The 57,671-nt window shown below is 54.9% G+C and carries 48 protein-coding genes, 3 tRNA genes, 1 pseudogene and 1 riboswitch (1 of these 53 running past the window's edge); of the genes and pseudogenes, 44 read left to right on the plus strand and 8 right to left on the minus strand.

Features of this window, described 5'->3' with window-relative positions; all coding sequences use genetic code 11:
- The first annotated feature begins 188 nt into the window (after positions 1 to 188).
- The 23 genes from WBG83_RS14225 to WBG83_RS14335 all read left to right on the plus strand — a co-directional run bounded on the left by WBG83_RS14225 (position 189) and on the right by WBG83_RS14335 (position 24,746).
- Complete coding sequence (locus WBG83_RS14225; RefSeq protein WP_336745783.1) at positions 189 to 2,750, plus strand: J domain-containing protein; 2,562 nt, start codon at positions 189 to 191, stop codon at positions 2,748 to 2,750.
- A 1-nt stretch (position 2,751) separates the two neighbouring features.
- Positions 2,752 to 3,417: a DUF1266 domain-containing protein gene (locus WBG83_RS14230; RefSeq protein ID WP_336745784.1), complete on the plus strand. Its 666-nt coding sequence runs from the start codon at positions 2,752 to 2,754 to the stop codon at positions 3,415 to 3,417.
- 851 nt (positions 3,418 to 4,268) lie between these two features.
- The gene (locus WBG83_RS14235) at positions 4,269 to 4,496 is read left to right on the plus strand and encodes a hypothetical protein (protein WP_336745785.1); all 228 of its coding nucleotides are present in this window, start codon (positions 4,269 to 4,271) and stop codon (positions 4,494 to 4,496) included.
- 313 nt (positions 4,497 to 4,809) lie between these two features.
- Positions 4,810 to 4,883: transfer RNA gene (locus WBG83_RS14240), tRNA-Glu, on the plus strand.
- Between the two features lie 10 nt (positions 4,884 to 4,893).
- Positions 4,894 to 4,967 (plus strand) — tRNA-His (locus WBG83_RS14245).
- A 57-nt stretch (positions 4,968 to 5,024) separates the two neighbouring features.
- Positions 5,025 to 5,097 (plus strand) — tRNA-Asp (locus WBG83_RS14250).
- A gap of 67 nt (positions 5,098 to 5,164) precedes the next feature.
- On the plus strand, positions 5,165 to 5,731 hold the full coding sequence (locus WBG83_RS14255; protein WP_336745881.1) for a ribonuclease H-like YkuK family protein: 567 nt from the start codon (positions 5,165 to 5,167) through the stop codon (positions 5,729 to 5,731).
- A 154-nt stretch (positions 5,732 to 5,885) separates the two neighbouring features.
- The gene (locus WBG83_RS14260) at positions 5,886 to 6,782 is read left to right on the plus strand and encodes a glycoside hydrolase family 43 protein (RefSeq protein ID WP_336745786.1); all 897 of its coding nucleotides are present in this window, start codon (positions 5,886 to 5,888) and stop codon (positions 6,780 to 6,782) included.
- A 385-nt stretch (positions 6,783 to 7,167) separates the two neighbouring features.
- Positions 7,168 to 7,710, plus strand: coding sequence for a cysteine hydrolase family protein (locus WBG83_RS14265; RefSeq protein ID WP_336745787.1), 543 nt, complete (start codon positions 7,168 to 7,170; stop codon positions 7,708 to 7,710).
- 266 nt (positions 7,711 to 7,976) lie between these two features.
- Positions 7,977 to 9,419, plus strand: a complete 1,443-nt coding sequence (locus tag WBG83_RS14270; RefSeq protein ID WP_336745788.1) for a nicotinate phosphoribosyltransferase — start codon at positions 7,977 to 7,979, stop codon at positions 9,417 to 9,419.
- A gap of 38 nt (positions 9,420 to 9,457) precedes the next feature.
- Positions 9,458 to 9,796, plus strand: a complete 339-nt coding sequence (locus tag WBG83_RS14275; protein WP_336745789.1) for a DUF1904 family protein — start codon at positions 9,458 to 9,460, stop codon at positions 9,794 to 9,796.
- 59 nt (positions 9,797 to 9,855) lie between these two features.
- On the plus strand, positions 9,856 to 10,203 hold the full coding sequence (locus WBG83_RS14280; protein WP_336745790.1) for a zinc ribbon domain-containing protein: 348 nt from the start codon (positions 9,856 to 9,858) through the stop codon (positions 10,201 to 10,203).
- Positions 10,204 to 10,474: 271 nt separating this feature from the next.
- On the plus strand, positions 10,475 to 11,500 hold the full coding sequence (iolG, locus tag WBG83_RS14285; RefSeq protein ID WP_336745791.1) for an inositol 2-dehydrogenase: 1,026 nt from the start codon (positions 10,475 to 10,477) through the stop codon (positions 11,498 to 11,500).
- A gap of 107 nt (positions 11,501 to 11,607) precedes the next feature.
- On the plus strand, positions 11,608 to 13,452 hold the full coding sequence (gene iolD / locus WBG83_RS14290; RefSeq protein ID WP_336745883.1) for a 3D-(3,5/4)-trihydroxycyclohexane-1,2-dione acylhydrolase (decyclizing): 1,845 nt from the start codon (positions 11,608 to 11,610) through the stop codon (positions 13,450 to 13,452).
- A gap of 15 nt (positions 13,453 to 13,467) precedes the next feature.
- Complete coding sequence (gene iolE, locus WBG83_RS14295) at positions 13,468 to 14,373, plus strand: myo-inosose-2 dehydratase (RefSeq protein WP_336745792.1); 906 nt, start codon at positions 13,468 to 13,470, stop codon at positions 14,371 to 14,373.
- A 21-nt stretch (positions 14,374 to 14,394) separates the two neighbouring features.
- Entirely contained in the window at positions 14,395 to 15,225 is an 831-nt protein-coding gene (iolB, locus tag WBG83_RS14300) for a 5-deoxy-glucuronate isomerase (protein ID WP_336745793.1), read from the plus strand.
- A complete protein-coding gene (iolC, locus tag WBG83_RS14305) occupies positions 15,222 to 16,226 on the plus strand; it encodes a 5-dehydro-2-deoxygluconokinase (RefSeq protein ID WP_336745794.1) in 1,005 nt (334 codons plus the stop codon). Before iolB ends, iolC begins: the two co-directional genes overlap by 4 nt.
- Before the next feature lie 12 nt (positions 16,227 to 16,238).
- A complete protein-coding gene (locus WBG83_RS14310) occupies positions 16,239 to 17,084 on the plus strand; it encodes a class II fructose-bisphosphate aldolase (protein WP_336745795.1) in 846 nt (281 codons plus the stop codon).
- The gene (locus tag WBG83_RS14315) at positions 17,081 to 18,541 is read left to right on the plus strand and encodes a CoA-acylating methylmalonate-semialdehyde dehydrogenase (RefSeq protein ID WP_336745796.1); all 1,461 of its coding nucleotides are present in this window, start codon (positions 17,081 to 17,083) and stop codon (positions 18,539 to 18,541) included. The genes WBG83_RS14310 and WBG83_RS14315 overlap by 4 nt, the downstream gene beginning before the upstream one ends.
- 365 nt (positions 18,542 to 18,906) lie before the next feature.
- A complete protein-coding gene (locus WBG83_RS14320) occupies positions 18,907 to 19,926 on the plus strand; it encodes a LacI family DNA-binding transcriptional regulator (protein WP_336745797.1) in 1,020 nt (339 codons plus the stop codon).
- A gap of 366 nt (positions 19,927 to 20,292) precedes the next feature.
- Entirely contained in the window at positions 20,293 to 21,039 is a 747-nt protein-coding gene (locus WBG83_RS14325) for an MgtC/SapB family protein (protein ID WP_336745798.1), read from the plus strand.
- Between the two features lie 347 nt (positions 21,040 to 21,386).
- Positions 21,387 to 23,885, plus strand: coding sequence for a S1C family serine protease (locus tag WBG83_RS14330; RefSeq protein ID WP_336745799.1), 2,499 nt, complete (start codon positions 21,387 to 21,389; stop codon positions 23,883 to 23,885).
- A 255-nt stretch (positions 23,886 to 24,140) separates the two neighbouring features.
- Positions 24,141 to 24,746 (plus strand): TetR/AcrR family transcriptional regulator, encoded by a 606-nt coding sequence (locus tag WBG83_RS14335; RefSeq protein WP_336745800.1) that lies wholly within the window; start codon positions 24,141 to 24,143, stop codon positions 24,744 to 24,746.
- Between the two features lie 480 nt (positions 24,747 to 25,226).
- On the opposite strand, the gene WBG83_RS14340 is transcribed toward WBG83_RS14335, so the two are convergent.
- Positions 25,227 to 25,451, minus strand: coding sequence for a DUF1450 domain-containing protein (locus tag WBG83_RS14340; protein WP_336745801.1), 225 nt, complete (start codon positions 25,449 to 25,451; stop codon positions 25,227 to 25,229).
- A gap of 672 nt (positions 25,452 to 26,123) precedes the next feature.
- On the opposite strand from WBG83_RS14340, the gene WBG83_RS14345 reads away from it, so the two are divergent.
- The 8 genes and pseudogenes from WBG83_RS14345 (at position 26,124) to WBG83_RS14380 (ending at position 34,619) form a co-directional block, all read left to right on the plus strand.
- Complete coding sequence (locus tag WBG83_RS14345; RefSeq protein WP_336745802.1) at positions 26,124 to 26,285, plus strand: hypothetical protein; 162 nt, start codon at positions 26,124 to 26,126, stop codon at positions 26,283 to 26,285.
- A 12-nt stretch (positions 26,286 to 26,297) separates the two neighbouring features.
- Positions 26,298 to 27,110 (plus strand): TatD family hydrolase, encoded by an 813-nt coding sequence (locus tag WBG83_RS14350; RefSeq protein WP_336745803.1) that lies wholly within the window; start codon positions 26,298 to 26,300, stop codon positions 27,108 to 27,110.
- A 759-nt stretch (positions 27,111 to 27,869) separates the two neighbouring features.
- Positions 27,870 to 28,640, plus strand: a complete 771-nt coding sequence (locus tag WBG83_RS14355; RefSeq protein WP_336745804.1) for an NUDIX domain-containing protein — start codon at positions 27,870 to 27,872, stop codon at positions 28,638 to 28,640.
- Positions 28,641 to 28,895: 255 nt separating this feature from the next.
- Positions 28,896 to 29,573 (plus strand): nicotinamide riboside transporter PnuC, encoded by a 678-nt coding sequence (gene pnuC / locus WBG83_RS14360; RefSeq protein ID WP_336745806.1) that lies wholly within the window; start codon positions 28,896 to 28,898, stop codon positions 29,571 to 29,573.
- A gap of 135 nt (positions 29,574 to 29,708) precedes the next feature.
- Positions 29,709 to 30,770 (plus strand): AAA family ATPase, encoded by a 1,062-nt coding sequence (locus WBG83_RS14365; RefSeq protein ID WP_336745807.1) that lies wholly within the window; start codon positions 29,709 to 29,711, stop codon positions 30,768 to 30,770.
- Between the two features lie 70 nt (positions 30,771 to 30,840).
- Positions 30,841 to 31,014 (plus strand): annotated as a pseudogene (locus WBG83_RS14370) (ADP-ribosylglycohydrolase family protein); the annotation flags it as partial.
- A 266-nt stretch (positions 31,015 to 31,280) separates the two neighbouring features.
- Positions 31,281 to 32,021: a TIGR00266 family protein gene (locus WBG83_RS14375; RefSeq protein ID WP_336745808.1), complete on the plus strand. Its 741-nt coding sequence runs from the start codon at positions 31,281 to 31,283 to the stop codon at positions 32,019 to 32,021.
- Between the two features lie 522 nt (positions 32,022 to 32,543).
- The gene (locus WBG83_RS14380) at positions 32,544 to 34,619 is read left to right on the plus strand and encodes an S-layer homology domain-containing protein (protein ID WP_336745810.1); all 2,076 of its coding nucleotides are present in this window, start codon (positions 32,544 to 32,546) and stop codon (positions 34,617 to 34,619) included.
- 392 nt (positions 34,620 to 35,011) lie between these two features.
- Here the strand turns inward: WBG83_RS14380 and WBG83_RS14385 are convergent, their stop codons facing one another.
- Positions 35,012 to 36,565, minus strand: coding sequence for an AraC family transcriptional regulator (locus WBG83_RS14385; RefSeq protein WP_336745811.1), 1,554 nt, complete (start codon positions 36,563 to 36,565; stop codon positions 35,012 to 35,014).
- A 183-nt stretch (positions 36,566 to 36,748) separates the two neighbouring features.
- On the opposite strand from WBG83_RS14385, the gene WBG83_RS14390 reads away from it, so the two are divergent.
- The 4 genes from WBG83_RS14390 to WBG83_RS14405 all read left to right on the plus strand — a co-directional run bounded on the left by WBG83_RS14390 (position 36,749) and on the right by WBG83_RS14405 (position 40,944).
- Positions 36,749 to 37,780, plus strand: a complete 1,032-nt coding sequence (locus tag WBG83_RS14390) for an ABC transporter substrate-binding protein (RefSeq protein WP_336745812.1) — start codon at positions 36,749 to 36,751, stop codon at positions 37,778 to 37,780.
- A gap of 51 nt (positions 37,781 to 37,831) precedes the next feature.
- Positions 37,832 to 38,866, plus strand: a complete 1,035-nt coding sequence (locus WBG83_RS14395; RefSeq protein ID WP_336745813.1) for a FecCD family ABC transporter permease — start codon at positions 37,832 to 37,834, stop codon at positions 38,864 to 38,866.
- Complete coding sequence (locus tag WBG83_RS14400; RefSeq protein ID WP_336745815.1) at positions 38,863 to 39,915, plus strand: FecCD family ABC transporter permease; 1,053 nt, start codon at positions 38,863 to 38,865, stop codon at positions 39,913 to 39,915. The genes WBG83_RS14395 and WBG83_RS14400 overlap by 4 nt, the downstream gene beginning before the upstream one ends.
- A gap of 174 nt (positions 39,916 to 40,089) precedes the next feature.
- Entirely contained in the window at positions 40,090 to 40,944 is an 855-nt protein-coding gene (locus WBG83_RS14405; protein WP_336745816.1) for an ABC transporter ATP-binding protein, read from the plus strand.
- Positions 40,945 to 41,264: 320 nt separating this feature from the next.
- Here WBG83_RS14405 and WBG83_RS14410 read toward each other — a convergent pair whose 3' ends face one another.
- Entirely contained in the window at positions 41,265 to 42,830 is a 1,566-nt protein-coding gene (locus tag WBG83_RS14410; RefSeq protein ID WP_336745818.1) for a CAP-associated domain-containing protein, read from the minus strand.
- Between the two features lie 294 nt (positions 42,831 to 43,124).
- On the opposite strand from WBG83_RS14410, the gene WBG83_RS14415 reads away from it, so the two are divergent.
- Together WBG83_RS14415 and WBG83_RS14420 are read left to right on the plus strand one after the other, a co-directional pair.
- Positions 43,125 to 44,783, plus strand: a complete 1,659-nt coding sequence (locus WBG83_RS14415) for a stalk domain-containing protein (RefSeq protein WP_336745819.1) — start codon at positions 43,125 to 43,127, stop codon at positions 44,781 to 44,783.
- Between the two features lie 176 nt (positions 44,784 to 44,959).
- Complete coding sequence (locus tag WBG83_RS14420) at positions 44,960 to 45,181, plus strand: DUF1128 domain-containing protein (RefSeq protein ID WP_336745820.1); 222 nt, start codon at positions 44,960 to 44,962, stop codon at positions 45,179 to 45,181.
- 391 nt (positions 45,182 to 45,572) lie between these two features.
- On the opposite strand, the gene WBG83_RS14425 is transcribed toward WBG83_RS14420, so the two are convergent.
- The 3 genes from WBG83_RS14425 to WBG83_RS14435 all read right to left on the minus strand — a co-directional run bounded on the left by WBG83_RS14425 (position 45,573) and on the right by WBG83_RS14435 (position 49,422).
- The gene (locus tag WBG83_RS14425) at positions 45,573 to 46,772 is read right to left on the minus strand and encodes a mannitol-1-phosphate 5-dehydrogenase (protein WP_336745821.1); all 1,200 of its coding nucleotides are present in this window, start codon (positions 46,770 to 46,772) and stop codon (positions 45,573 to 45,575) included.
- Between the two features lie 242 nt (positions 46,773 to 47,014).
- A complete protein-coding gene (locus WBG83_RS14430; protein WP_336745822.1) occupies positions 47,015 to 47,677 on the minus strand; it encodes an HAD family hydrolase in 663 nt (220 codons plus the stop codon).
- Positions 47,678 to 47,827: 150 nt separating this feature from the next.
- Positions 47,828 to 47,969: riboswitch (cyclic di-AMP (ydaO/yuaA leader) on the minus strand.
- 235 nt (positions 47,970 to 48,204) lie between these two features.
- Complete coding sequence (locus WBG83_RS14435; protein WP_336745823.1) at positions 48,205 to 49,422, minus strand: glycosyltransferase; 1,218 nt, start codon at positions 49,420 to 49,422, stop codon at positions 48,205 to 48,207.
- Between the two features lie 146 nt (positions 49,423 to 49,568).
- On the opposite strand from WBG83_RS14435, the gene yyaC reads away from it, so the two are divergent.
- Complete coding sequence (yyaC, locus tag WBG83_RS14440) at positions 49,569 to 50,123, plus strand: spore protease YyaC (protein WP_336745825.1); 555 nt, start codon at positions 49,569 to 49,571, stop codon at positions 50,121 to 50,123.
- Here yyaC and WBG83_RS14445 read toward each other — a convergent pair.
- Complete coding sequence (locus WBG83_RS14445; protein WP_336745826.1) at positions 50,120 to 50,380, minus strand: hypothetical protein; 261 nt, start codon at positions 50,378 to 50,380, stop codon at positions 50,120 to 50,122. The two genes, yyaC and WBG83_RS14445, sit on opposite strands and share 4 nt — an antisense overlap.
- Positions 50,381 to 50,594: 214 nt before the next feature.
- Between WBG83_RS14445 and WBG83_RS14450 the strand changes: the two genes are divergently transcribed.
- The 6 genes from WBG83_RS14450 to WBG83_RS14475 all read left to right on the plus strand — a co-directional run bounded on the left by WBG83_RS14450 (position 50,595) and on the right by WBG83_RS14475 (position 56,795).
- Positions 50,595 to 50,870, plus strand: a complete 276-nt coding sequence (locus WBG83_RS14450) for a hypothetical protein (RefSeq protein ID WP_336745827.1) — start codon at positions 50,595 to 50,597, stop codon at positions 50,868 to 50,870.
- Positions 50,871 to 51,241: 371 nt separating this feature from the next.
- A complete protein-coding gene (locus WBG83_RS14455) occupies positions 51,242 to 51,946 on the plus strand; it encodes a DUF4912 domain-containing protein (RefSeq protein ID WP_336745828.1) in 705 nt (234 codons plus the stop codon).
- A gap of 13 nt (positions 51,947 to 51,959) precedes the next feature.
- Positions 51,960 to 53,165 carry a hypothetical protein gene (locus WBG83_RS14460; RefSeq protein WP_336745829.1) on the plus strand — a complete coding sequence of 402 codons (1,206 nt, stop codon included), beginning with the start codon at positions 51,960 to 51,962 and terminating at the stop codon, positions 53,163 to 53,165.
- Between the two features lie 61 nt (positions 53,166 to 53,226).
- On the plus strand, positions 53,227 to 54,519 hold the full coding sequence (locus WBG83_RS14465) for a glycosyltransferase family 4 protein (protein ID WP_336745830.1): 1,293 nt from the start codon (positions 53,227 to 53,229) through the stop codon (positions 54,517 to 54,519).
- A 354-nt stretch (positions 54,520 to 54,873) separates the two neighbouring features.
- A complete protein-coding gene (locus WBG83_RS14470) occupies positions 54,874 to 56,352 on the plus strand; it encodes a glycosyltransferase (protein ID WP_336745831.1) in 1,479 nt (492 codons plus the stop codon).
- A gap of 56 nt (positions 56,353 to 56,408) precedes the next feature.
- Positions 56,409 to 56,795 carry a VOC family protein gene (locus WBG83_RS14475; RefSeq protein ID WP_336745832.1) on the plus strand — a complete coding sequence of 129 codons (387 nt, stop codon included), beginning with the start codon at positions 56,409 to 56,411 and terminating at the stop codon, positions 56,793 to 56,795.
- A 273-nt stretch (positions 56,796 to 57,068) separates the two neighbouring features.
- Here the strand turns inward: WBG83_RS14475 and WBG83_RS14480 are convergent, their stop codons facing one another.
- On the minus strand, positions 57,069 to 57,671 hold the 3' portion of the coding sequence (locus WBG83_RS14480) for a copper amine oxidase N-terminal domain-containing protein (protein ID WP_336745833.1). The gene runs 228 nt beyond the window's last position; 603 of the gene's 831 nt are visible here — the last part of the coding sequence; its start codon lies off the right edge, out of view; its stop codon occupies positions 57,069 to 57,071.

The raw sequence follows: 57,671 nt of genomic DNA on the forward strand, positions 1-57,671 counted from the left end.
ACAGGAACTACCTGCCAATCCATTGTAAAGGATTTTTTTGCGTCTGAATGAGATAAATACAGAAAATTATGAAGATTTAGGGAAAATTAATGCAACGCTAGTGAAATCCGATATACCCTAGAGAACCCTAAAACTAAGTCGGTTTCCATATTCGAAAAATCGTCAGAACGAAAAAGGATGAATGAGCCATGAATCACAGCTGGATTACGTTAGGCATTGAGCCTACCTTGAACGTTGCGGACATTAAACGGGCGTATGCAAAAATGCTCCGAATCCACCATCCCGAGCATGATCCGGAAGGCTTTCAGCAGTTGCGGGAAGCCTATGACCAAGCGCTTCGTGAAGCGAAATACATGAAAGAAGCCCATTCTGCCGGCGTTTCCCTACAGGCGGAGGACAAGCCGGATGAGGAGGAACGTGTCAGCGTACGCCCTTCTGAAAGTCATCTGCAGCATGCAGCTGCACTGGAGCTGGACGAAACAGGGCCAGTGTCTGCGGAGGAGCTTGCCGGGAATATGATGGCGGAGCTGCAGCAGATTTATGAGCAATTTCCTCGGCGGATTCAAACGGAGGCTTGGCGGGCTGTACTGGAGCGGGAGGACATTTGGCGGCTGGATGTGAAGCTGAGGCTGGATCAGCTGCTAATAGAGTACCTTTTTAAGCATTATCATCTCCCGAAGCAGGTGTGGGAGCTGCTGGATACCACTTTTTCCTGGAGCGAGCAGGAAAGGAAGCTTTACGAAATATATCCGGAAGGCGATGTGGATGAGCTTCTTCGGCAAATGAAACAGCCCTTTTCGCCTCGTTATGAATATTTAACGGGCATGACCATGACGGACGATCGCGAGACGTATATCGAATTTCGTGCGAATGTTCAATATGCATTGGCGCGGGGGGAACTGGAGCGTGCCGGGCAGTATTTGAAAGCGGCATCAGATCTGTTTACGGCTGATCCGGATTTGCTGCGGCTAATGGGGCTGTATTTCATACGGTGCGATGATGCGAATCAGGCGCTTCAAGCGTTTGACCGGATGCTTGAGCTGTGTCCCGACGATATTGACGGACGGCTGCACCGGGGAAATCTGTTCCTCAAGCTGGAACGGGCCAGAGATGCATTTTACGATTTCCAGCAGGTGCTGGCGCAGCAGCCGTATCACTTGACGGCACTCAGCGGACTTGCCCGATGCTTCCTGGCTCTGGATAGAAGCCTGGAGGCCAAATCCCTGCTGGAGCTCATTTTGGAGCACCATCCTTATGATATTGATTCCCGAATCCGGCTGCTGGCTCTGAACAAGCAGATTGCTCTGCTGTGGCGGACTGCACTGGCCGCGAAGCCTGAAGATCACACGCTTCGCTTCGCCCTGGCGGAGTTGTACTATGAGTTGGAACGGTTCGAAGATTGCCGGAAGGAGCTTCAAACGCTGGAGAAGCAGACTACAATGAACGTAGAGATGCACATGCTGTTTGGACGCGTGTATGTTCAGCAGGAGAAGCTGAAGCGTGCAGTGGAGTGCTACAACCAGGCATGGAAGCTGGCCAAGGAAGAAGGCCAGAACGGCTATGACATTCTCATACAGCGGGGGATGGCATATCTCCAGCAGGAGAGCCCTGCGGAGGCCATAGCCGATTTCCAGGAAGCGCTGGGGATGAACCGCAACGATCCCAACGTTCTCATACATCTCGCAGATGCATACCGGCAGCAGAAGGATGAGCGGAAGGGACTGGAGCTGGCGGACCAGGCGATTGCTATTGATCCCGGCCGCTGGAGATATTATTCGATTCGGGGGCACTGTTATTACGGGCTCGGGAAGTACCGCCAAGCGGCTGCAGATTACACCGCGGTGGTTGAGCATGAGTACAGCTGGGCGTCGATATGGTTCCAAAAAGGCGATTGCCACATTCGGCTCAAGGAATACGATATGGCGTTGGAAGCTCTCAAGACGGGCTTGTCCTATGGGGAGAATCATCTGGCATACTACCAGCTAGCGGCGCTGCATTTTGCCAAAAAGAACTATACCGGTGCCTTGCAGCTGATGGAAGAGCTGAAGGAATATGACGATGAAGACCCGATGGCGTATTTGCTGACAGGCGACATTCACCGTGCGATGGGGAATCTGGATTTGGCCCTGGAGGAGTATGAGGAAGGCGCTGAGGAATTCCCTGACGACCCCGGTCTAGCCCAAATGATGGCGTATACGTATCTGTGCAGCGAGGATTTGCACGAGAGAGCGGAGGCATCCTCCCATCTGGCGGTTATTTTGAAGGATTCGTGGGGGCTGATTGAAGCGTTATGGCTTAGCATTGAATGTCAGGCCTGGAAGGGTGCGCTGGACATCGCCAGAAACCCGCAATGTGCAGACGGCGAGCCGGCCGACGGTTCAGCCATTTGGTTGTACAGCGGGGTAATATTGTACCATAGCGGGCTGTACAGCCAGGCAGTCGAACGGCTGACTAAGGCGCAGGCCGCCGGGTTGGGTGGCGGGGCCAGCCATTATTTAAGCTTGGCCTATTATCAGATCGGCGAGAAGGGCAAGGCACTGCAATGGGCGGAGCAAGCCTGCAAACAGGAGCCTTCCCATCCCGTCTACAAGCAGCACTTTCAGCAGCTGAGGGGTGGCGGCGAAAAATCTTTCTTTGGTCTGTTCCGCAAGAAGGCACCGGCCGTAGAACTGCGGCCTGCACGCCTAGCGAAGCAGCATACCATGGGCAGTGTCCCCGCATTCCATTACCGGTTAGAGGAGGAGCAGTAAAATGACAAAGGCAAAGCCGAAGCACCTCCGTCCGACAGATTTGTGGTTCCGGGCATTGGGGGCCATTCTGGACGAAATGAACGGCCTGGACTCAGAATCGTACTACGAGCTGAAGCGAACAAAAGACAATATCGATATGCACGCTTACTCGCTCAAACGGGATTGGAATATTGCGAGCGGTGAGGATCTTAAGGAAGCTCTGGGCCAGCTTCGGGATAACGGGCACCGGTCTTCTTTTGACAAAACCCGGTGGATTCTGTCCTCTATGACGGAGGCAGAGCAGGCGGCGTATATCCAGACAATTTCTCCTGCCAGCAGCCAATATACTCAAGCCTGCATTGTCCGAGCGTACATGAACCGACTGCCTCGTGCAGGAATCGCTGCCTGGGATTGGGGACGTTATGCGAACATGTGTAAAAAAGGGGTTTTCTTAAGCTACATTACGGAGAGCGAAGCGCGAGAGCTTTTAATGCTGATTGGACCTGAAGTGCAAAAGGCGTATTCAGGCTGGCTTGAGTTCGCGATTAGCTATTTGGCGGGCCGTCAGTTCTGGTGGAACCAGTTGACCCGGGAGAGCGCAGAGGAGCATGCCGGATATGTGCACAAGCTCGTTACGGACAATAAAAGCCTTTGGAACCAGCTGGACTGGAAGCTTTCTTTGGAATGAGCTTCATGTCCCGCTTTGACGGAGACTCGTTGAGCCCGGCTTCAAAAAACAAAGGGGTTGACATTTTTTTCAAAGGCGTAGTAAGATACAGCAATACCATTTTTTGAAAGGAGGCCAATCACATGATGAACGTTAGCTGGGTTGCAAGCCATCGGGAACAGCAGCAGGAGAAAGCATACAATTGCATAGGCATGCGGATTCGGCCTCATACGGGATTGCCGGGTACAGTTCATAGGGTGAACGTGTAGCTGTGTAAACAATAATGGATGTTAACCATAAACCGTTGGTCCGATCAGGATCAGCGGTTTTTTTTATGTTTAGGCGCACGAGCGGGCAAGGCCATGAGCGGCAAGGCGGTATCGGCTGACGGACCGACTGGCGGTGAATACAAACCGGCATGAGATAGAATTGAATGCTAGCGTAAAATATATTTTTTTACAAATTTGAAAATAAATGGTTGACGAAGATTCCGGTCCGTGCTAAGATAGGAACAAGTCGAAGGGCGGACAGCATGGAGCGCTGTAACCATAAGCCTATTGGCGGAACAACTTAACGAATGAAATGATTCGGGAAATTTATCATAAACGGACATGAAGGGGGGATAGGACCATGAAGAAGCATCTTGAATATGAACCGCAATTCAATCAGGATCAGCATGAATCCTATATGGACCTTAGTGTCTGGCGTAGCTGTCACGTACCCATCCGATATCGAAGCTGAAAGCAGGCTTTATTTGGAATAGGTCGGTATGTGAGGCTGCGGATGCAGTCTTTTTCTTTGGGCTGAAACAGCCGGGGAGAAGGACGGCAGGCGCGGCTTTTTATTTTGACAAAAGAAAGGAGGACACCGGGATGACAATATTCAAGGAACAGCAAGCATGGTTAAGCAGCAATCCGTATGACGGAATTCATAGCGGCTTCGAGTCTGCGCAGGAGCAGAAGTATGCCTATGATTATAAATCTTACGATGAGCACCGGCATGAGCATGGATACGAATATGCACAAGACAATACGATGGAATATACTGGCGGTCTTGATCCATCCACGGGTCCTCCTGTTTTAGAGGAAGGGTTCATCTGACGCACGCATTTTGGCGTGCTCCGATATGGAAAGAACAAGGCTGCCCATTCACGGCGGCTTTTCTTATGAAATCGCAGTATCCGCTGAGCACTGTGCTCGCGGAACGGATTCGACTGCTTCACGGCTTGCGTCCTTGTAACTAGGGGGCAAGCTGCGGACAGGGCCTTTGAACGGGCCGGGAAAAGCGCGTCAGGTGAAGAGGCGGCCTTTTTGCGGTCTGCTGCGGCTTGGCCGCCGCCTGTCCTGACTTAAATAGCAAGCGGTTCAATAAACCTATCTCAGTACACTGCACAAGCAGCAATTTATTCCATTCGGCGCATTCGGCAAGCGGTGAAGCCACACGACTTTCAATCGTGGACTCGGCGGGTTCGAATCCCCCATGCGTCGTTATACCCTGGAGAGTATGGCGAAAAGGCAACGCAGCCGGCTGTGAATCGGCGAGTACGGGTTCGAGTCCCGTTGTTCTCCCCAATTGTATTCTTTGACACCGTGAGCGGTGGTTCGATTCCACCTTCCTCTGTTTATCCCGGAGCTGCAGAGAAGCGGAGTTCTCGCCGGTTTGTCAGACCGGAGAACGCGGGTTCGAGTCCCGCCGGCTCCCCAAAATACATATACATAATAGAAGGAAGGATGTAACGTACGTTGTACAGGTGAGGATGATGACAATGATGAAACGATTTTCCATGCTGGATGAGCTGACTTTTCAAAATGTGTCCGAGCGGAGCTTGTCGCTCCAGGAGGTTCAGGACCGGATTATGCAGTTCATGTCTCAAGATCCGAAGGCGCTGTATCACTTTGTAATCGGCACCGACAGTCAGGTGCACCGCGGGTATACGAAATTTGTGACGGGGATTATTATCCACCGTCTGGGCAAGGGCGCCTGGGCCTGCTACAGCCAAGTGGCGATTCCCCGGGAGCTGACCTCGATTAAGGAGAAGCTGGTTTTGGAAACTACGCTGTCCCAGCGGGTGGCGGGCTTTTTCGCGGAGGGGCCTTTGACGCAAATGGAGGAGCTGCTGCTTCCCCATGTCTATCAGGGGGCGATGCTGTATTCGTATATCGATATTGATGCGGGAACGGAGCCGGTGGTGAACCAAACCTCCCTCTATGTGCAGGAAATGGTGGATCGGGTCGAAGCGATGGGAATGTATTCACCGCGCGTCAAGCCGTACTCGTACGGAGCATCCGCCTACGCAAACCGCTTTACGAAGCAGGGGATGCGGCAGGTTATGTAAGCGGATGAAGATTACAATCAGATTCTCCCTCCTTCAAGCGGGATTCTCCCTCCCGGTTGCCAGGGCCGCCGGTTTATACTGGAGCCAGCAGGCTGGTTCAGTTTCATACAGAACGCGGGAGGGGTGTGAACACCGCATGATGAAGGAGAATACGATGATAGCTACCAGTGAGATTCAAATCCGGGATCCGTTCGTCGTTCCGGTTCCCAGTGAAGGAAATTATTACTTGTTCGGCAGCACAGACAAAAACGTGTGGGGCAAAGGAACCGGCTTCGACGTGTATGTCAGCCGGGATTTGGAGCAGTGGCAGGGTCCCTTGCCTGCGTTCCGGCCGGAGGAGGACTTCTACTCCGACACCAATTTCTGGGCGCCCGAGGTGTATGAGCACCAGGGCCGTTACTTTATGTTCGCTACGTTCAGGCGAAAGGACAACGGGCGGATTGGCACGGCGGTGTTAGCCGCAGACACCATCACAGGGCCATACCATCCCCACAGCGAAGGCCCGGTCACGCCCGAGGCATGGAATGCGCTGGACGGCACACTGTATCTGGACGATGACGGGCTGCCCTGGATGGTGTTTTGCCGGGAATGGAAGGATGTCACCGATGGGCAGATATGCGCAGTGCGGCTGACGGCTGATTTGAAGGCCGCCCTCGGGGAGCCGCTGGTGCTGTTCTCCGCGACGGAGGCTTGCTGGACAAGGCCTTACGAATCGGAGAAGGTCGCGGCACAGGAGAACAAGTACGTCACCGACGGCCCGTTCCTGCACCGGACAGCAGGCGGGGAGCTGCTGATGATCTGGGCCAGCTATATCGGGACAAGCTATGCCATCGGCCTTGTCAAATCGGTGACGGGACAGGTAACCGGACCGTGGGTTCATGAGGAGGAGCCGCTGTATAAAAGCGACGGCGGACACGGCATGATTTTCCGCGACTTGGCCGATCGGCAGCTGCGCTTAGTTCTTCACACACCGAATCAGAGTCCTCTGGAACGGGCGATTTTCCTGACAGTCGCTGAGGAGAACGGGACGCTCAGGCTGGTCCGCGCTTAGGCCGGACGAAGCGAAGCCAGTTGTGGGTTCTAGACGGCCCTTAATAGGAAACAAACGTGAAGACGCGTGCGCTGGAAACGAGGCGAGGCACGAGCGGCTTCAGCCCTGCTGCGGGGCTGAAGCCGTTTTTTTGCGTTCCGGTGACAGGCTGTGCCTAACTCGAAGTTATTTTTTTGTCAGGTGAAATGCAGGGTTGACATTTTTATTGATTATGTCATAATGACATTATTGATATTTTGAATTGCGGTCTTGATGAGGTACACTTAGGTAATACTGACGGTTTGGAGAGGGCGATGTGTCTGCTTGCCCTACTGGAGCTGTAACGGGGATTTCTTTTTCGGAATCAATACTGTCGAAACAACATTATTGAAAAGGCGGGATGGGAATGAAAGCTCTTATTGTCATTGATTATACTGTTGATTTTGTAACCGGGGCGCTGCCTTGCGGCCAGCCTGCTATCGATATCGAGCAGCGTATCGGGGAGCTGACCCGGCGGTTCGTTGAAGAAGGAGCATATGTGGTTATGGCCGTGGATTTGCATGATGCCGAGGATGAATATCATCCGGAGCACAGGCTGTTTCCACCCCACAACATCCGGGGGACGGCCGGACGGGATTTGTACGGAACGCTTCATGGCATCTATGAGGCAAACAAGGCAGCGATATACTGGATGGACAAGACAAGATACAGCGCCTTCGCCGGTACAGATCTGGAGCTTCAGCTTCGGGCGCGCGGCATTACCGAGCTGCATCTGATAGGGGTATGCACCGACATTTGCGTTCTGCATACGGCTGTGGATGCGTACAATAAAGGCTTCCGGCTTGTAATACACGAGGATGCGGTAGCGAGCTTTAACCCGCAAGGGCATGAATGGGCGCTGGGGCATTTCCGGAACACGCTGGGGGCTTCGGTTGTAAAGGCCTACTAAAAAGGACGAAGCAGCCTACCCGGGCACACTCGGCACCCTTATGATTTTGTCTGCTGTAACCGATCGTTTGTTAGAAGGCCGGTGAAGAATATAATCAGGGGATTCGATGAGGCGGAGCGGCGGCAGCGGGCAGCGCTGACGGCGGATTGTTGGACGGGAGATTGTAAAAAAAGGCATTCTTATCCGCGCCGCAGGTCTTCTCTGGCCGGTCAGCTTGATGCAGAGCGGCAGCGTCGCGATATCATTCACTCGTGGAGGTTCGGAACATGACATACGACAACTTGACGCTTCATACGGATAAATACCAGATTAATATGATGTACGCCCATTGGGTGCAGGGCTCGTGGAATGACAAAACGGTATTCGAGGCCTACTTCCGTAAGCTTCCGTTCGGCAACGGGTATGCGGTATGCGCGGGACTGGAGCGTATCGTGCATTACATTCAAAATTTGAGCTTCGGCGATGACGAGATTGAATTTCTCCGCAAGCAGGGGGAGCAGTACAAGGAAGAATTTCTGGAGGAGCTGCGCAAATTCCGCTTTACCGGAAATTTGGATGCCGTGCCGGAGGGCACGTTAGTGTTCCCGAATGAGCCCTTAATCCGGGTGGAAGCGCGGGTATTCGAAGCGCAGCTGATTGAAACCGCCATGCTGAACTTCCTGAACTATCAAACCTTAATCGCGACCAAGGCATCGCGCGTCAAGCAGGTGGCTCCGAACGATACGCTGCTGGAGTTCGGCACCCGGCGGGCCCAGGAAGCGGATGCGGCGATTTGGGGCACACGGGCGGCCTACATTGCCGGCTTCCACGCCACATCGAATATGCGGGCCGGCATGCTGTTTGATATTCCTTGCAGCGGCACGCATGCCCATGCCTGGGTTCAGTTCCATGACGGGGAGGAGGAGGCGTTCCGCAAATATGCCGAAGCGCTGCCGGATGGGGTGACCCTGCTGGTCGACACATACCATACGCTCAAAAGCGGAGTGCCGAACGCGATTCGTATTGCCCGGATGCTGGAGGAGCAGGGGAAGCGGATGAACGCGATACGGCTGGACAGCGGCGACTTGGCGTATTTGTCGCAGAAGGCCCGGAAGCAGCTGGATGAGGCCGGCCTGGATTATGTTAAGATTGTCGCCTCGAACGATTTGGACGAAAACATTATTATGAACCTGAAGCTGCAGGGGGCCAAAATCGATGTGTGGGGCGTCGGCACCCAGCTCATTACTGCGGCGGATCAGCCTGCGCTGGGCGGGGTTTACAAGCTGGCGGCCCGCCAAAAAAACGGCGAATACATTCCGGTCATCAAAATATCGGGCAACCCGGAGAAGGTATCGAATCCGGGCATCAAGGATGTTTACCGCATCATCGACCGGAAAACGGGCAAGGCGGAGGCGGATTACATTACGCTGCATCATGAAGAGGCTGTACGCAAGGGAGAGCGCATCAAGCTGTTTGACCCGATTCACCCTTACCTTTACAAATATATGGACGACTATGAGGCGGTTCCGCTGCTTCAGCCGATTTTCCGGGATGGCGCGCTTGTCTATGAGCTGCCTGCGCTCGAAGACATCCGAAGCTATCATGCGGAGCAGCTGACACATTTTTGGCCTGAATACCTGCGCAAGCTGAATCCCGAGGGATACCGCGTCAGCGTCAGCACCGAGGCCTGGAGACTCAAGATGGCGCTGATTGAGCAGCATCAGGGATAGCACGAAGAGATGAAACTTACAAGGGAGCGAACAAGCACATGCCGCAGTTAACCGTTAGAGGAATTACAGTAGAGCAGATGGCGAGTATTAGCGGAGGTCTGGTGGAGGAGATGGCTGCCGTATGCAAGTGCGGCACAGACAACTTCACTATCGATTGTTTGGCGGTGACCTCCGTGTTCGGCGGCAAAACGACCGAGACATACCCGTTTATCGAGGTAGCCTGGTTTGAGCGCGGGATGCAGGTGCGGAGCCGGCTGGCCGCGGTGATTACCAAGTATGTGCAGGGGGCCGGCGTGCCTGAGCTGGAGGTTGCGTTCAAGGTGTATGCCCCTGCGGGATATTACATCAACGGAGAGCGCTGCGGGGAGGAAGAATAAAGCGTCTGCGGGCCTCATAAGGTAGGGTATCGGACGATTCACGGGGAAGGAGGGAGCGCATGAGCTTTTTGAAGAAAATAAAAGACGGCGCCTCGGCAGCCAAATCCAAAGCCCAGCAAACGGTCGATGTTACCCGCCTGTCAGCCCAAATCTCAACGCACCGCAGAGACATTGAACGGGCCTATGCCGCCATCGGGGAAGAAATGTATCAGGCGTATCTGGGCGGCGGCGATTCCAATCAGGAAAGCGCGATCAAGGCGCAATGCGAGCTTATTGATGACCTGTATGCCAAGATTAAAGCGCTGGATCTGAAAATCGCCGACATCAAAGGGGAAAAATTGTGCCATTGCGGCACGATTGTACAGAAGGAAAGCAAGTTTTGTCCTTCCTGCGGCATCAGTTTATAAAGGCTGTAAAAGCAAGGCCTTTGGTTACCGCTCAAGGCTCAAAGCATTCATTCAACACGGCTTAAAACCATCGTCCTGACGGCCCGTATGCTTGGGGCTGGCGGGGCGGTTTTATTTTTGCAGGATAGGTTATGGAGATGATGGAGGATTGAACGGCCGAATCACAATTTATGAGCCGGCCCCCTTTTCAAAAGCGGAAGGAGTTGCTATAATCAAATTAGATTAAGCGGTTACCCAAATTTGATGATAGTTGGGGAAGGGAGTATGACAATTGAAAACAGTCAACATCGGCATTATCGGTGCGGGCAGGATCGGTCAGCTGCATGCCGAGAACCTGGCACGAAGCAAGCGAGCAAATGTGAAAGCGATTTCAGATATTCGGGTAGACCTTATTGAACAATGGGCACGGGCACTCGGAATTGAAACCGTGACGACAGACAGCCGCAAGCTGCTGGAAGACCCGGAGATTGAAGCGATTTTCATCTGCTCGTCTACGGATTCGCACATCACTTATATTGAAGCGGCGGCCAAAGCGGGGAAGCACATTTTCTGCGAAAAGCCGGTCAGCTTTGACCTGAAGCAGACGAAGCGGGCACTAGAGATTGTTGAGGAGCATGGGGTTAAGCTGCAGACTGGCTTTAACCGCCGCTTTGATCATAACTTTATGAAGATTCGCCATCTTTTGAATGAGGGACGTTTGGGCGATCCGCACATTATTAAAATCACGTCCCGTGACCCGAATCCGCCGGGCTACGACTATGTCCGCGTTTCCGGGGGCCTGTTGTTCGATATGGCGATTCACGATTTTGATATGGCGCGGTTTTTGTCCGGCAGCGAGGTTGCGGAAGTGTATGTGCAGGGAGCGGTCCTGGTGGACCCCGCCATCGGAGAGCTCGGGGATATCGATACGGCAGTGACGACGCTGAAGTTCGAGAATGGGGCTATTGGTGTGATCGACAACAGCCGCAAGGCGGTATACGGCTATGATCAGCGGGTGGAGGTGTTCGGATCGGGCGGCAATGTGAGCGTGTCGAATGACAGCGATAACTCCGCAGAGTGGAGCACAGCCGAGGGCGTATTCCGCGAGAAGCCGAAGTATTTCTTCCTGGAGCGTTATCAGGAGGCGTACATTCGGGAAACAGAGGCATTTATTGACGCGATTTTGGAAAATAAGGACGTGCCGGTGAGCGGCCGGGATGCGTATATGGCCGAGCTGATCGCGGCGGCGGCGAAGCAATCCTTGACCGAAAAAAGGCCGGTTTCGATTCAGGAGGCCGCGAAGGGGCTTTTGGGCTAAAACAGGCGGGGAAAGACCATTCCATTCAGCCTTTTTTTATGGAATATGATTAAGCGGTTACTCAATTTGGAGGGGTGGATGAATTGACGAAAACGGTACGTTTGACGATGGCTCAGGCGCTGCTCCGGTTTCTGGACAGCCAATATGTGGAGCTGGACGGTGTGGAAACGAAGTTTGTCCGCGGGGTCATGGGGATTTTCGGCCACGGCAATGTGACAGGGCTCGGCGAGGCTCTGGAGCGGCAGCGCGGCGGGCTGGAATTTATTCAGGGCAAGAACGAGCAGGGCATGGCCCACGCGGCGGCAGCCTTTGCCAAGCAAAGAAACCGGCTGGAAATTTTCGCCTGCACCTCGTCCATCGGGCCGGGTGCGTTGAATATGGTCACGGCGGCGGCGACAGCCACGGTAAACCGGATTCCGCTGCTGCTTTTGCCGGGGGATATCTTTGCCTGCCGGCAGCCGGACCCGGTGCTCCAGCAAATTGAGTTTCCGACCGATTATACGATTTCCGCCAATGACGCCTTTAAGCCGGTGAGCCGGTACTGGGATCGGATTAGCCGCCCGGAGCAGCTGATGACAGCGGCGCTGAATGCGATGCGGGTATTAACTGACCCGGTGGAGACGGGGGCGGTCACCTTGGCGCTTCCGCAGGATGTGCAGTGCGAGGCTTATGATTATCCGGTTGAATTTTTCGCTAAGCGCGTACACCGTATTGAACGGCAGACACCGTCTCCGGGGGCGCTTGAACGGGCTGCAGCCTTGCTTGCCCGGAAGAAGAAGCCGCTTCTGATTGCCGGAGGCGGGGTGCATTATTCGCTGGCGGCACAGGCGCTGGCTGAGTTCGCGGAAGCGTTCCAGATTCCGGTAGCCGAAACTCAGGCGGGAAAAAGCGCGCTGCCCTGGGATCACCCGCTGCAGGCTGGCAGCATCGGGGTCACCGGCTCGCTTGCCGCCAATCGTCTGGCGGCCGAGGCCGACCTCATTATATGTGTCGGGTCGCGGCTGGCGGACTTCACAACGGCGTCGAAAACCGCATTCCGCCATCCGGAGGCTGAATTTCTGAGCATCAATGTGTGCAAGGCCGACGCGGTGAAGCTGAATGCCGAGCAATTGGTCGGCGATGCCCGGGATACGCTGCAATTGCTTCAGGCCGCCCTTCAGGCGCAAGGCTACCGATCCGGCCATGAGGAGCCGGAGCTTCGCAGCCTTATCGGGCCATGGCGGGCTGAGGTCGATCGGCTGTATGGCATAGAGCTGGAGAGCGGCTTATCCCAAACAAGAGTGCTGGGAGAGATTAACGCGGCTATTGGCGAGGAGGCGGTCATCGTATGCGCCGCCGGGAGCCTGCCGGGAGATCTGCACCGGTTGTGGCGCAGCCGCCGTCCCAAAACGTATCACATGGAATACGGCTTTTCCTGCATGGGCTACGAGGTAGCCGGAGCGTTCGGCGTGAAGCTGGCGGAGCCGGAACGCGAGGTGTACGCTCTGGTCGGGGACGGAAGCTACATGATGCTGCATTCCGAGCTGCTGACGAGCATTCAGGAAGGCGTCAAAATCAACGTGCTGCTGTTTGACAACCATGGCTTCCAGTGCATCCACAATTTGCAGCGCGGCCACGGCAGTGACGGCTTCGGCAACGAGTTCCGCAGCCGTTCGGCGGAGACGGGCGGCTTGGACGGCGCCTATTTGCAGGTTGATTTCGCCGCACAGGCACGCGGGCTCGGCGCCAGGACGTACACTGTTCGGACTATCGGCGAGCTGCGGGAAGCGCTGAAAGCGGCGGAGCGGGAAAGCGTATCGACCTTAATTGATATCAAGGTGCTGCCCGGCACCAATACAGGTGGCTATGAGGCCTATTGGCGCGTTGATCCGGCCGAGGTATCCCAAAGCGAGAAGGTAACCGCATCCCGCAGCCACATGGTGCAGCAATTGGCTCATGCCAAACCACTTTGAGAAGGGAGCAGGACGATGGCCTTTCATTATAACGATTTGAAGCTCGGGATTTCGCCCATTAACTGGGTCAATGAGGATGTGCTGGAGCTCGGCGACCATTATACCTTTGAGACGCTGCTGAACGACTTCCAGCGGCTCGGCTTTACCGGCACGGAGAACTGCCGCAAATTTCCGAAGGACCCCGCCGTGCTCCGGGAGGCGCTGGCCGCCAAAGGGATTCAGCTGACCTCACAGTGGAAGGGCGTGCTGTTCTCAGACCCCTCCCGGCGTGAATCCGAGCTGGACGCATACCGGCAGCATGTGGAGTTCCTGCATACGATGGGCAGCAAGCATGTAGTGACCTGCGAGCTGGGCGGATCGATGATCGGCGACCCGCGCCGGCCGCAGGGGGTAACCGATGTTATTCCGTTGACCGATGCAGAGTGGGGCCACATGGTGGAAGGGCTGCATCAGGCAGGAGCGATTTGTCAGGAGTACGGCATGAAGCTGGTGTATCACTACCACATCGGCACCGTGGTTGAGAAGCCGGATGAAATTCAGCGGCTGATGGAGACGACAGACGCCGCGCTTGTACATCTGCTGTTTGACACCGGCCATGCGTATTACGGCGGGGCGGACCCGCTGGACATTCTGAACCGGTATGCGTCCCGCATTCCGTACATTCATTTGAAGGATGTGCGCCAAAGCGTGCTGGACCGGGTTCGTGCCGAACAGATTCCGTTCCAGCGTTCGGTCATAGACGGCGTGTTTACTGTGCCGGGGGACGGCGCGATTGATTTCCGGCCGATTTTTGACCGATTGTTCGAGCTTGGTTACGACGGCTGGATGATTCTGGAGGCCGAGCAGGATCCGTCGGTGGCGGAGCCTACTGCATATGCGGAGAAATGCAAGCAGTATTTGAAGGGGATTTTGGCCGGATAAGGCTAACAGGAGGGATTACCATTGGCGCAAACAGATTTTATCGTGCATAGCGGCCGGCCGGATGAAGCGGGCAACGTATTGACCATCACTCCGCAATCCGCAGGCTGGGAGTATGTTGGATTTCAGGTGTTCCGGCTGGAAGCGGGGCAGAAGCTGCGGCAGGCGACTGAGGGACGCGAGCTGTGCATCGTGCTGCTTAGCGGAAAAGCCAATGTTACGACGGCTCAAGCGAGCTTTCTCAATATCGGGCGGCGGATGAGCATATTTGAAGGCATTCCGCCGTACTCGGTGTATGTGCCGGCCCGGGATGAGGCCGAGGTGGAGGCGGTTACTGCGGTGGAGGCGGCCCTGTGCTGGGCGCCTGCTGCAGGCACGCTGCAGGCCCGGCTGATAAGCCCCGAGGAGGTTGGGGTATCCGCCCGCGGCTACGGTTATATGGAGCGCCGGATTCATAATATTTTGCCGGAGGATCAGCCTGCGGAGAGTCTGCTTGTGGTCGAAGTATTCACCCCCGCCGGGCATTGGTCGAGCTATCCGCCGCACAAGCACGATCAGGATAATTTGCCGCATGAATCCTACCTGGAAGAAACGTACTATCACCGGGTTAGTCCGGCGAACGGCTTTGCGATGCAGCGGGTCTATACAGATGACCGGTCGCTGGATGAGGCGCTTATTGTGCGCGACGGGGATGCGGTCCTTGTTCCCAAGGGCTACCATCCGGTGTCCGCGCCGCCCGGGTATGAGGTGTATTACTTGAACGTGATGGCGGGTCCGGTACGGACCTGGAAGTTCCATAACGATCCGGATCATGAATGGCTGTTTAATCCAAATCCACGGAGGGATGCCGAATGAGTAATGTGCTGCAATTTCCTGCGGACCGTCCGCTTGACTTCATCGGACTGGGCCGGTTATGCGTTGATCTGAATGCCAATGAGATTCACCGTCCGATGGAAGAGACGTTGACGTTTACCAAATATGTAGGCGGATCGCCTGCGAATATTACGATTGCTATGGCAAGGCTGGGCGCGAAGGCCGGCTTCATCGGCCGGGTGTCCAACGATCAGTTCGGGCGTTTTATCGTGCATTATTTGAAGGAGCGCAGCATCAACACGGACAACATCATAACGGACTTGTCCGGCACCGTGACGGGCCTGGCTTTTACCGAGATTAAATCGCCAACCGAATGCAGCATTTTGATGTACCGGGACAATGTCGCCGATCTGAAGCTGGAAGCTGGAGACGTGAGCGAGGACTACATCAAGCAGGCCAAAGCCATTCTGATCTCCGGCACCGCCCTGGCGCAAAGCCCGTCGCGGGAAGCGGTATTCGTCGCACTGGAATATGCCAAAAAGCATGGGGTTGTTACACTGTTCGACATCGACTACCGGCCATATTCCTGGCAGTCCCAAGCGGAAATCGCCGTTTACTGCAAGCTGGTTGCAGAGAAGTGCGACGTCATCCTGGGCGGGCGCGAGGAGTTTGATTTGCTGGAAGCGTTCGACGGCCCGCTGAAGCAGGATGATGCGGCCACGGCGCAGCACTGGATCAACCACGGGGCTTCCATCGTTGTCGTCAAGCGCGGCGGAGATGGCTCCACTGCCTATACGAAGGACGGCGAGTCGTATAAAGGAAGGATTTTTCCGGCCAATGTGGTCAAGACGTTCGGCGCGGGGGATTCATTCGCAGGCGCATTCATTTACGGCTTGATGCAGGGCTGGAGCATCGACCGCTGCCAGGAGTTCGGCGCAGCCTCGGCTTCTATCGTCGTCTCCAGCCACAGCTGCTCGGATGCGATGCCGACCGTAGAGCAAATTCAAGCGCGCATCGAGCAATATGCTACGCAGGGAATATAAGGGGGAATTGCAGTGCTTGTTCATTTAAAAGAGCTCGTTCAGGCGGCGGCGCAAGCCGATTATGCGATTCCAGCCTTTAACGTATTCGGCTATGAGGATGCGATTGCCGTGGTGCGGGCGGCGGAAGCGGCGGCGGCGCCGGTTATTTTGGCAACGAATCTGCCTGCGGTGAAGCATATGCCGTTTCGGATCATCGCTCCGCTGCTGCGGCAGGTCGCCATAGACGCCAAGGTTCCGGTGGTGCTGCATCTGGACCACGGCAAGGACTATGACTATGTCGCTGCCGCCATTGAGCACGGCTATACGTCGGTCATGTTCGACGGCTCTCAGCTTCCGTTCGAGGATAACGTGCGGCAAACCCGGGCGATTGTTGAATTGGCGGCGCGTCACGGCATCTCCACAGAGGCGGAGATTGGCTCGGTCGGCTATAGCGACCCGTCGCTCGGACTCAAGCACGAATATTCCGATCCGGAGGAGGCGCGCCGGTTTGCAGAGGAGACCGGAGTGGACGCAGTTGCCGTATCCATCGGTACAGTGCACCGGATGGAGGTCCAGGGGGCCAGCATCGATTTTGACCTGCTGGCGCAAATCGAAGCGCGGGTGAAGACCCCGCTCGTGCTGCACGGATCGACCGGGGTGGCGGATGCGGATTTGCGGCGGCTTGCCGCAAGCCGGATTGCCAAGGTGAATATCGGCACGGCGCTGCGGATGGCGTTCGGCAAGACACTGCGTGCGGAGATGGAAGCCCAGCCGCAGCAGTTTGACCGGATACAATTGTTTCAGCGGCCAATGGAAGCCGTTCAGCAGGCTGCCCTGCACAAATTCCACATTCTTGGACTTGGGAGGAACGAAGCATGAGTACAACGACGAACGCACCACGTCTGGACAATTTTATCGGGGGCCGTTGGGTCGCCTCGGAAGCAACGAAGGTCGAAGCTGTTCCGAATCCGGCGACCGGTGAATTGCTGGCGCATGTGCCGCTGTCCACTAAGGCGGATTTGGACCGGGCTGTGCAGGTAGCGAAGGAAGCTTTTCCGACATGGAGCCGTGTAGCGGTGCCGCGCCGGGCCCGGATTTTGTTCAAGTATCAGCAGCTGCTGGTGGAGCATTGGGAGGAGCTGGCCCGGCTTGTAACGACGGAGAATGGAAAAAGCTACAGCGAGGCGTACGGGGAAGTACAGCGGGGCATCGAATGCGTCGAATTCGCCGCAGGCATTCCCACGCTGATGATGGGCTCGCAGCTGCCGGATATCGCGACAGGGCTGGAATCGGGAATGTATCGTTATCCGATCGGCGTTGTCGGCGGCATCTCGCCGTTTAACTTCCCGATGATGGTGCCTTGCTGGATGTTCCCGCTGGCGATTGCCTGCGGCAACACGTTCGTGCTCAAGCCGTCGGAGCGGACGCCGCTTCTGGCGAACCGTCTGGCGGAGCTGTTCAAAGAAGCCGGGCTGCCGGACGGGGTGTTCAATATTGTGCACGGCGCGCATGATGTCGTCAACGGCATTTTGGAGCATCCGGATGTTGCCGCGGTCTCATTCGTCGGTTCGCAGCCGATTGCGGAGTATGTGTACAAAACCGCCGCTGCCCACGGGAAGCGGGTGCAGGCGCTGGGCGGGGCGAAAAACCATTCCATCGTGCTGCCGGATGCGGATCTCGATTTAACGGTCAAAGAAATTACGAATGCGGCCTTCGGCTCGGCCGGGGAACGCTGCATGGCCTGCTCGGTCGTGGTGGCGGTAGGCGGTATCGGAGATGAGCTGGTGCGTCGTCTGCAGGAAGCGGCGAAGAACATAACTATCGGCAACGGCCTGGAGAACAACGTTTTCCTCGGTCCGGTCATCCGCGACGCTCACAAAGCGCGCACAGTCCAGTATATCGAAAAGGGTGTAGAAGAAGGTGCGGCTCTTGTATTGGACGGCCGGGAGCACCAGGCCTCCTCGGGAGAAGGATACTTCCTCGGTCCGACTATTTTTGACCATGCCCGGCAGGGAATGAAAATTTGGAACGATGAGATTTTCGCGCCGGTGCTGCAAATGATTCGTGTCGAGACGCTTCAGGATGCCGTGGCGCTGGCCAATCAGTCCGAATTCGCCAACGGCGCGTGCCTGTACACGGACAGCGCCAAAGCGGTCCGCGAGTTCCGCGACACCATCGATGCGGGAATGCTGGGCGTGAATGTCGGCGTTCCGGCGCCGATGGCGTTCTTCCCGTTCTCCGGCTACAAGAAATCGTTCTACGGCGACCTTCATGCAAATGGCAAGGACGGCGTTGAATTTTATACCCGCAAAAAAATGGTTGTGGCCCGTTACTAATTGCAGCCTTCAGGTCATCCGCGCGACTTACAGATTACCGTTACGCATGCCAAGGGTGTACATCTGTTTTCGTGAAATAGAAGCCATAGGCAGGGAGCTGGCGAGCAGCGCTAGAGGTTCGTTTCTGCAGCCGGATTTATACGATGAAACAGCGGCTTGCGATGGAAAAATCCGGCCAGGACAGCGAGCGCAGCCCTTTCCCTGCCGCGGGCCTCTCCATTTTCACCGGATCGCCGTTCCAGCCAGCCCTCCGATGCCCAGCCATCGTCAAATGGCGGCCAAAACGAATTGTCAAAGGCCCCGGGTTCGTATATGCTTAGGTGAAATGGACCAACAGTTGTAAACAGAAGGCGGAGGAGTGCAGCGTGGCGACTATATATGACGTGGCAAAAGAGGCAGGCGTCTCCATCGCTACAGTATCCAAGGTGATTAACCAGACCGGCCGGATTAGTGAGAAAACGAGGCAGCATGTGCAGGAGATTATGAAAAATCTCAATTATCAGCCCAGCGTCGTCGCCTCGGCGCTCACCAAGAAGCGGACGTACACGATCGGGCTGCTGATTCCTGATTTGGCGAACCCGTTTTTCGCCGAAATCGCCCGCAGTGTGGAGGATCGCGCCCACGAGCTTGGCTTTAATCTGGTCATCTGCAATACGGACAACGATCTGGCGAAGGAAGAGCGGTACACGGACTTGCTGCGGCAAAAAAGCGCGGACGGCATCATTCTGGCGACCGGGGTACGAAGCAACACCATGCTCAAAAAGCTGATGCAGCAAAAGCAGGCGATTGCGGTGATTGCCCGGGATATGCCTTCGCTGGCCGTGGATACGGTGCTGGTGGACGACTTCCTGGGCGGCTATCTGGCCGCCTCGCATCTCATTGAGCTGGGGCACCGGCATTTGGCGATTATTACCGAGAATCTGGAGGTCATGAGCAGCCGGGAGCGTCTGCGGGGCTGCAGGCAAGCGCTGGAGGAGGCCGGACTGGTCCTCGAGGACAAATGGGTCCGCGTCAGCGCGTTCGACGTGCAGGGCGGCAAGCAGACAGCGGCAAGCCTGCTCGATGAGGAGCACCCGCCGACGGCCATTTTTGCGTGTAACGATTTGCTAGGCATCGGCGTTATCCAGGCTGCCCGGGAGCGGGGTCTGACGGTACCGCGGGACTTGTCCGTGGTCGGGTTCGACAACACGATTTTGGCGACCATTATCGACCCGCCGCTGACGACCGTCGCGCAGCCGATTCAAGAGCTGGGCCGGCAAATTGTAGACCTCATCTCCCAGGAAATTAACGGGAACAAAGGCAGCAAGCAGCGTGTGGTGCTGCTCCCGGAGCTGGTGATCCGCGGATCTACAGGGCTATACCGGCCGGAGCAGCAGTCTGTCTGAATAAACGAGGCTTGGGACGACAGGGTGCAGTATGACGGTCTGTACCGGGAGAACAGGTGGCGGTTGGGGTCGACCGGCCGCCGCGCAGTACCGCAGCGCGCGGGTTGGAGCGGAGCGTATTTCGATCGGACGAAATACGCTTTTTTTCTATATATAAAGAACTGTACATAGCCGCATGAATTAGGAAGCGTTTCCGACAATAGTTGTATACAAACGCCCGGTTTTAGAATATTTTAATTCTATACTTTATTTCTATACCGGTGGTACAGCTGCATCGTGCAGGGGAACGGTACACCGCCTCTTCAGGGGCATGCCGAGACTATCCCGGACCGCATTCTTTATATTTGACCATAAGGGGGGAGCGGCATGGCTTGGTTCGATAGCGCCGATGTATGGCATATCAGCTATGTGGAATTAATTGTTCGTATGATTTTGGCGACCGTGCTGGGCGGTATGGTCGGGATTGAACGGGAATGGAGCAATCATGCTGCGGGCTTCCGGACGCATATTCTGGTGTGCCTCGGGTCGGCTACAATTATGCTGCTGTCCATTTACGGCTTTTCCGAGTTCGTCAACGAATCCCAGGTTCGGGTGGATCCGGCCCGGCTAGCCGCGCAGGTCATTAGCGGGATCGGATTTTTGGGCGCCGGGGCCATTTTGCGCAACGGGAACGTGATTAAGGGGCTGACAACGGCTGCTTCCGTTTGGGTTGTGGCCGCCATTGGCTTGTGTACGGGAGCGGGCTTCTATACGGGGGCTTTTATTTGCACCTTCTTTGTTCTGGTCAGCCTGTATGTGCTGAACAAGTGGGAGCGGCATATGCTTCGCCACCGCAGGGCATGCGATGTAGACATCGTCATCCGCGATGAGCCGGGAGCGCTCGGGCGGATTGCTTCCATTTTCGGTGAGCAGGGCATTCAAATCTCCAATTTGAAAATGAATCCGGCGGAAAGCCCGTCCAGCGAGGAGCCCCTTCCCTCTCTGATGACGCTCACGTTCCGGCTGCGCATGCAGCGGCAGGACAAGTTAATGGCGGCCCTGGAGCAAATCTCCTCCTTGAACACTGTGATCTCGATGGAAACACAGGATATGGTGTTGGCCAAAAACGGCTAGGAAGCAGCATCGTCTTCCGGAGCCAGGGACACTTTTCTGTGAAAGAGCTGCTTTCATACCGGGGATGCGACAGAAAGTCATGACGGTTTTTAGATAGATTCGCTCCAATCCTAGTCTTATAGACAGAATCCTGAAAGAAGGGGATTCTGTTTTTTTGGGCTAGTCGCCATTTCCAGGCGGCCCGGCTTTCCTTGAAATGGCCGGGGAATCGGTTGATTGAACTGATATGCAGCGGAGAAAAAAATTTTAACAGATGTTCCAATTGCTATTGTCGGATTCTATGTGATAGAGTCTATCTGATATACAAAATATGACAATGCTTGAATCAAGGGGAGAAGATGAAAAGGATGAGCAGATGGAGATTACGTCTGGTTCGGGCCGTATTCGCGGCAGCACTGCTGCTGGGCTCAACCGGAATGAGCGCCTATGCGGCGGACACAGGGACGGGGAGCGGAAGCATCCCGGATATTGTGCAAAAAACAACGTCCTCCGTGGTTGCGATTATCGGCAAGCCGACGGATAGCGGAACGTCGAAATCCTGGCAGGGCAGCCGTTATGATTTGGCGCACGGCACCGGCGTTATCGTACGCAGTGAAGGCTATATTGTAACCAATGCCCATGTTGTAAAGGATATGCGGAATTTGCTCGTTGTGACCGCGGACGGCAAATCCTACAACGGCAAAACGACGCATTATGATGAAGAAAGCGATTTGGCGCTGGTCAAAATTGAGGCCTCCGGGCTGCCGGCCGCCTCGTTCGCCTCGGCCTTCGACATTCGGGTCGGCGAGCCGGTCATGGCCATCGGCACGCCGCTGTCCTTTACGCTGCGCAATTCGGTTTCTTCGGGGATTGTCAGCGGGATGGAGCGGTCGGTTCAGTCCAAGTACCAGCTCATCCAGACCGACGCAGCCATTAACCCGGGCAATAGCGGGGGAGCCCTGGTGAACATGAAGGGGCAGGTTATCGGGATTAACACGATGAAATACGTGGAGTACGGAGTGGACAGCCTCGGCTTTGCCATTCCGGTAGATACCGTGCAGTATGTGCTGGATCAATTTTTTAAATATGGCAAGGTGAAGCGTCCGTATTTGGGCCTGGAGCTTGGCGAAAGCTGGGAATCGGTGGTAGGCCTGCCGACAGACAATGGGCTGGAGGTCACATACGTGGAGCCGGATTCTCCGGCGGCCAAGGCCGGGGTGAAGCAGGGAGATATCCTGCAATCGGTGGGCAGCACGAACACCCACACGCTGGTAGCGTTTAATGAAGCGCTCAAGAAGGTTTTGCCTGGGGAGACGGTGCGTCTGGGACTGAAATCCGAGGGCCTGCTGAAAAATATTGATGTGGTGGCCGAGGAGGATCATTCCAGCGGCACTGAGCTGGTACAGGCAGCGGATGGAACGTACATCGACGATGACCAGGGCAAAACCCAAATCGGCGACAGCCATTTCGGCTGGTCGATGAAATACTCGGCAGGCTTAATTAAAGCGAACCAGAGCGAGAACGGCAACCAGGTCGTTTTTATCGATGCCAAGGGTGAATATGCTATTCAGATTGCCATTCAGGAGAAGCAAAGCCTGAATTTGTCCCCTTTCAGTCTGATGCGCAAGGTCGGAGCCGACTATGGGGATACGGTGCTGGAAAAACGGTTCGTCGAGCAGACGCCTTACTCCTACGCCAAGCTGATCGCCAAGACGGAGGACGGGGAGTATTATGAGACCCGAGCCTTTCAAAAGGAAGATCAAATTTACAGCATAACGCTTTATATTCATGACGAAGCCAACTATGAAAAGGCGTTTAAGCGGAACAGCTATTTGGATGTGCTGGATTCGTTCGTACTGGCCTTTGACCCGGATGCCTCTGCAATGAAGGATATTTCCGTGTTCCAAAACCAGACGACGATTACCTCGGAATACGGCATCAGCTTCGACCTGCCGTCGGAATGGAAGGAGTTCGGCTACGGGAAGGAGCTCTCCTTCAGCAGCAAGGATGGCGAGCAGACTCTGGATGTGCGGGTGACCTCCGCTTCCTCCGGCGATACGCTGAAGGACTGGGTGTCCCGTCAAGAGAGCATGATAAAGGAAACCTACGTAGACGGCTACTTCACGGTAGATGGTCCGAAGGAAACGGCCGCTGGCGGGGTATCCGCGCTGGAGGCCCGGTATGAAACGACGATGGGCGACAAGTGGCGTGTCGACCGGCACATTTATCTGATTAAGGATAAATTAAAATATGATTTCCAATTCAACTATCCGAAATCAGCGAAGAGCGAAGATATTGACGGTGTTGTCGACGGAGTATTGAAGTCGCTGCAGTTTTCCAAGGAGGCGCTGAACGCGTCTATCGGCTTTATTCAGGATGAGGATGACCTGCGTGACAAGCAGCGGACAGTGACTTACAGCAGCACCAAGTATCCATACTCTCTCCAGGTGCCAGAGGTGTGGTCATGGTCCAGCAACAGCGTGTATGATGATTACGGCTATGGAGAGAATTACAAAACGTTCTCCTTCATCGGCGGCAGCCTGGGGGTTACGGCGGATGACAGCACCAAGCTGGAGGATGTGCTTAGCAAGACGGAGAAGGAATACAAAAAAAATGCTGAAACCGATGCGGACTACGTCTATGAATCGACTCAGGAGGAGCTATTCGGAACAACCGTTCAGAAATATGCGCTGAAGTATAAGACCAAGAGCGTGCCGTACACCTCAGAGGAATACTTGTTCCAAAACGGCGATGTAGTGTACACGCTGAAGCTGCGCATTAACGACGCGGTGAAGACGGAGGAGCAGTGGCAGCGCATTCAGACTGCGATCCGTTCACTCACGTTTGAAGAGAAATCTGCTCAGTGAGAACCCGTGCCGTACACCGGTAAACCGGGCAACTGAAACAACGGCGCCCCGCCATAAAAGCGGGGCGCCGTTGTTAATATAGCAGAGATTGTAATGAGAGAAAGCCGACAGCTGGTGCAGGAGAGAAATAAAGAAGCTTGCGGGAAAAGCGCGGGTGGCGAGAGCGAGCGCATGAGTACATGGCCCGGTTCTTTACAAACCGACCGTCGGTTGTCATAATGGAAGCAAACATAATCAGGAGAGGAGAGGCTGAGCATGATGACAGATAACCGGGGGAATCCTAGCTTTCAGCTGCTGCTGGAAACGACGGAGCGGCTCATTCGGCAAAAGGGCTGCCGCAGCACGACGATGCAGGATATTATGCAGGAGACAGGTCTTTCCAAGGGCGCTATTTATTATTACGTCAAGAGCAAGGAGGAGCTGTTCGGCGTACTGCTGCATGACAAGCTCGTGCAGATGGACGCGCGATTCATGGAAGCGGCCCGCCAGTCCAAAGGGCTCGAAGACCCGCTTAGTATTATTGCGCAGGGGCAGCGTGGCGGGCATCATGAAGGCGAGGTCGTCAACCGGGTGCTCATCTATTTGCTTGGGCAAAAGGATAAGCCGGGCATTGCCGAGCTGCTGGACCGTTTCCACGAGGCCTGGCTGCGCACGGCCGCGCAGTGGATTGAGATTGGGCAGCGGAGCGGGGTTATTCCCGCGGACATGCCAGCCCGCAAAACGGCGGAATTATTCACCCTGCTGTCGTACGGGATGAGAATGCGGAATATGATGGCCGGCGATCCGGAGGAGGTCTTGTTCACCGATCGGGATTTTTTGGAGTTCATGCGGACAACTCTGCAGGGAGAGCGGAACGGCTGAAGGAAAATTTCCGGAGACGGCAGGAAATGAGGGCATGTCTATCGAATAGTAAGCTGTCTATTTCCCTACTTCTGTGTGAATCAGCATGATAATCAGACGAAATTGGGCGGAGGCCGCACATCCCGTGACTCAGGTCAATGCGGATTCGGCTGGCGCGCTCGGAGAGCTGGTGAACATGAAAAATGCGGGTTTTGGTAAGTGGGATTTGTGCGTGCTTAATGGTCGCCAATTGGTGGCATTTGCTTGATGAGGCGAATCCGGTATGGATGCGTACCATGTTCGGGGTTTCCGGTGCCGTCTCGCTGTGCTTCGGCTTATACGTTTCCAGGCTGCTGCGCAGGAAATAGGTGCTTCGGGAGGCGGCGAAACTTCCGGTTGAGACGGTAAAGCGATAAAAAAGGCGATAACCTGCGGTGTTTTACGTGCACCATGGTTCTCGCCGTTTATAATTTAGTTCATGCTTTGTTAAGCATGGAGAGATTAAGCCAGAAGCTCCTTCAGCTGTTTGTACAGCTCATCGGCTGTCGAGGCGCGGACAAGCTTTTTATTTTTACCGAACGAAACGACACACTGCTTGGAGCACATTTTACAGCAGCCCAGGCAGTCTTTTTTCTTTTGCTTGATGTCGGGGAACTTTTTCTCAATTTTCTTGTAGATGAGCTTGGTGCCCTGCTTCATGTTTTTACAGCAGTATCTTAATTTCACCTCTGCACCCTCCCTGAACAATGATTTTCATTCTCGCCGACATGATTATGATAATCGTTTTCACGAGGGGCGTCAAGGTTTTTTCGTGCTGCGGCAGCATGACAGGACCGAGCAAAATATGCACCTATCTGCAGGTAAACAGGTACCCAAATTAACCGTCAGGCAGGCAAGGAATAGGACTTGCACGGCGGCCTCATGGATACGACATGCGAGGCTGGCTTCCTGCCAGGAACGCGTGTAGATCCCTCGTTGCGATTGCCAGGCGCTTTATACCATGGCGGCGATTCACTGGTGGGATTCCGATGTCAAGAGATGAAATTTTTAAAACTAAAAAGTCCTTTTATTAGGTGTATTGACACAAATTGACTGTTGATAGTAAGATGCTACTAATATTGTTATGGAAAAGAGGCCGATCCTATGCGTGGACGTAACCAAATCATGCAGGCGCGGCAACTTCCTTCCGACTCAACGGATTGGCCTCAGCGGGCCGGTACCGGGCTGACATATCATTCGAACGGCTGTTTTTTCTTGTAATAGGCGTCCTGTTTTTTTGAACAGCAGGATCGCTTCGGGGACAATACAACGCTAGTTCATATCACTAGCCCGTTGATTATCCGCAGGCTGAGCGCCTGCGCTTTTTTGCTGTACCGGCAGCAGAAAAACCATAGTTTTATGAATATGCTGGCCTGGCACTATGAACAGGAAGTACCCGTGGAACGGCTTGCTCAAGAATGGATAGGGAATCTGGCGAAGGGGCAGTCTCAGTCCTGGCTGGTGGAGGAATCCGCCTGCCAGGCCGGCTTTCTTCCTAACAACCAAACGATGATAGTATAGAGGGGATTAGAGATGATGACGACGTTCATTGATATCGGTGTCAATTTGATGCACCGTTCCTTTGCGGAAGACCGGGATCAGGTTATTTCGCGGGCAGAGGCTGCCGGCGTAAGCCCGCTCATTATTACGGGAACGAGCCTGCGTTCCAGTGAGGAGGCCGCCCGTTATGCCAAAGCCCGTCCGGGAAAGCTGTACAGTACGGCAGGAGTTCATCCTCATGATGCCAAGCATTTTCATGCGGGGACAGCCCGAAGGCTGGAGGAGCTGGCAGGTCTGCCGGAGGTTGTGGCCATCGGGGAGTGCGGGCTCGATTATAACCGGGATTTCTCCCCGCGTTCGGCGCAAATTGCTTGTTTTACCGCTCAGGTGGAGCTGGCCTGCCGGACGGGGCTGCCGCTGTTTTTGCACGACCGAGAGGCGCACCATGATTTTATGAAGGTGCTTCGCGAGCATAAGGCGCAGCTTCCCGCAGCTGTCGTACACTGCTTTACGGGCAGTGCGTCAGAGCTGGAGGCGTATTTGGCGGCCGGCTTTTATATCGGAATCACGGGCTGGATTTGCGATGAGCGGCGCGGAAAGCCATTGCAGCAGCTGGTCCGCCGGATTCCGCTGGATCGGCTGCTTGTGGAGACGGATGCCCCGTTCCTGACGCCAAGGGACCTGCCGGTGAAGCCGGACAACAGCCGGAATGAGCCGGTCTATTTGCCGCATGTGGTGCAAAGACTGGCCCGCTGCCTTGGTGTTCCGGCGGAGCAGGTGGCGGCGTCCTCGACGGCGAACGCGCACAACTTATTCGGAATCGGGCCGGAGCGTCAAAAAGCTTAAGATGCGAAAGGGCCTATGGGCCTGTCCCGGCTGGAAGAAATCCTCCTGCATACCACCCGCTAGTAAGTATTTATTCTGGAATATGGCGTACCACAAGCAGATGTGGCCCGCTTAAGCGAAGAGCCCCTGTCCGGCGGTGCGCCGGGCAGGGGCTTTGAACTGAACAAGGGCAGATATGGCTGGGGATTATGCCGGTTGCATGGCGTTCAAGGTGAATAGGGGCATCCTGATCTTGTTGTTATACAAGTACAGCACATTATTCCAATATCCATGAACAGCAGCGGATCACTGCAATTGTGGGAGGGGCTGCCTTCTTCTTCAGTCGGGTGCCGGCACCGCTTTGGGCAAAGCGATGCCGGTTCCGCCTCTAACATGACAGCTGCTGCGCTATGCTAAAGGGGGCTGGGGGCGCATGAAGCTGACTGACCAGAGAAACGCAGAGCGTCGTACGCAGAAGAGAGCCATTTGTTCAAAGAGGCATCTCTCCTTTTCCGAAGCAAGTTGGAGGCTTGGGAAATCGATGTCTTATTACAAACAGAGACAAAATACGACATTTTATCTCCAGAACCCTCCTCATTCCTAGTTCCATTGGACTAGTATAGCAGGCGACTCTGAACAGATTCTGAACATCAGGGACTCGTAAACCTTATTTCTAAAACCAATCCGCCTGAAGTCAAGGGGAATATCATAAAGGTGTTGACATTTTCTTTTAAAATGTCATAATGATAATATTAAATCGAATGTAAGGGGTAATCTGCCATGGAAACAGACCATGAACGTGCCTATGATCCCGGAAAATACCGGACACCGGACGGAGCGCCCGCGGATATTGTCATTTTTACTATTACATCCGAGCCGCAGCAGCGGGGAACGAAGTCCCTTCCGAAGCGGACGCTGGAGGTGCTGCTGGTCAAACGCAAGGCATGGCCGTTCGCCGGTATGTGGGCGCTGCCGGGCGGCTTCTCTCACGAAACCGAGACGATGTACGAAACCGCCAGCCGGGAGCTTCAGGAGGAAGCGGGCATTGAAGGAGTGCATATGGAATATCTGAATGTATACAGCGAGCCGGGGCGGGACCCGCGGGGGTGGATGATTTCCCATGCGTTTTGCGCTTTGGTGGAGGAGCGCAAGCTGCTGTCTCGCAGAGCAGCCTCCGATGCCTCCGAGGTTGGCTTGTTTCCGGTAGAAGAGGCGCTGTCCGCCATGAAGCTGGCCTTCGATCACCGGCGGATTTTGCAGGATGCGCTGGCGCGCATACGTGAGCAAATGCTGCTGACCACGATTGCCAGAGCGTTTTTGCCGGAGGAGTTTACGCTGGGAGAGCTGTATCAAATTATTCGTACCGTAGTGCCGGATTTTGAAGAGGCCAATTTTATCCGCAAAATGAAATCGACGCGCAGCCGGAGCGGGGTGCTGGAGGAGGTGCTGGACAGCGCCGGGCTCCCGAAGACGTCCAACCGTTATTCCCAGCGGGCGGCGCAGCTGTACCGGTTCACCGGCGAGATGCCGAAGCTGTCCTTGTACAGCTAAGCTTGTCCGGCCGAATCCGGGCGGCTCTATTGGCACTCGTGCGGGGGATCGGATGGAACTGACAAGCATCCGGGTCTGTGGACAAAAGCGAAGCCGTTTATCCGGCTGTATCCTGGCGGAAATCGCAGCGTGCTTCTGAGTTCCATGATGATTGGGCTGCTAACGGGCCGCTGTTTTCATTACAGAGCCCCGCTTTTTATGCGGCAACTGATAATGTCATAATGACATTATAATTATTTTGGTGGGAGTGATGATATGAAAAAGCTTGGACTGCTCGTAATTATGCTGCTTGGTCTGTGCGCCGCCGCTTATTTCACCTCTTCGTCGGCACTGGAATTTACGGCGACCCTGAGCGGGCTGCTGTGCGTTTGGCTGACCGCCCGTCAAAACATTTGGTGCTGGCCGATTGGCCTTGTTAATGTGATTTGTTTTTTTGCGATGTTTTATGAGGCGAAGCTGTATGCGGATATGCTGCTGCAGGTGTTCTTTTTCGTCATGAGTGTTCAAGGCTGGATTGTCTGGCTGACCGGGAGAGGAACGGCCAAGGTGCGGCCGACACGGCGGCTCACGCTGCTGCGGGGCATTCTGCTCGGTATTGCCGTCATTGCCGTGACCGGAGGCTGGGGAATGGTGCTGGAGCGGTATACGGATGCATCGATTCCGTACCTGGACGCGTTCCTTGCCACCTTAAGCTTGGCTGCCCAGCTGCTGCTCTCCAGCAAGGTGCTGGAGAACTGGGTTGTCTGGATTGCGGTAGATGTTTTGTCTGTCGGGATGTATGCCTATAAGGAGCTGTATCTGATTGCGCTATTATACGCAGTATTTCTGGGCATTGCGGTGTCAGGGCTGCTGAGCTGGCGCAGCGAGCTGCAGTTACACGCGTGGCCGGGAGCACGGCCGCTATCGACGGCGGATCAGCCGGAATATCGCTGACAATGCCGTGAAGGTGTAAAAAGAGCGCCGGGGGAAGGCGGTCCGGCACCGGAGAAGCATGGCACAGCAAAATCGACCCAGCCGATGCTTCGGCAGATAGATGAAGACATAACGACGCGCAAGGAGGAATACAGCATGGTTAATGCAACGGTAGGCTTGACGCTTGGCAAGTTCGCCCCGCTGCACCGCGGGCACCAATATATGATAGAAACCGCGCTGCGGGAGACGGATCGGGTGATTGTCGTCATTTATGATTGCCCGGAAACGACGAGCATCCCGTTGCCGGTCCGGGCGAATTGGTTTCGGGCGCTGTATCCGGCGGCGGAGGTTTTAGAAGCCTGGAACGGGCCGCAGGAAACCGGCTATACCCCGGACATTATGCGGAAGCAGGAGCAGTACATTTTTGCTTTGCTGGACGGGCGGCAGGTGACTCATTTTTATTCCAGTGAGCGGTATGGGGAGCATATGAGCCAGGCGTTGGGAGCGATTGACCGGCGGGTTGATCCGCAGCGGCTGACGTTTCCGGTATCCGGAACGCAGGTGCGAAGGGACCCGTATGCTGCGCGCGCGTTCGTCCATCCCCGGGTATACCGGGATTTGGTGACGACGGCCGTGCTGCTGGGCGCTCCTTCGACCGGGAAGACGACGCTGGCCCAGGCGCTGGCAGAGCGGTACGGGACGGCGTGGATGCCGGAATACGGCCGTGAATATTGGGCTGCGCATCAGCTAGACCGCCGTCTGACGCCGGATCAGCTCACTGAAATTGCGGAAGGGCATCTGGAGCGGGAGGATCGGCTGATAACGGAGGCGCGGGAAGTGCTGTTCGTGGATACGAACGCGATCACCACGTACATGTTTGCTCTGGATTATCATGGCACGGCGGCTCCCCGCTTGACCGAGCTGGCTGACCGGGCCGCAAGCCGGTACGATCTCGTGTTTCTTTGTATGGACGATATTCCGTACGACGATACATGGGACCGTTCGGGCGAGATGGAACGCGGGATTTTTCAGCAAAAAATAACCGCCGACCTGCAATCGCGCCGCATTCCGTTTATTCCGCTGCACGGCAGCCTGGAGAACCGGCTGCGGGAGGCGGGCCGGGTGCTGGAGCGCTACCGCAAATACGACAGTGTAGGCAAGCTGTGGCTGGAGGCGCTGGAGGATTCGGCCTTTCCAAAAAGGAGCGGAACCGTATGATTAGGAGTCCGGGTGTAAAGCCGGAACAAGTGAGCCGCTACATTGGCAGCTTGCTGGGACTGGCTGCAGGAGATGCGCGCTTCAGGTCGTCAATTTGGGCGAAGAGGCCGATACGACCGGCGCGGTGTGCGGGCAGCTGGCGGACGCTTACGATGGAGCGGAGGCGATCCCGGCGCGGCGGCGGGAACGGCTTGCCCTTCGGGAGCGGATTGAAGGCTTGGCGATAGGGCTGCTTCCGGCGTAAAAGGGGGAAAGCCTCCTGAATGCCGTCTGGAAGAGCTCCGGCTCCATCAAGGACGAGAAGCGGGGCCTGTATTTGCTCCTGCGGGGCCTGCGGGTGTACGTATTTCAAGGCAAATAAGTAAGGCGTGTGCCGGATGCAGCAAGGAAATGGACTGTTTTTTGAAGAATAAGTAAGCGCGAAGAATAAGTAAGCGCTGTGCCGCATTACATGATGAAGATGAACGAAATTATTGACGATTATGCCGAAATGAAGAGGAGATGTTCCCGTTGAACGCACACGAGATTGATTATGTCATCCATGGACATGAAATGCAGTTTGTTGAAATCGGCTTGGACCCTGGCGAGAGCGTGGTTGCCGAAGCGGGCAGCTTCATGATGATGGACGCCGGTATTCAGATGGAAACGATTTTTGGCGACGGCAGCGGGGAGAACAAGGGCCTGATGGGCAAGCTGTTCGGTGCAGGGAAGCGGCTGCTGACCGGAGAAAGTCTGTTTATGACCGTCTATACGAACCGGGGCAGCGGCAAGCAGCAGGTCTCCTTCGCCTCTCCGTACCCGGGCAAAATAATTCCGCTGGATCTCAGCGATTTGGGCGGCAAGGTGATTTGCCAGAAGGAAGCTTTTCTGTGTGCGGCCAAGGGCGTATCGGTCGGCATTGAATTTCAGCGGAAGCTGGGCGCGGGATTTTTCGGCGGCGAAGGCTTTATTATGCAAAAAATTGAAGGGGACGGTCTGGCCTTCGTGCATGCTGGCGGTATGGTCGTAGAGCGTGTTCTCCAGCCCGGCGAGCTGCTTCGCCTGGATACCGGCTGCCTGGTGGCCATGACGCAAGGCATTGAGTACAGCATTGAATTTGTAAAAGGCATTAAAACAGCCTTGTTCGGCGGCGAAGGCTTGTTCTTCGCTACGCTGCGGGGCCCGGGCAAGGTCTGGGTGCAGTCGCTGCCGTTCAGCCGTCTGGCCGATCGGATGCTGGCCGTTGCGGGAACCGGCGGGAAGAGCGAGTAGCTGCAGCAGGCGCTCTCAGGAGGGCGAGCCGCTGCGCCGTGTTTAACCCCTAGCTTCTTGAAGTGCAGAATAAGACAATTCATCTTGTAATCTATGATGAATTTCGTATAATGCGACCGGTCTGCTATGCACGGGAGCTTCCTGCGGTAGCGCCCCAAACGGGCCCCGTCTTCAGCGGGGCTTATTTTTAATGCCTGAATAAACATTTAAACATATGGTCCGCGAAAAATTAACGCGATGCATGGTTTACGCTGTGTATAAACAGACAAAAGATGCATCCTATTCAGGGGATAGGCGGCTTGTCTGATGCTGTCATGCCAGGCGGGGCGGGGGCGCTATTGAAGGTGCAGGGTGGTTCTTCCATTAGAAAGCATCGTTAAAAATTGATATACTATGCAACATCTAACCCTACTGCAGCGTCCGATGTAAAAGACCGTTGATCATGCTTGAACCGTATACAGGTGACATACAACCGCATGAATTTGTTGAGGAAAGATATTTGAAGCTGGAGGTGCGCAAGGCATGCACAAAATACGATACAGCCTGCTGCTGGGAATGGCTGTGGCGATTGCCGCCGGCCCGTTGTCCGCATTCGCGGGACAGACGGAGTCGCTATCCGTCTCCCTGCAGTCACCCGGAGGACAAACCTATGCAACAGGCGAGGTTCCGGTCAACATACCGCTGCAGCTGAAAGCCGTAGCGATTTCAGATTCCGGGGAAAGCCGGGATGTGACGGCGGAAACCGTGTTTAGCTCCTCCAATACATCGGCAGTGGCGATCCATTCGGCGGGGAGCGTAACGGTGAGCTCCTTGACGGGGCTGCCCGGTGTCATCAAGGCCGTTTATGACGGAGTAAGCACGGAGCGGACGCTTGATTCCGCTTCACCGGACTCGCTCACCTTCACGATAGCGGATCTAACCATGGACCCTGGAATCGTTATTCCGTTTACGTTGACTGGCAAATATGGCGCCGATCAGGCCGATTTCACACAGCTGGCCCGGTATGAAACCTCAGATGCCGCTATCGCGACAGTGACTGCGGACGGGATTGTCGGCCACCGGGCAGGCTCGGTGACGATTACCGCAATTGCCGGGGAGACGGAGGCGTCCGTGAAGCTGTTTGTGACTAACGGGCTGGAGGACCCCTATTGGGGTGTGGACAAACAGACGGTACTGCGACAGCAGGAGAAAGGAATCGCCTATTTAAATGAAATTCGGCAGGATGCCGGATTAAACCGTCTGGCGGAGAACGAAAGCCTCAACTGGTCCGCACAGGCGCACAGCAAGTATTTGGCCTCGAATCCTAATGGAGATTTGTACACGGAGCAGGCGGGTAAAACGAACTTCTTCGGCGCGGATATCGGTCACCGGGCAGCCATGTTCGGTTATGATTACGAGTTCATTACGGAAGCGGTCCTTCCGGTCGGCAGCTCTGCCGAAACGGCTGTACAGCGTATGATCGATTCACCTTACCAGCGCATCAAATTGCTGGATCGGCAGGTCGCGGAAGTGGGGATTGGCATCCAGCCCGGCGGAACACCGTGGACTGTCATTGATTTAGGAGACCGCTCCAATCTGGTCGTGCATGCCAACAAGCCGGTGATGTACCCGTATGACGGACAAAAGGGGGTTCCGGCCTCCTGGAATGGCAACGGAGCCTTTGCTCCCCTGAAGGCCTATGGGAAGGAAGCGGCCGATGTGGGGTACCCCATCTCCATCTCGGTGGCGGCGGAGTCAACCCTTCATAACATTCAGGCAGCTATACGCAGCGGATCAGGCAAGAGTATTCCTTTTTATGATACAGACGGTGAAAAAGATGGCGTTGCAGGAAGAAACTATGTGGTTCTGATTCCCCAGGAGCCATTGGAGCCTTCCACCACGTATATTATCGATGTAAAGGGAGAAGCCGTGGATGAAGACGGCAATAAAGTATATTTGGACGAAGCCTGGTCTTTTACTACCGCTTCGAGCAAGACGGCTTCTGACGGAACAGGCGCGGCCAGCCCGAATCCGGGAACGACTGACGGCGGAAGCGGGACAGCCGCAGGACCTGCTGCGGACCGCTTCACGGACGTGAAGGGCCACTGGGCGGAGGAAACCTTGAGCTGGGCGGCGGATCAGGGCATTGTCGAAGGCTATGAAGACGGTATCTTGCGTCCGGACCAGACGGTAAGCGAGGCTGAAATCGTAATTCTGTTTTTGCGTTCATACGGGCTGCTGGGGGTGCAGGATAATACCGGTTCATCCGGACACTGGTCCGACAGCAGCTATCGGGCGGCGGCGGCATTGAACATGCCTGTGCTGGGCGCAAGCGATGCCGCGATCCGGGATGGGGCGGTGCTGCGCGGTACCGTAGCGGAAATCATCGCCGGTGCGGACGGACAGCATCTGAACGGTGATGACGCGATTCATTATTTGCTGGCCAAAGGCTATTCGAACGGAAAAACAGACCGGTCCGTTTCGGGCTACCGGGGCGCAGATGTATTGACCCGGGCTGAGGCGCTGCAGTTTATCCGCAATTTGAAGAGCCAGCTTGTTCAGTGGCAAGCCCGACCGGTGGAGCCGACATCCGCCGATAGGCTGCCGCCGCTTGAATGAGCGAAGCACGGAGATTCATTACAGTTACAGAATAGCAATCGGGCCTTTGGCGGCCGCGATGTCTTCTGGCAAATGCTCTTCCCCATAGCCTGGCCTGTAATACGCATGACGGCATGAGGTGGTTTGGCAGTCCGCTTCCAGCCTCCCTTTACAGAAACACCCTGTTTTCAGAAGAGCGTCAGGCTTCTGAGAACAGGGTGTGTTTGATTGGGCTTCGTTCTAAGCGGAGGGCGACAGCAGCTGCGATTGTGCTGCCAGTCGGTGAATTCGTTCCTTCCAGTTGCTGAAGCGGCGAAAAATGCGGCCGCTCTCGCTCAGTCTTGGCTCTGCTGCTCGGCGGCTCCCGGCGAGGGGCCTCACTGTATTGAGGGAGGCCCGGCAGGTGCGCGGGGTTAGCGCCCCAAGGTATTTTCCAGTACGTCAAGAATACGGTTTCTGCCCGGCGGGGTCCAGCTCATAAACAGCCAATTCGGGATGAAATGGAGGAAGCAGACCTCCTGCAGCTTGTCATAGAACGGGTCTTCCGGCTGTATCCCGGCTTTGCCAATCAGAAAGAGGTGGTCCGCTTCCAGCGCGGGCAGCTCCTCCGCAGGCAGCTCCCTGCGCATCTTATTCCTCGGTACATCCCTTCCCGGCATCAGGCCAAGCCCTTCGTAGAGCAGTTCATTGAGGGGATGGCTGATGGTTCCCTGTATCCTGACTCTGGTCGGAACGACCTGCATCACGGTGACGCTTTGCTGTTGCGCTGTCCGGCTGAACCGTTCCCGCAGGGCGGCGATCCGTTCTTCCATTTGCGCAAACGTTTGGTCGGCCTCCTGCTCGCGGCCGACCAGCTCGGCGATTCTTTGATGATTGACGCGCCAATCCAGATGGTGCTCCAGAATCACGGTCGGGGCAATCTGCTTGAACGCTTCATAAAAAGGATGATGGAAAAAGTCCCCGATAATGAGATCCGGCTTTACCATCCGCAGCTGCTCCAGCTGGGACAGCATCCGCCGATCATACTCGGCATCGTCGATTTCCGGGTACCGGTAGCAGTCAACAGCTGCAACCGCCTCCATACCGATAGAGGACAGGTTGTCCTGATAGCTTGTACGCGAGGCTGTAGCCACACGCAGCCGTTCTCTCTTGATAAATAGCGTCGGGGCGATACCTACCGTTTCCTTAAAAATGCGGCTGAAATAATATTCGCTCCCGTACCCGACAAGTGCGGCAACCTCCTTGACCGATTGGCCCGGGGACAGCTGCTCTTTGGCGGCATTAATCCGTATCCGGTTAAGGTAGTCCGTCGGAGAGACGCCGTGGGCGCGCTTGAAGCTTCGGCAAAATGCATTAGGAGTAAGCCCGGCAATGTCGGCGAGCGTTTCCCGGCTAATTTTTTCGCGAAAATGGTGATGCATGTAGGCGATGCAGGAATCAATGCCGCTATTGGCGGCGGGAACGGCTTCCTGCGGCAGGCTCTCCCGAACCAGAAGATCCAGCAGGGCCTGCAGCTGGAGATCCGGCGGATGGGCTTCCGCCTGTCCTTGAAAGGAACGGAGAATCTGCTCGAAGCGCTCCTGAATTTGTGCCGGATCCGTCACCGGTATACGTCCCGGAGGGAGCAGGCGCGCAGCCGGACGGCGATCGCCGCCCAGCCTCCAGCGCCCATTGCGCTTGCTGGCGGTCAGAGGCTCCAGGAATATAACATAATATTCGGTTTCCCTCGTGCGGGCTTCGGCCTCGACTTCAGCGCCGGACTCCATATAGTACAGCTGCTGCGGTTCAACCGCATGCGCGGTATCGTTTAACCGGAGGCTCCCTTTGCCCTTGGTAATGAAGCAAAGCGCCGGGGCGGGCAAACGCTTGTACGAGAGACGGAAGCCCTTGGTCCGGCGGAATTTGCGTACGGATGAGAGCAGATACAGTGTGCGGGGGATCATCTGGACGGACAGCTGCGCAGCCATTTCCATTGCTCCTTTTCTGGTTAAAGGTAGTATTGAAGCGGGATGGCTTCAACGGCTCTGCAATAACAGGTAGAATCGTTTAACAAATCGGATCCTTTAGAACATGGACGAAAACTCTCGGCATGCTTTACACTATTCAATGATAACAATTATCATTTTCAGAGTAAAAGGGGAGAAACAAGCATGTCCAGGCAATACAAAATGATGCCGGTTGTCGCGCTGCTGCTCGCGTTTGCACTTATTTTATCCGCATGCGCAGGCGGTACCGGAGGAGCAAATTCACAATCCACTGGCGGAGCGCCTGCGGCGACACCGAAGCCGGATGAGGGGGCAAACAAGCAGTCTGCAGCCAGCGGTCCGTATACTGTAAAACACACGATGGGTGAAACGCAGATTAAAGAAACACCCAAAAGAGTCGTCGTGCTTGTCAACGACGCTGTTGAAGCGGCCTTGGCCCTGGGCGTGAAGCCGGTAGGCATGGTGCGGGCATGGGGCGTGGAGCCGTATTATGCTCACCTCAAAAGCCAGCTTGAAGGCGTTCAAATCGTAGGGGATGAGAATCAGCCGAATCTGGAGGCTATCGCAGCCCTCAAGCCGGACCTCATTATCGGAAACAAGCTGCGTCAGGAGAAAATTTATGACCAGCTGTCCAGCATCGCTCCGACGGTGTTCTCGGGCCGTACGAACTCGGACACATTCATCAACTTCAAGGTGTATGCGGAAGCCCTGAACAAGAAAGAAGAAGGCGACAAGAAGCTGGCCGAGTACGATAAGCGCGTTCAAGACTTCCAGGGCAAACTGGGCGATAAAATGAATACCAAGGTTTCGCTTGTCCGTTTTTACCTGGGTGATAAGGTCCGTGTGTATTACAATGATACGTTCCCGGGCGGCATCCTGAAAAAAATCGGCTTGAAGCGTCCGGAAATCCAGGATAAGCCAACCTTCGCTGATATCATTGGCAAGGAGCGGATTCCTGAGGTTGAAGGTGATATCATGTTCTATTTTACCTTATTGGACGAGAAGGGTGAAACGACGAAAACAGAAAAAGAATGGCAGGAAGAAACGCTGTGGAAAAACCTGGACGTCGTTAAAAAAGGAAAAGCCATTAAGGTGGACGACGGCATCTGGAATTCCTCCGGCGGCATTATTGCGGCAAATCTGATGCTGGATGACCTGGAGAAATACCTGCTTGGAGCGGACGCTGCAAAAAAATAAAGAAACGGTTCCCGCATTTGAAGGCTGTCCCCTTCAGATGCGGGTCTTTACATGGATGAGAACAGAAAGGGTTGCGGCAAAATGATACTTCAGAGCAGCATGTCCAGGCTGGCGGGCTTTATCGTATGCCTGGGCTTGTGCATTTTTTTGTTTTTGGCCAGCAATGTGTACGGGTATGCCAATACGACGTGGGCAACCGCCTGGGGGGCCTATGTACATTTCGATGCCTCGAGTGAGCATGTTATCATCCGGGACATCCGGCTGCCTCGTGCACTGACCGCCGTCCTGGTCGGTGCGGCGCTGGCCATGTCCGGGGCCATTATGCAGGCGCTGACACGCAATCCGATGGCTTCGCCCGGTATTATCGGCATCAATGCAGGGGCCAGCTTCTTTGTCGTTGCCGGCGTTTCCCTGCTATCCGTCAGCGGGCAAAGCCAGCTGGTTTGGTTTGCCGTTGCCGGTGCATGTGCGGCGGCTGTTTCTGTCTATTTGGTCGGCTCTGTCGGACGGGAAGGAATGACTCCGCTCAAGCTGACCTTGGCGGGGGCTACGATGACCGCGCTATTCTCCTCCTTCAGCTCCGCGATTCTCGTTTCCGATGAAGGAACGCTGGATTCCGTTTTTTTCTGGCTGGTAGGGTCGGTGGAAGGGCGCAAGCTGGAGAACCTGCTGCCCATGGTGCCGCTTTTTCTAGTCGGTTACGTATGCGCACTGCTGCTTGGAAAGGCGATGAATGTCATCTCCGTCGGGGAGGACGTCGCTAAGGGGCTTGGACAAAACACCATCCGCGTCAAAATCGTATCCTTGCTGGCGGTAGTGGTGCTGGCGGGGGGCTCGGTAGCTGTGGCAGGTCCCATCGGATTTGTCGGTCTGGTCATTCCTCACATTGTTCGGGGCCTTATCGGGATGGACTACCGGTGGATTGTGCCTTACTGCGCGGTGCTGGGCCCCATTCTGCTGCTGGCTGCGGATATCGCGGCCCGGTTCGTCGCCTACCCTAAGGAAGTGCCGGTCGGAGTCATGACGGCGATTATCGGCGCGCCGTTCTTTATTTATTTGGCCCGAAAGGAGCTGATGCCCAAATGAGCCGTTATGTGACGTTCCGATCGCGTCCGTTCAAGCTGTCTTTTTTCATGGAAAAGAAAGGGGCATGGATTACGTTGTGCTTGTTCCTGCTGCTGGTTCTGCTCGTCATTCTCAGCATCGGGGTCGGCACATTATACATATCGCCCATCCGGACGATTCAAATCTTGCTGGAGGGGCCTCACAGCGAGGCGATGGAAGGAACGGTAATCTGGAACTTCCGTATGCCGCGGGCCGTTATGGCGTGCCTGGCCGGAGCGGCGCTGGCGGTGTCCGGCACGATTTTGCAGGCGGTCGTCCGCAATCCGCTGGCGTCCCCCGACGTTATCGGCATTACCAGCGGGGCGGCGATGATGGCGGTATTTTATTTGGCCGTCTTTAATGTAAAGACGAGTATTGTATGGATGCCGTTGTTCGCATTCGGCGGAGCGATAGCCGTCTCGGCCTTTATTTATTTTGGTGCCTGGAAAAAAGGGGTTTCCCCGATGCGGATGATTTTGGTCGGGCTTGGCGTGACAGCGCTGCTGGAAGCGCTGAAGATGCTGTTTCTTATTTTCAGTCCGATTTTCGTGACCAGCCAGGCCAAAATATGGATGACCGGCACCGTATACGGGGCGAACTGGACGTCGGTGCTCTTTTTTTCTCCATGGCTGCTGCTTTTTTTGCCGGTTCTGTTTGTATTGGTGCGGCGCATGAACATTCAGGTGCTTGGCAATGAGCTGCCGGTGCTTTTGGGCGGACGGATGCAGCTTCAGCGCTTTGCCCTTATCGTGACGGCATCTGCGCTGGCGGGATCGGCCGTCGCTTTTGTCGGCGGCATCGGGTTTATCGGACTGATGGCTCCGCACATCTCCCGCAGACTGGTTGGAGGCTCGCACGGGATGCTTCTGGTATGCTCTGCGATTGTCGGGGCGCTGCTGCTGGCGGCAGCCGATTTGCTGGGCCGCACGATCCTCGCTCCGCGGGACGTTCCGGCGGGGGTGTTCACGGCTGTACTCGGCGCGCCCTTTTTCCTGTATTTACTAATTAAGGTGAAGCAGCAGCAGGCCTGAAGTCCAGGCAAGCAGTACAGCCGGGAGACGGGACAGGGCAGCGATATTCGTCGTCTTGCAGCCGGCAAGCCGCACAAATCAGAGTATTCAACGGAAGAACTGCCGAAGCCGGCCTGAACAGCGAGCGGGTGCCATTCCCGGCTGGCGGCTCAATGAAATGATAAGGGGGAGAGCATGTTGAGCAATTTGAATACGTTAGCCGCTCAAGGCTTATCGCTTCATTACGGAGACACCACGATTATTGAAGGACTCGATCTCCAAATTCCGCGGGGCCAAATCAGCATTCTGATCGGGAGCAACGGCTGCGGCAAATCAACCCTGCTGCGCTCGTTCGCCCGTCTGCTGAAGCCTTCACAGGGCGCAATTTTATTGAATGGGCAGCAGATTTCCCGGATGTCCACGAAGCAGGTGGCCCGGGAGATGGCGGTGCTTCCGCAGGGGCCTGTGCTTCCCGAAGGCTTGACCGTGCTGCAGCTCGTCCGGCTGGGGAGGTATCCGCACCAAAGCATGTTCCAGCAGTGGTCTGAAGAGGATGAGCACCAGGTCAGGAAGGCGCTTCACGTCACGGATTTGGAGCAGCTGCACAATCGGGCCGTAGACTCGCTTTCCGGCGGGCAGCGACAGCGGGCCTGGATTGCCATGACGCTGGCCCAAAACACGGAGGTGCTGCTGCTGGATGAGCCGACCACCTATCTGGACTTGGCCCATCAGGTGGAAATTCTGGATTTGCTATATGAGCTGAATCAGACGGAACAGCGGACGATCGTGATGGTTTTGCACGATTTGAATTTGGCTTGCCGGTATGCGCATCATATGATAGCGGTACATAACCGGGGGGTCCATTCTCAAGGGCGGCCGGAGGACATGATGACCAAGGAGATGATTCGCACCGTCTTCGGAATGGAATGTGAAATCGGGACCGACTTGCTGTTTGGGACGCCGGTGTGTATTCCTCACGGCAAGGGGCGCAAAATCGGAATTCCGGATTATGCCGCCCCGGTCCGGCAGCGAAAAGCAGCCGTGCTGTAATCCGCCGATCGGCCTAAGAGGGCCAGACTTGTATTTACAATTTACACCGCCACACCCTGTAGTCGAAACAATAAAACCTCCCGGCCGCAAGCGGGTGTATTTCGGAAGTCATTGGCTAGCGTTGTGTCCGCCAATGTATTCCCATCCTACACCCCGCGTGCCGCGGGAGGTTTTTCATGTGATGCTGCAGAAACTTTTTTTACGATAAACCAGATTTACCATGTAAACATAGCCGGAGCTGCTATTGGAGCTTCAGCTCCGCTGCAGTGGTTTTTTACGCCGTTCTCAAGGCTTCATTTTATTCTTTACGTTTCAGGGCTTCAACGCGGGGTGAAAAAATTTTGCCCGTAGTAAATATTCATCGAACCCCCGAAGTAAACGCCGACCCCAAGCTGGGTCGTGTTGCCGAGCAGGTTCGTCCGGTGCCCTTCAGAGTTCATCCAGCCTTCGTGGGCAAAGATGGCGCTTGTTTGTCCGGCAGCGATATTTTCGGCCGCCAGAGAATACTTGATGCCCTCTGCCTTCATCCGGTCAAACGGGGTTTGGCCCTGCAAATTGTTATGGGCAAAAAAGTTGTTGACGGCCATATCCTGAGCATGCTTGCGCGCGCTTGCGGCAGCAAGATCGCTCCAGGCGAGCGCCGGTTTGCCGAATTTCACCCGGGCTGCATTCGCCAGGTCCCAAATTTCCCGCTCATAGCTGTTCGCCAGCTCTGCGGAGGCGGTTCCGTAGAAGCCGTCGAGCCCCTGTTCGGTTTGCTCTGCAATGACCTGGACTGAGGTTACAATGCCGTCTTGATGCAGGTCATAAAAAAACGTAACGTAGCTGCTCCCGATATGGTAAAGGGAAGACTCGCCCTTGCTGTCGCTCAGCACATATTCGGTACGGCCCTTTTTGATAGAGATGTCGGGCTGTCCATACAGCTTCTTCACGGTATCTTTGGCGCTGCCAGCCTTGATGCCTTTATCGGTTTGCCAATTGTCCGATGTGGAATACAGCCCGACGACACGGCCGTCCTGGATGCCGATCATTGCGTAGTTGCTGTAATCCGCATTATAAATGTACCAATAAAAGCCGTACTCGCTGAGGTCTTTCCGGGCAGGCTTGCCGAGCTGGCTGACGACGCTGCTCTCCGTATCCCCGATCGAGATGCCCCGGACAGCAATTTCCCGGGACTGGACCGGTTCAACTGCCGGCTCCGGAGAAGATGTGCCGCCAGACGGGCCGGTAGCATTAGAGGTCGTTCCGTACGCCCACAGGTCCACCTGCTTGTCCAGCAGGTTTCGGATAAACTGCAGCGCTTCCGCGCGTGTAAGCTGATCTGCGGCTCCGAAGCCTTGTACGGTTGCGTCTGTTTTGCCGCTGGCCAGACCATGCTGCAGCAAATAGGCGATGGCTTGATCCTGAGAGCTCGTTTTTTGCTGGGTTGCAGCGATGAGCAGCGCCACAAGTCCGCGATTATACTTCTCGGCGGAGGCTGCATGCTGTACCGGCCAGCCGATGCTGTCCGCGATATGATAATACGGGGCCGACCAGTCCCCCGTGTTTGCGGCGGCGGTGCTTAGGCCTTCGGGGCGATCCGGATAAGCGCGAAGCAGCATAGCCAAAAATTCCGGCTCCGATACCGGCTGATTCGGACGGAAGGTGTTGTCGGCATAGCCGTCGACAATGCCTTTTTGCAGCGCCCAGGCGATGGTGGAAGCGGCCCAGTGGCTGGAGGTGTCCGTAAATGCGGGGGAAGCAGCCGAAGCGGTCTGAGGGAAAAGCTTCCCTGTAGCAACATTCGGCGGCAAGGCGGCCGATACGGTGAGCAGCATAGCGGCTGAAAGCACTGCGGCGGCGGATTTTTTCCATAATTGCAGGAAGGGACGTTGTTTTGAAAGCATCTTGTTACCTCCTTGTCCTGGATCGGATAAGATTACCTACAATATAACAAGGTGTCGAAAACGTTGTCCATGTAAAAAAAAGGAACAATGAGCTCGAAATTATACGAAAAAATGCTGTCGAAAAGTAAAATTATGTAATCACTTCGACATACGACGTCTTTTCCAACGCGGATTTCAGCAACTTTATCCTATTCTCGGCGTATACGGTCATAGCTGTTTCAAAAGGGCAAAATGCCCAGCGATGCAAAATGGACATCCGCTGTCCTCAGCAATGGATGAAGGAGGAGCTATACGATGAGAATTATTTCCCGCGTGCAAAAGCAGATTTACATGCTTGTATTTATAGTTGTTTTCTGGTCTGTTACTCTCGCTATCCCCGCGCCCGCTGCGCAGGCTTATTCTTACAGCTTTCAACAATTCCCGGACAACCTTGTCGGGATCACGAAACCGGCCATAACGTTATTGTTTGATACCGATATGAAGCGTTCTCCGACGCATTTCTCTATGTCTTTGAACGGGGAAAACGTACAAGCTGTATACGACAACAAGAAGGGGACGTTTGAATATACGCCCGACCAGGATCTACTTCCGGGCACCTATACCGTTCGGATGTCTATCTCCTATTCAGGGTATCAGCCAATAGAGCATTCTTGGACGTTTACGGTTGCGGCAGATGCCTATAAGCAGTTTCCTGCGCCGGGAACAGAGCAGATTAAAGGTCTGGCTGTCATCAATGACTATAGAGAGATTCACCAGCTTCCAAGCTTGAACTTAAATGACCAATTGAATGCAATCGCTTCGGCCCATGCGAAATATTTGGATCGAAATAAGGTGGGGCAAGGCAAAGGCAGTGAGGCTAACCTGCACCTGGAGGAAAAAGGGAAGCCGGAGTTTGTAGGCGCGACCCCGGGAGAACGGAGTGTTTATTACGGTTTTCTGTCAAGCATCGGAGAGGATGCCGCATATTTAAAGGGGGGGTCCATTACGGAGGCAATTGATGCGCTGTTTGATGCTCCGTATCACCGTACGCCCTTTCTGGATCCGGCTACAGAGGAAATCGGAATTGCCAAGGCAGGAGATTATACGATCATCGAATTCGGCTTGAAGTCCGGGAAATCCACCCAGCTTGTAGTATCTCCTGCCGCCGGGGACCGTTATGTGCCGACTTCGTTTTATGGTCATGAGACACCTGACCCGATCCGCATGTACCCCCAAGCCGATTATCCTATCGGTTATCCGATGATGGCCAATTACACAGGACAAGACATTGAAACGGTAAAGCTGCTCAAATCTGAATTAACAAATACACGCACCAACCAGCCGGTTAAGGTGCTTGCCAATGATCCGGTCAATGATGACAGCCTGACGGCTTCGGTAATCATGATGCCTATCGAGCCTTTACAGCTGGATACAAGCTATCATGCCAAGCTCTGGCTGCAAGTGGTTAAAAAGGACGGCACTTCGCAAGAGGACATCAAAGAATGGGACTTCACCACTGAGCCTGTCGAAGGGCTGGGCAAAGCAATATTGCATCAACATGCGGAGCGGTATAAGAAATCAATCGGGACCGGGGGAACGGTCCAGCGGGTTGCCAGCTTCGGCCTGGAGGCCGCCAGCTATCAGGTGGATGGCGTTGATTTCCCGATGAAGCGTCAGCCGGAAATGGTGGACGGCTCCTCGTTCCTGTATGTCCGCGATTTGGCCGCAGCGCTGGGCGCCCAGGTGGAATGGGATGAGCAGCAGCGTGCCGCCGTGTATACGAAAGGCAGCTTGAAGGTCACCTTGTTTACAGAACAGGACCAGTATGCCATGAACGGCGAACGCCGCTCCACCACAACGCCGGCCAGGCTGATTGGGGAGAACACGATGGTGCCGGTCCGTTTGCTGGCAGAAGTGCTGGGAGCGAAGGTAGACTATGATGATGCTACCCGCATCGTAAAATTAACGTATTGATTCAACCGGCCTCCAGCGGGTGGTCCGGCTTCCGGAAAGGGACAAGTCCTGTTTGAGGGGGGCTTCTGTCAATCGGTTTTTCCAAAATTTATTTGAAAAAATATAAGCCGATAAGGTGTGTTCCTCCCGGCTTCATGTTACAATGGGGAAACAAAAGCACAGAAAGGGTGAGCCTTGTGCATTTAACGGATCGTGTCGCCGATATTGCCCGCATGGTAGAAGACATTAAGGCAAAGCTCAAAGTCGTCACCGCTGCATCCATCAAAGCCGAAACATTGGATGAGAGCCGCTTTGAAGACATCAAGGACATTCACAACCATGTCATGAGCCGAAGCCAATTCAGCATCAGCGAAATCGAGGCGCTCTGCGACGAGCTCCGCAGCTTGCGTAAGGCATAACCTGGGCCAGCCGATTAGCCGGTCTTGGAGCTGGGTTCAGATTACATAGGGTGTATGCCTGAGGCTGATCAGATAATGAGCAGCCTCAGGCCAGGCCATTCGCTCGGATGAAGCACATGGAAGAGAAAGCCGTTCAAACGGCAAGCTAAGTTCATATTGAATGGAAACACCTCCCGTCCCGGAAGGCCGTAATAGGCTTGCCGGAGCGGGAGGTGTATTTGTTGCGGGGCCGCAGTGTATGCCCGCTTGAAGGGCGCCGTGTGGCGTCGCATTACAGGGGCCAGCTAGATGGGAAATAGCTCCACGGAAACCAAAGCAGCTCATCCAAGCCCGCTTGTATGTACGGGGAATTGCTGCATGAGTGGATATAGTCCGGATGGATCGCGGGCGGTTACATGGTGCCGATCAGGGGCCGCCGCTGCCTTAAATTATCGTAGCCGGCGGTAATCTGCCTATGCAGGCGGTATACTTCAGGGATGCCCATATGGCGGGTGATAAAGGGGCCGATGCCTTCCTGACGGAGAAATGCCTGCAGCTTGACGGCCTCCGGGTCCTTGGCGTAATCGAACAGCAGGGCCGCCGCGATGGCCGAAGCCAGATGAGGCGCCTCTATACCGTATCTGCAGGCTTGAAGGGCAGGACGAACCAGGCGGTCATTCATGGACAGCTTGCGGAGCGGGGAGCGGCCGACCCGGACGATTTTGTCGGTTAAGCCGGGATTTGCAAACCGCTCTAGCGTTTTATGAATGTACTGGGTATGCTCCTGTTCATCCAACTCATATTTATGAACCAGCAGACTGCCCGTTTCGTGCAGCACTTGCCGGACCTTTTCCCGAATTCGCGCATCCTTCATTGCTTGTTGAATGGTCTGGTACCCCGCCAGATAACCGTAGTACGCAGCAGTGCAATGCCCGGTATTGACGGTGAACAGCTTCCGCTCCACGAACGGCTCAAGCGAGTCCACGTACCGCACGCCTTTGATTTCCTGGAAGCCCTTTTTCAGCTCCGCCCGGTGAATAATCCACTCGTAGAACGGCTCGACCTTAACCGTCAGCGGATCGCCCGGCGGCTGAACCGGAACAATCCGGTCTACACTGGTATTCGGAAACGAGACATAGCGCTCTGCCGCCGCATGTGTTTCCGGCTTCAAATACGTATATACCCATTTTTTAAGCTGCGAGCTGCCGCCGACCGCGTTCTCGCATGCAATGACATGCAGGGGGCGCACATTTTCTTCCAGGCGCCGTTCAATGCCCTGCGCGATAGCCTCAGCGATATGGGGCAGGGAGGCTGTGCCGACCGCAGTCGTAATTAAATCGGCTGTGGCGATGTTCTCCATGAGAGCTTCATCGTTTTGAACGTGGACGGCGGTTATATTTTTGACAATGGCGGTATCTTCGGCTTCATTCGCCAGGGTGACGGTATATTGTTGTTCCTGCTGCAGGAGCGCCACTTGCTCTTTATTCCGGGCTACAAAACAAACCTCGTATCCGGAACGGGACAGCATCAGCCCGATAAAGCCCCTGCCGATGTTTCCCGCCCCGAAGTGTACAGCTTTTCTCGGAGTTTGTTCTTTAAATAAAGGGTTCAATGGTCATCTCTCCTCTCGGATTGCAATTCCACTCCTTATGTGCACCGTTTGATATATTTATCTGAATATTCTGAAAATAAATCCAAGATCAATCCTGATTTCAATCGGCTGTTTTTTATAAGAATATCGGCCTGCTCTCCGTTGGATTTGAAAAGCTCATTCTCCTGCCTATGAACACAGATCGAATCCGGCTCCTGAACGTTATCATGTCCTTAGGAGCGGCGGACCGATGAACGGATGCTTTACCGGCCGGCGGCGGTTTCCAGCATCATCTCGAAATCCAGATCGCTTAAGGCGTCAAGACGAAAGCGCGATTTACCGAAAGGAAGGTGCTTTGTAATTCCGTTCGGAATAATAATGCAGTCCATTCCGGCGGCTTCGGCGGCTTTGGCTCCATTGGGAGAGTCTTCGACGGCGATGGCTTCATTTGCGTCAACACCGAGGCATTGGAGGGCTTGGAGATACAATTCGGGGTCCGGCTTCACACGCTGGACGTTATCTGCAGTACGAATGCAATCAAAATAGCGGTCAAGATCCAGCTGTGCTAAGTATTTGTCCACCCAGGCTCTGGAGGAGCTGGAGGCCAGACCGATCTTGAGTCCGGCGGCTTTAGCCTGATCGAGATAGCTGCGTATTCCCGGCCGGATTTGTTCTTTCTCCATCAGAAGATCGTGCTGCTTGTGAATAAATGATTTGAATTGTTCCCGGTCAATCGGCAGGTTTAATTCGGTGATTAAATACTCGTAGGGATTAAAGGTGTGCAGGCTCGTTCCGATACACTGCGAGTACATCTCCAGTGTCAAATCGACGTCGTACGTCTTGTAGGCGTCCCGAAAGGCAACGTACCACGCCGTTTCAGTGTCGATAATCGTTCCGTCAAAATCAAAAATAATGGCTTTCAACATATTTCCCGTCTCCCTTCACGGATTGGTTTTCGCAGGCCAAAGTGAAGCAGTGAGGCGCGGGGGCAGCGGCCAGTTCCGGCAAGGGTCCATAAACGCAAAAAAGACCCCTGGTTAGGGCCCAGACTCTACTTTAAATGTAAAAGCAAAGAAACGACCCATCTTCTGCTGACGAGGTTAGCTGACGGACTCGGGTAGATGGTACCCTGCATTCAAATCAATAAATGCTTCGCCCCAAAAAAACTGGTTCCCCCGCTTTCCGGTATGGCAGCCGGAAACTAAGCGTATGGTTATAATAAATCGAATGTTCAGAAAAGTCAAGTTTTGTATCAAAATTTGTGATGGTATATTACATCTGCTTTCCCGCACTTTTAACAAGGGTTATGCGACAGCCGGGGGGATGATGCCTGGAATGACAGGATGCGTAGCGAGGAAGCTCCAGCGGCTCGGTTCCTTGCAGGGCAGCGGCCGTTCGGCCGTCAAACAGAACAGGCCATCCTCCGCTGCGGAGAAGGGCCTGTACTCTGCACTTACCATTTTTTGCTTAGAAATTTCAGCTCCTCCAGCGAATAAAACGTCCCTCTCCAGGTAATGCCGCCCCTGCGCAGGGTCAGGAACACCGCCCGGATAAACGTATATGCCATCACCAGCGCGGCCAGCGGCAAGAACGGCGCTTCGATGCCGGAGCTGCGGGAAAGCTTGCGGATAAAGACGGCATATAAACTAAGCATGATTGCGATGCTGGCCAAATACGCGGCAGATACCCAAGGTCCTCCGAACCAATATGCGATCCAGATGCCGGCGAAAGGAAAAACGAAAAAGAGCAGCTGCAAAAGGATGCCCAGCAGTGCATAACCGAGCCGGTAATCGAAGCCGGAGAACAAATTTTTCTCCAGGCCTGTAATCGCCTTGCTGATATTCGGATACCATTCGACCTCGGCGCTGTCAAGCCCGAGCAGGAACCGCTGCCGCAGCCCGCTGCGCTTCACCTGCATGCCGAGCTGGAGATCATCGTCCGGACGCATAGCGAAGGCCCGGTGTGTGCCAATCCGCTCATAGGCATCACGGCGGATTAAATTAAAGGCGCCGATGCCGATGCCGAAGCGGCGCTGCTTGTCCCGGTTGGCCCGCCACGGACGGAAAAACATAAAAAACGTAAAGAAGAAAAACGACACAAATTGCTTCAGCATCCAATCTCCTGTCTTGATGGTCGGGGCCAGGGTTAGATGGTCCGTCTCATGCTGCTGCATATATGCAACAGCGTCGCGAATCGCATCCGGCTGAAGGTTGACATCCGCGTCGGCAAACAGCAGATACTTTCCTTTGGCTTGCAGATAGCCTTGATACAAGGCGTGATTTTTGCCGATCCAGCCTTTGGGCAGTGACGTGATATGAATAATTCGCATCCGCAGCCCGGTAGATTCCTTCTGCTCCGTCCATTTTTTGAGCTCGTTCAGCTTTAGTCCGGTCGTATCCGTCGAACGGTCATTAACCGCGATAATCTCGATTTTCGGATACGACTGCGCTTCCAGCCGCCGCACCGTCTCGGCAATGGACGATTCCTCCTCCTTTGCCGCCACGATAATGGATACAAGCGGCAAATCGCCCGATCCGGGCTCATCGGTTGCAGCCGGCAGCGGCTCAATGGCGGGCAGACCGTTTGTCACCTCATATAGCATATAAAACCAATACAGCAGCGTGACCAGCGCCAGCGAAGCGGCTCCCCAGCTTATCCATGTCACCCACATACGCGCACCTCCCGGCAATTGTGAGCCTTTTCATACATTTTATATCGGAATGGATGTGGCTATATTGTACCTTTTTTAACGGGCAATATAAAATACAAGGAGAGCTGCCGTCAGGCAACACAGAAAAAGAAGGGGGAGAAGTCCGTTTGAAGGAACAAGGCAGGTACCGGAGGAACATTACGGGAGAGCAGCTGGCCGCTTTTTTGGAAACCGTCCGGGAAGGGGGCGCAGGACTGGATGCGCTGCAGTTTTTGTGCATCGGCACAGACCGGTCCAGCGGAGACGCGCTGGGTCCGCTTGTAGGGACGCTGCTTCGTGAAGCCGGGTACCCTCACGTTATCGGCACGCTTCAGAGTCCGTGCGACTCGTCGAATATCGGCCAGCGGCTGCAGGAGCTTGGCGAAGGCAGAACCGTCATTGCGATCGACGCTTGCTTGGGCCAGGCTTCATCCATAGGCATGTTCCAAATCTCGAATCAGCCGATCGAGCCGGGAAAATCAGTCGGAAAGAAGCTGCCGCCCGTCGGCGATTACAGCATTGCGGCGATTGTGAATCAGGAAGGGGCGCGAACCTACTCGATTTTGCAGCATACGCCGCTTGGCCGGGTATGGGATATGGCTCACGCCATTACTGGAGCGGTCCGCATGGTGTTTCCGCTGGACCGGGGGGAAATCGGCCTGAAGCCGGATGTAGAAGGCTAACCCGCTCTGCGGCGGGTACGGCGGGTTTGAACGAAACGATCCCCGAACAGGCCAATCAAAGCATAAGAGGCAATCGTAAGCGCATAGACAAAATACGCATTATAGCGGTGAATATCCGAGAAGGTTTCAATAATCCAGACCGGGATGCTGAGCGAGAAAAAAAACATGTCCTCCGGATCGAGCCCCAGCGCATTAAATAGACACAGCACAACGGAAAACGAAGTCAAAATCACAGTAACGATGTTTTTTCGCTGCATGACGGATTCTCCTTTTGGAATGAGGATGCTTTACTATCCAGTATGCGCCAGCGGCCGGCAGGCTATGCCTGATGAAGCGCGAGGAAATTCGCCTTGAAACTACAAAAACTTTTTATTTCGATTTACATCATTCGAGCACTCTCTTAACACCACTCGCATATAATGGGTAAAATGCTCTCGTGCAGCTGTGCGGGTGGACAAAGGAGTGAAGTGAATGCCGTTTGTACGACATATTAATCTTGCTAACTCGGACGGGCAAATATACTGCTGCCTGCGTAATCGTGTCGTCAAGCTGGATGACGCCCAAATGACAACGTTTTGCCATGGCTGCAAAATGTTTGACGGGACAGCGCAGGGAAAAGGGGTTGTCTGCTGCTGGAATGACGCCCGGTCGGTGAAGGACCCTCATGTGGCCGTCGACCCTCTGCTCGAATTCAAGCAAAACCAGTTGAAACAAATCGTGCGCGGCACTCTTCTGCTTTCGGTATAAGCGGAAGGGTCTTTTTTTTGATCGTTTCGACAAAATAAGAACTGTTTCACTCCCTTAATTAGACAGTGTTTTCAAACCATTCAAGCTATACTGGGTGCGGGAATGCCTGTCTTGAATCAGTTGGTATGCAGCTTCGAGAGGCGGGGGCTTTTCAGATAACGGAAAGCGTCGCGACGGGCCTTCGGGTAAGGATTACGAAGCCGCCGTTATGCTGTTCAACGTTTCTTGCCGCTTTGGCGGCGTACTCCGAATTTCTGATTTAGCTTAGAAGCGGGGCCTGTTTCTGAAAAGGAAGGCGGACCGTTTATCTGGCCTGTTCAGGCTTAGGTTGAAGGACGAAGGTCGAAGGGAAAAAAAGGGGGACGCGAGACATGATCCAATCGATTTTGGAATTCATGCGGCAGGGTTTGTCGCAAAAGCAAATCGCCGAAGCGCTCGGTATTTCTCTGGGCAAAGTGAAGTATCAGCTTGCCAAGCACCGCAAAGCGGAAGAGGATGACGGGGAAGGTGTGGGGCTTTCGGTGCAGCCAATCGAGGAACAGGAAGAACGGGAACGAGGGGGGACGGCACCGGATCAGGAATCGGGGCGGATCTTGCTGGAATCGATGGCGGAGCAGCCGGACGATGAGCTCTGGCTGGTTCCCGCAGAGGAGAACCGGCAAATGAAGGAAGGAATCGGGCTGTACGAGTCATACAGAAAGGATAGGCTTGTGCTTATGCCCCGGGACGCCCAATCTCTCTATGCGTACTGGGAGGTCACCGACCGGCGCAAGCAGCTGGTGGAGGAGCATTTCCGCTGCAGCTGGGACGAGCTGCCTAAGTGGCTGCGTCTTTATGAGGTGCAGGATGTTCGCTTTAACGGAGATAATGCCTCCCCTATTCGGGAGTATTGGATTGATCCGGAAGCGACCAACAGCTTTATTGAAGCGGTGGACGCGCAGCGAGGCTATTGTGTTGATTATGGATTCCGGCTGTTCGACGGCCGGTTCTTTACGGTACTGCGTTCCAATGAAGTTGAGACGCCGCCTGCAGTAGCTCAGGAATATTTGCCGGAGCGGGAAGCGGCATGCGGCTAGGAGGAGATCATCAATGGAGCAGGGGGCACTGGCCTTTGTGCTGGTGGCAGGTCTTCCTGCTGTCACAGGAACGGCTAACCTGGAAAATGAAGCTGAGCGACAGTTGTTTGAGACGATAACCGCCTCCTACATGCCCTTGCTGGAGGTGATGGAGGACTTGGCTTCGGAGAGAATCCCGCTGCCGGTCGGAATAGCACTTCAGCCAAGGCTGCTGCAGGAGCTGAATCGGCCTTGCTTCGCGGAGAAATATGAAACGTACCTGGAGAATTGTATCGCCGAGGCGGGCACGGCTATCGAGCAGTGTTCTCCGGGTCTGGAGCAGGAGCAGCAGCTGCGTAGATTGGATCAGCTGCTGCATTGCCTTAACCGGTTCGGCTCTGATTACGGCGGACGGTTAATCCAGGGAATTACCCGCTTGGCCGGACGAGGCCGTATTGAGCTGCTGACCGCAGCGGAGTCCTCGCCGGAAGGAATGGGCTTGCTTGCCGATGACGTGGAGCAGGGGCTTAGGATGCACACCAGTCTGACCGGAGAAGCGCCAAGGGGCATATGGCTCCCGGAGTCTGGAACGGGACGAGGGCCGCTCGCGGGGGCAGGCCAGCTGCAGCGGCTGCGAGGGCTGGGTCTGGAATATGCCGTCACCGGCTCGCTTGGCGGTGAAGAAAACCGTTATCCGCTTCTACGGCATTCGGCGGGACAGGGCGCAAGCCTGGCAGGAGCACAGGATTTCCCGCTCGGAGCCACGACAAAGGGGATTAAGGTTCACCGGAGTGATGCGGCAGCCTCGAGACTGCCCGTCCATTTGCCAGGCAAGACATCATCCGCCTCCGCTCTGCCAAGGGCTGAAGCCGAGGCATGGCTGGACAGGCGTTCTCTGCCGCTTGAGACGGATTTGGATGAACGAAGCCATCACAGGAGACGATATGCTTCTTTTCCGGCTGCTTCGCCTTGGGAGGAGTCCGCTTGGGCCAGGAATCGTGCATTTTACTTGGCTGAGGGCTACATTCGTGAGCGCCAGGCGCAGCTGGGACGCTTCCGAGGCATGCTGCGTCCGCCGTTCTTGCTAGCTGCATTCGAGGCATCCGTGCTCGGGGGCTGCTGGCTTGAAGGACCGGTCTGGTTCGGGGCGGTGCTGCGGTATGCGGCGGAGCTGCTGCGGGACAGCGGGCGAGCGGCTTGCCAGGGAATGCAAGAGGCTGCGGCAGGGAGCGTGAATTAGACCCTATCATTTAGATATATACAAGCCATATGGCTGGGATAAAGGAGGAACAATATTGCGCATGAAATCGTTATTGGGGAAGCCGGATGCTGGCATAGCCGCGGGAGGGGGGCTTGAATCGGGCCATCCCGGCGTAGTCCGGCGGGTGCTGATGCTGACTTGGGAATTCCCGCCAATGGTTGTGGGCGGCTTGTCCCGGCATGTGTTTGACTTGAGCCGCCATCTGGTGAAGCAGGGGGTGGAGGTCCATGTACTGACCAGCCAGGTTGAAGGTTATCCCGACTATGAAATCAATCAAGGGGTACGGGTTCATCGGGTAGCCACATATCAGGCCAAGGAGCTCAATTTTTTGGAGTGGGTATTTCAGCTGAATTTGGCGATGCTTGATTATTCGCATAAGCTGCTGCGTCAAACTTCATTAGATGTGCTGCATGCGCACGACTGGCTCGTTGTCTATGCCGCCAAAGCGATTAAGCACACCTATGGGCTGCCGCTGGTCGCTACCATTCACGCCACGGAGCATGGCCGCAATCAGGGGCTGCATTCCGAGCTCCAGCACCGGATCCATGGACTGGAATGGCAGCTGACCTATGAAGCGCGGCGGGTTATAACGTGCAGCCGCTTCATGCGGGATGAGGTGCGGTACTTGTTCAACCTGCCGGATGACAAGCTGGATATCATCGGAAACGGTGTTGACCCCCAGGCAGTCCGGGTTTTTGAGCATGAGGCCCAATGGCGCAGTCAGCTCGCGCTGCCGTCGGAGAAGCTGGTTGTGTTTGTCGGCAGGCTGGTCCGGGAAAAGGGCGTGCATGTGCTTTTGGACAGCGCCCTTGGTATTCTGCAGCAATGCCCGGACGCCAAGTTTATTATTGCCGGCAACGGACCGGAGCGTCATGCGCTGGAGAAGCAGGCGGAGACTCTTGGCCTTGGACCGAAGGTGCTGTTTCTCGGCCAGGTGGATGAAGACGCGCGTAACCGTCTGCTGCGCTTAGCCTCGGTCGCGGTTTTCCCCAGCTTGTATGAGCCGTTCGGTATAGCGCCTCTTGAGGCCATGGCGGCGGGAAGCCCGGTAGTCGTGTCAGGGGTCGGCGGCCTGCAGGAGACAATTGAATATGGCGTCGACGGCTGGACTGTGCTGCCGGGCGATGTGCCTTCGCTGGTGAGCCATGTCATTAAAGTGCTGAGTGATGATTTGGAAGCCCGCACGATGGCGATTCGCGCGTTCGAGAAGGTGTTCAGTGAATATAGCTGGGAGCATATCGCTGTACAAACCGTCGATTGCTACGCTCAGCTTTGGCATCACGATGACCGGGAGGCAGTCCGAATCCGCCAGGAAGTGGCTGCCGCGCTATAAGCATGGTTTGTGGCTTGCGGCCTGATTCTATTTTGGGTATGGAGTTGTGTGGATTTTATTGTAAAAATGGCTGAATAGCGCACGAGCGTCTTCATTCTAGCGTCTTCGTTCCCTGCCGGGATGTACCCGCCGGGGGGAAGGCGTTTTTTTGTGCGGCGCCGGCCCGAAAGAACTTGTCGAACGGCATGTCAGATTATGCTAAAATAAAGAAGTGCATAAGCCGAGGTTGCCTTCGGAAAAGCTTTATACATGATGCGTCCGGCAGGGTGTTTAGGGGCTGTGAATTTTACAAGCCGAGGGTAAACCAGTATGATGTAAGTAGCAAATGAATCCTATGAAACTACAGGTGAACCGATGAACGAAAACATTGAGATGATTACGAAAGCGTTTGAAGAGAAGCGTTATTTGCAAGCACAGCTTGCCGCAGAGAAGGCGGTGGCCGAGGAGCCGCTGAATGTTATGGCATGGGTATACCTTGGCGAAGCTTTGCTGCACCAGGAATACGGAACGGCGGCGCGGAAGGCATTCCAGCGGGCGCTGCTGCTCGATCCGGAAGCGTCCTGGAAGCAGACTGTTTTCAAAAAGCTGGAGGATACTCCGGGCGGCCCGGAGATGAAGGAGATTGACCCGCTGCTTGCTGTCGAACCGGTCAGAATAGCGGCCGTGGTTATTGCCAAAAACGATGAGCACCGTATTAAACGTTGTCTGGAAAGCCTGGTTCCGGCTGTGGATGAAATTGTGCTTGTGAATTACGGCTCTACGGACAAGACGGTGGAAATGGCTTCTTCCGTGCCTAAAGTCCGGATTGTTCAGACCGAGTGGGACAACAATTTTGCTGCTGTCCGTAATGCCGGCCTGGAAGGGCTTGAAGCCGATTGGGCGCTGTTTGTAGACCCGGATGAGGTTCTTTATGCCGAGGATGTCGAAGCGGTTAGACAGGCGGCTGGCTTGTTTGAGCGGTTTGCCGGTGTCAAGGTGCTGGAGATTCTGCATGTGACGACAGCCGAATCCGGGCTGCAGCGCGTAGATATGAAGGAACGCTTATTCCCGGTAAACAAGGGCTTGAGCTTCCATGGCCGAATCTATGAGCGTGTGGGCAGGATAAATGAGGAAGGGAAGTGGACGCATAACTTCCCTCATCCGATTGTAAACATTCGCCTGGAAAAAGAGCGTCTGGAAGAAAGCGAATTGAAGAAAAAAGACCGTGTAATCGGCAATCTGACCATGCTGCGGTCGATGATTGAAGAAGAACCGGACGAGCCGAGCTGGCCGCTGTTTTATGCGCGGGAGCATTTGCTTGCAGGCGGACAAATCGATGAGGCGCTTCGTTATTTGGAGCTGGCCGAGAACCGTTCTGACAATGCGCCTGAGTTCGACAAAATCCTTGATGTTTATGTGCTTCAAGCCAAATTGAACATGCAGCTCGGCAGCACTCAGGCTGCTGAACTTGCTTGCCGAAAAGCATTAGAGCAGGCACCGGATTATCCAGACGCCCATTTCTTGCTGGCTCATATCCGCATGGACCAAGCCGTAAGATTGGTTGCCAATGCAGAAGAGCATTTCCGCAGAGCCAAGGCCGGCTTTACTACGTACCGGGGCACGGTTCCGGCGGATGATCGTATCCGCTCGCTGCTTGCAGATCTGGGGATTGCCGACTTGCTGCTCCGTTCGGGGCAACTCGCGGAAGCGGCCAACATTTATCGTGCCTATGCGGCCAATTATCCGAACATGGAGCGGATTACCAAGATGCTGGCTCATATTGAGGAGCAGCAGGCCGCGTTGAACAAGCTCAGTGCGGAGTCCAAGCCGGCAAACGGCGGGGAACAGGCTTAGCCTGCTTCTGAAAATCATTCCTGATCGTTTCATGTTCGTGGAGAGGACGTGTTGACATGATACACAAGCTGGAGCATATTGGAATACGCGTTAGCGATATGGATGCTTCGATCCGTTTTTATACAGAGGTGCTGGGGCTTCAGCTGGCGTGCCGGAAGCCGCTGGCTGACGGAGTCGAGTTAGCCTTCCTTTGTTTTCCGGGCTCGGAGAATATCGAATTGGAGCTGATTGGCCGGGGGACGGAGGGGCTGTCGAGCGACGGCATTGTACATCATGTCGCCTTCACCGTGTCCGATATCGAAGCGGAGGTGGCCCGGCTGCGAGAGCTTGGGGTAAAGCTGATTAGCGAAGAGCCCAAAGTCATTCTGGACGGCGTCAAAATCTTTTTCTTCTACGGTCCTGACGGTGAACAGCTGGAGCTGTTCCAGCCGAAGGCCGAGTAATCCTTTCTATAAATAATAGGGGCTTCTGTCCATACCTGTCAGACTGGGTGTGAGTAGCCCGAATATAAAGCAAAAAGGACCTCTGATCCGCTTCTGTCGGGAGATGAGGTCCTTGTATTTTTTGGTTTAGCGATGAGTATTGCCAGACGGCAAGCGGGGTTTTGCAAGCTAGATTTCATTTTATACAGATTTGATTTTACAAGGGCATAAGAAATTATTTTTAAATTGACTTTGGTCCGCGTTTTGCCGGCATATCCCTGTTTATTTCAAAGTTTACTTCAAAGAAGAGGCGGCAGCGTTGGTTTTTCTGCTCCATTCGAGGTATTTGTCCTGAAGGGCGAAGCTGTTTTCCAAGGCTACATCATAGCTGGTCGCCAAGTAGTTGGAGAACCAATCATCGTCGATGGCTTTGTTATAGTCGGCATAGTTGCTTAAGAAATCGCTTAACGATTCCAGCCCTCTAAGGCTGACATTCAACTTATCCATTTCTGCCAGAAGAGGCTCCTCGTGTCCGAGCTTCTTGCTGGCTTCTTGCGCTTTAAACATTTGATCCAGCATATTGTCGTGCTGCTTGCGGAGCTGGTTCAAGTACGTATTTTTCAATTTAAAAAGGTATGCATTGTTTTTATAGGTGACGGTTTGCTCGTAGGTCATGTCGATCATCACCTTCATGTCCTTTAAACGCCCTGCAAAAATATACAGGTTCTCGTATGCATTGGTTACCTGCTGAATCAGCTCCCGATTGGGGTCTGCTGCCGTCCCGCTGCCGTTATTCCCCCCAGAGGAGGCTGGAGCAGGTGCGGGCGAAGGGGTAGCGGCCAAGATGACGGCTGTGGACGTCTCCTTGTTCCAGTCGACAGTTGCGCCTAACGATTC

The organism is Paenibacillus sp. y28 (genome assembly GCF_037137075.1).
Lineage (GTDB): Bacteria > Bacillota > Bacilli > Paenibacillales > NBRC-103111 > JBBBNV01.

Excerpts from the sequence above, each read along its gene's own strand:
- WBG83_RS14410 (WP_336745818.1), bottom strand. The coding sequence starts at position 42,830 with ATGCTTTCAAAACAACGTCCCTTCCTGCAATTATGGAAAAAATCCGCC.
- iolC (WP_336745794.1), top strand. The coding sequence starts at position 15,222 with ATGAGTAATGTGCTGCAATTTCCTGCGGACCGTCCGCTTGACTTCATC.
- WBG83_RS14280 (WP_336745790.1), top strand. The coding sequence starts at position 9,856 with ATGAGCTTTTTGAAGAAAATAAAAGACGGCGCCTCGGCAGCCAAATCC.
- WBG83_RS14265 (WP_336745787.1), top strand. The coding sequence starts at position 7,168 with ATGAAAGCTCTTATTGTCATTGATTATACTGTTGATTTTGTAACCGGG.
- WBG83_RS14405 (WP_336745816.1), top strand. The coding sequence starts at position 40,090 with ATGTTGAGCAATTTGAATACGTTAGCCGCTCAAGGCTTATCGCTTCAT.
- iolE (WP_336745792.1), top strand. The coding sequence starts at position 13,468 with ATGGCCTTTCATTATAACGATTTGAAGCTCGGGATTTCGCCCATTAAC.
- WBG83_RS14460 (WP_336745829.1), top strand. The coding sequence starts at position 51,960 with ATGGAGCAGGGGGCACTGGCCTTTGTGCTGGTGGCAGGTCTTCCTGCT.
- WBG83_RS14260 (WP_336745786.1), top strand. The coding sequence starts at position 5,886 with ATGATAGCTACCAGTGAGATTCAAATCCGGGATCCGTTCGTCGTTCCG.
- WBG83_RS14435 (WP_336745823.1), bottom strand. The coding sequence starts at position 49,422 with ATGTGGGTGACATGGATAAGCTGGGGAGCCGCTTCGCTGGCGCTGGTC.
- iolD (WP_336745883.1), top strand. The coding sequence starts at position 11,608 with ATGGCTCAGGCGCTGCTCCGGTTTCTGGACAGCCAATATGTGGAGCTG.
- WBG83_RS14430 (WP_336745822.1), bottom strand. The coding sequence starts at position 47,677 with ATGTTGAAAGCCATTATTTTTGATTTTGACGGAACGATTATCGACACT.
- WBG83_RS14475 (WP_336745832.1), top strand. The coding sequence starts at position 56,409 with ATGATACACAAGCTGGAGCATATTGGAATACGCGTTAGCGATATGGAT.
- WBG83_RS14325 (WP_336745798.1), top strand. The coding sequence starts at position 20,293 with ATGGCTTGGTTCGATAGCGCCGATGTATGGCATATCAGCTATGTGGAA.
- WBG83_RS14315 (WP_336745796.1), top strand. The coding sequence starts at position 17,081 with ATGAGTACAACGACGAACGCACCACGTCTGGACAATTTTATCGGGGGC.
- WBG83_RS14345 (WP_336745802.1), top strand. The coding sequence starts at position 26,124 with ATGAATATGCTGGCCTGGCACTATGAACAGGAAGTACCCGTGGAACGG.
- WBG83_RS14270 (WP_336745788.1), top strand. The coding sequence starts at position 7,977 with ATGACATACGACAACTTGACGCTTCATACGGATAAATACCAGATTAAT.
- WBG83_RS14465 (WP_336745830.1), top strand. The coding sequence starts at position 53,227 with ATGAAATCGTTATTGGGGAAGCCGGATGCTGGCATAGCCGCGGGAGGG.
- WBG83_RS14400 (WP_336745815.1), top strand. The coding sequence starts at position 38,863 with ATGAGCCGTTATGTGACGTTCCGATCGCGTCCGTTCAAGCTGTCTTTT.
- WBG83_RS14395 (WP_336745813.1), top strand. The coding sequence starts at position 37,832 with ATGGATGAGAACAGAAAGGGTTGCGGCAAAATGATACTTCAGAGCAGC.
- WBG83_RS14350 (WP_336745803.1), top strand. The coding sequence starts at position 26,298 with ATGATGACGACGTTCATTGATATCGGTGTCAATTTGATGCACCGTTCC.
- WBG83_RS14390 (WP_336745812.1), top strand. The coding sequence starts at position 36,749 with ATGTCCAGGCAATACAAAATGATGCCGGTTGTCGCGCTGCTGCTCGCG.
- WBG83_RS14275 (WP_336745789.1), top strand. The coding sequence starts at position 9,458 with ATGCCGCAGTTAACCGTTAGAGGAATTACAGTAGAGCAGATGGCGAGT.
- pnuC (WP_336745806.1), top strand. The coding sequence starts at position 28,896 with ATGAAAAAGCTTGGACTGCTCGTAATTATGCTGCTTGGTCTGTGCGCC.
- WBG83_RS14385 (WP_336745811.1), bottom strand. The coding sequence starts at position 36,565 with ATGGCTGCGCAGCTGTCCGTCCAGATGATCCCCCGCACACTGTATCTG.
- WBG83_RS14470 (WP_336745831.1), top strand. The coding sequence starts at position 54,874 with ATGAACGAAAACATTGAGATGATTACGAAAGCGTTTGAAGAGAAGCGT.
- WBG83_RS14445 (WP_336745826.1), bottom strand. The coding sequence starts at position 50,380 with ATGCAGCGAAAAAACATCGTTACTGTGATTTTGACTTCGTTTTCCGTT.
- WBG83_RS14455 (WP_336745828.1), top strand. The coding sequence starts at position 51,242 with ATGATCCAATCGATTTTGGAATTCATGCGGCAGGGTTTGTCGCAAAAG.
- WBG83_RS14235 (WP_336745785.1), top strand. The coding sequence starts at position 4,269 with ATGACAATATTCAAGGAACAGCAAGCATGGTTAAGCAGCAATCCGTAT.
- WBG83_RS14450 (WP_336745827.1), top strand. The coding sequence starts at position 50,595 with ATGCCGTTTGTACGACATATTAATCTTGCTAACTCGGACGGGCAAATA.
- WBG83_RS14255 (WP_336745881.1), top strand. The coding sequence starts at position 5,165 with ATGAAACGATTTTCCATGCTGGATGAGCTGACTTTTCAAAATGTGTCC.
- WBG83_RS14335 (WP_336745800.1), top strand. The coding sequence starts at position 24,141 with ATGATGACAGATAACCGGGGGAATCCTAGCTTTCAGCTGCTGCTGGAA.
- WBG83_RS14365 (WP_336745807.1), top strand. The coding sequence starts at position 29,709 with ATGGTTAATGCAACGGTAGGCTTGACGCTTGGCAAGTTCGCCCCGCTG.
- WBG83_RS14380 (WP_336745810.1), top strand. The coding sequence starts at position 32,544 with ATGCACAAAATACGATACAGCCTGCTGCTGGGAATGGCTGTGGCGATT.
- WBG83_RS14355 (WP_336745804.1), top strand. The coding sequence starts at position 27,870 with ATGGAAACAGACCATGAACGTGCCTATGATCCCGGAAAATACCGGACA.
- WBG83_RS14225 (WP_336745783.1), top strand. The coding sequence starts at position 189 with ATGAATCACAGCTGGATTACGTTAGGCATTGAGCCTACCTTGAACGTT.
- WBG83_RS14415 (WP_336745819.1), top strand. The coding sequence starts at position 43,125 with ATGAGAATTATTTCCCGCGTGCAAAAGCAGATTTACATGCTTGTATTT.
- WBG83_RS14230 (WP_336745784.1), top strand. The coding sequence starts at position 2,752 with ATGACAAAGGCAAAGCCGAAGCACCTCCGTCCGACAGATTTGTGGTTC.
- WBG83_RS14330 (WP_336745799.1), top strand. The coding sequence starts at position 21,387 with ATGAGCAGATGGAGATTACGTCTGGTTCGGGCCGTATTCGCGGCAGCA.